This is a genomic window from Paenarthrobacter aurescens, from assembly GCF_025421775.1.
In the GTDB taxonomy this organism is placed as follows: domain Bacteria; phylum Actinomycetota; class Actinomycetes; order Actinomycetales; family Micrococcaceae; genus Arthrobacter; species Arthrobacter aurescens_B.
The window spans coordinates 518701-576371 of record NZ_JAOEFX010000003.1 but is presented as its reverse complement, the minus strand read 5'-3'; the positions used below and the strand labels follow the sequence as shown (position 1 = coordinate 576371).

General features: G+C 63.2%; 49 protein-coding genes (2 of these 49 only partly in view). 9 read left to right on the top strand and 40 right to left on the bottom strand.

Annotation, left to right across the window (positions count from 1 at the left end; genetic code table 11):
• From N7568_RS08800 to N7568_RS08755, 10 genes are all read right to left on the bottom strand, one after another.
• Positions 1–361, bottom strand: partial view of a DUF4011 domain-containing protein gene (locus N7568_RS08800; RefSeq protein ID WP_261609519.1) — the start only. The gene continues 3803 nt to the left of window position 1, outside the view; only the first 361 of its 4164 coding nucleotides appear in the window; its start codon is at positions 359–361; the stop codon falls past the left edge of the window.
• A 165-nt stretch (positions 362–526) separates the two neighbouring features.
• Positions 527–2116 carry a glutamine-hydrolyzing GMP synthase gene (gene guaA, locus N7568_RS08795; RefSeq protein WP_261609458.1) on the bottom strand — a complete coding sequence of 530 codons (1590 nt, stop codon included), beginning with the start codon at positions 2114–2116 and terminating at the stop codon, positions 527–529.
• Between the two features lie 107 nt (positions 2117–2223).
• The gene (locus tag N7568_RS08790; protein ID WP_261609457.1) at positions 2224–2724 is read right to left on the bottom strand and encodes a DUF3817 domain-containing protein; all 501 of its coding nucleotides are present in this window, start codon (positions 2722–2724) and stop codon (positions 2224–2226) included.
• A complete protein-coding gene (locus N7568_RS08785) occupies positions 2721–3587 on the bottom strand; it encodes an SURF1 family protein (protein WP_261609456.1) in 867 nt (288 codons plus the stop codon). Before N7568_RS08785 ends, N7568_RS08790 begins: the two co-directional genes overlap by 4 nt.
• 67 nt (positions 3588–3654) lie before the next feature.
• Positions 3655–4143: a PTS sugar transporter subunit IIA gene (locus N7568_RS08780; RefSeq protein ID WP_261609455.1), complete on the bottom strand. Its 489-nt coding sequence runs from the start codon at positions 4141–4143 to the stop codon at positions 3655–3657.
• 47 nt (positions 4144–4190) lie between these two features.
• Entirely contained in the window at positions 4191–5945 is a 1755-nt protein-coding gene (locus N7568_RS08775; protein ID WP_261609454.1) for a glycerol-3-phosphate dehydrogenase/oxidase, read from the bottom strand.
• A gap of 75 nt (positions 5946–6020) precedes the next feature.
• A complete protein-coding gene (locus N7568_RS08770; protein ID WP_261609453.1) occupies positions 6021–6551 on the bottom strand; it encodes a hypothetical protein in 531 nt (176 codons plus the stop codon).
• 107 nt (positions 6552–6658) lie between these two features.
• Positions 6659–7291, bottom strand: coding sequence for a hypothetical protein (locus N7568_RS08765; protein WP_261609452.1), 633 nt, complete (start codon positions 7289–7291; stop codon positions 6659–6661).
• A gap of 49 nt (positions 7292–7340) precedes the next feature.
• A complete protein-coding gene (locus N7568_RS08760; RefSeq protein WP_261609451.1) occupies positions 7341–8213 on the bottom strand; it encodes a hypothetical protein in 873 nt (290 codons plus the stop codon).
• A gap of 155 nt (positions 8214–8368) precedes the next feature.
• Positions 8369–9505: a GuaB3 family IMP dehydrogenase-related protein gene (locus N7568_RS08755; protein ID WP_159703872.1), complete on the bottom strand. Its 1137-nt coding sequence runs from the start codon at positions 9503–9505 to the stop codon at positions 8369–8371.
• 228 nt (positions 9506–9733) lie between these two features.
• Between N7568_RS08755 and N7568_RS08750 the strand changes: the two genes are divergently transcribed.
• Complete coding sequence (locus N7568_RS08750) at positions 9734–10384, top strand: hypothetical protein (RefSeq protein ID WP_261609450.1); 651 nt, start codon at positions 9734–9736, stop codon at positions 10382–10384.
• Positions 10385–10387: 3 nt separating this feature from the next.
• On the opposite strand, the gene N7568_RS08745 is transcribed toward N7568_RS08750, so the two are convergent.
• From N7568_RS08745 to N7568_RS08730, 4 genes are all read right to left on the bottom strand, one after another.
• Complete coding sequence (locus N7568_RS08745) at positions 10388–12265, bottom strand: ABC transporter ATP-binding protein (RefSeq protein WP_261609449.1); 1878 nt, start codon at positions 12263–12265, stop codon at positions 10388–10390.
• Positions 12266–12370: 105 nt separating this feature from the next.
• Positions 12371–13882, bottom strand: coding sequence for an IMP dehydrogenase (gene guaB / locus N7568_RS08740; protein WP_159733591.1), 1512 nt, complete (start codon positions 13880–13882; stop codon positions 12371–12373).
• 252 nt (positions 13883–14134) lie between these two features.
• Positions 14135–16216 (bottom strand): acyltransferase family protein, encoded by a 2082-nt coding sequence (locus tag N7568_RS08735; protein WP_261609448.1) that lies wholly within the window; start codon positions 16214–16216, stop codon positions 14135–14137.
• Positions 16213–18270 carry an acyltransferase family protein gene (locus tag N7568_RS08730; protein WP_261609518.1) on the bottom strand — a complete coding sequence of 686 codons (2058 nt, stop codon included), beginning with the start codon at positions 18268–18270 and terminating at the stop codon, positions 16213–16215. Before N7568_RS08730 ends, N7568_RS08735 begins: the two co-directional genes overlap by 4 nt.
• Before the next feature lie 226 nt (positions 18271–18496).
• Here N7568_RS08730 and N7568_RS08725 point away from each other — a divergent pair, with 226 nt between their 5' ends.
• Positions 18497–19471 carry a DUF389 domain-containing protein gene (locus tag N7568_RS08725; RefSeq protein WP_261609447.1) on the top strand — a complete coding sequence of 325 codons (975 nt, stop codon included), beginning with the start codon at positions 18497–18499 and terminating at the stop codon, positions 19469–19471.
• On the opposite strand, the gene N7568_RS08720 is transcribed toward N7568_RS08725, so the two are convergent.
• The 5 genes from N7568_RS08720 to N7568_RS08700 all read right to left on the bottom strand — a co-directional run bounded on the left by N7568_RS08720 (position 19387) and on the right by N7568_RS08700 (position 25015).
• Positions 19387–20514: a flavin-containing monooxygenase gene (locus N7568_RS08720; protein ID WP_261609446.1), complete on the bottom strand. Its 1128-nt coding sequence runs from the start codon at positions 20512–20514 to the stop codon at positions 19387–19389. The two genes, N7568_RS08725 and N7568_RS08720, sit on opposite strands and share 85 nt — an antisense overlap.
• 142 nt (positions 20515–20656) lie before the next feature.
• The gene (locus tag N7568_RS08715) at positions 20657–22291 is read right to left on the bottom strand and encodes a helix-turn-helix transcriptional regulator (protein WP_261609445.1); all 1635 of its coding nucleotides are present in this window, start codon (positions 22289–22291) and stop codon (positions 20657–20659) included.
• A 173-nt stretch (positions 22292–22464) separates the two neighbouring features.
• Positions 22465–24078 carry a chaperonin GroEL gene (gene groL, locus N7568_RS08710; RefSeq protein ID WP_261609444.1) on the bottom strand — a complete coding sequence of 538 codons (1614 nt, stop codon included), beginning with the start codon at positions 24076–24078 and terminating at the stop codon, positions 22465–22467.
• 85 nt (positions 24079–24163) lie between these two features.
• Positions 24164–24460: a co-chaperone GroES gene (gene groES / locus N7568_RS08705; protein ID WP_011775524.1), complete on the bottom strand. Its 297-nt coding sequence runs from the start codon at positions 24458–24460 to the stop codon at positions 24164–24166.
• Positions 24461–24652: 192 nt separating this feature from the next.
• Positions 24653–25015 carry a hypothetical protein gene (locus tag N7568_RS08700; protein ID WP_261609443.1) on the bottom strand — a complete coding sequence of 121 codons (363 nt, stop codon included), beginning with the start codon at positions 25013–25015 and terminating at the stop codon, positions 24653–24655.
• A gap of 67 nt (positions 25016–25082) precedes the next feature.
• On the opposite strand from N7568_RS08700, the gene N7568_RS08695 reads away from it, so the two are divergent.
• Positions 25083–26318 carry a class I SAM-dependent methyltransferase gene (locus tag N7568_RS08695; protein WP_261609442.1) on the top strand — a complete coding sequence of 412 codons (1236 nt, stop codon included), beginning with the start codon at positions 25083–25085 and terminating at the stop codon, positions 26316–26318.
• Positions 26319–26330: 12 nt separating this feature from the next.
• On the opposite strand, the gene N7568_RS08690 is transcribed toward N7568_RS08695, so the two are convergent.
• From N7568_RS08690 to N7568_RS08680, 3 genes are read right to left on the bottom strand one after another with little or no spacing between them, the layout of a single operon-like run.
• The gene (locus tag N7568_RS08690) at positions 26331–27143 is read right to left on the bottom strand and encodes a shikimate 5-dehydrogenase (protein WP_261609441.1); all 813 of its coding nucleotides are present in this window, start codon (positions 27141–27143) and stop codon (positions 26331–26333) included.
• A gap of 39 nt (positions 27144–27182) precedes the next feature.
• Complete coding sequence (gene ykgO / locus N7568_RS08685; RefSeq protein ID WP_011775528.1) at positions 27183–27305, bottom strand: type B 50S ribosomal protein L36; 123 nt, start codon at positions 27303–27305, stop codon at positions 27183–27185.
• Positions 27306–27334: 29 nt separating this feature from the next.
• Positions 27335–28486, bottom strand: coding sequence for a GTP-binding protein (locus tag N7568_RS08680; protein ID WP_261609440.1), 1152 nt, complete (start codon positions 28484–28486; stop codon positions 27335–27337).
• Positions 28487–28651: 165 nt separating this feature from the next.
• Between N7568_RS08680 and N7568_RS08675 the strand changes: the two genes are divergently transcribed.
• Positions 28652–29803 (top strand): glutamate--cysteine ligase, encoded by a 1152-nt coding sequence (locus N7568_RS08675; RefSeq protein ID WP_261609439.1) that lies wholly within the window; start codon positions 28652–28654, stop codon positions 29801–29803.
• Positions 29804–29869: 66 nt separating this feature from the next.
• On the opposite strand, the gene tsaD is transcribed toward N7568_RS08675, so the two are convergent.
• From tsaD to N7568_RS08645, 6 genes are read right to left on the bottom strand one after another with little or no spacing between them, the layout of a single operon-like run.
• On the bottom strand, positions 29870–31036 hold the full coding sequence (gene tsaD / locus N7568_RS08670; RefSeq protein ID WP_261609438.1) for a tRNA (adenosine(37)-N6)-threonylcarbamoyltransferase complex transferase subunit TsaD: 1167 nt from the start codon (positions 31034–31036) through the stop codon (positions 29870–29872).
• A complete protein-coding gene (gene rimI / locus N7568_RS08665; protein ID WP_261609437.1) occupies positions 31033–31536 on the bottom strand; it encodes a ribosomal protein S18-alanine N-acetyltransferase in 504 nt (167 codons plus the stop codon). The genes tsaD and rimI overlap by 4 nt, the downstream gene beginning before the upstream one ends.
• Before the next feature lie 13 nt (positions 31537–31549).
• Positions 31550–32221, bottom strand: a complete 672-nt coding sequence (gene tsaB, locus N7568_RS08660) for a tRNA (adenosine(37)-N6)-threonylcarbamoyltransferase complex dimerization subunit type 1 TsaB (RefSeq protein WP_261609436.1) — start codon at positions 32219–32221, stop codon at positions 31550–31552.
• The gene (gene tsaE / locus N7568_RS08655) at positions 32221–32799 is read right to left on the bottom strand and encodes a tRNA (adenosine(37)-N6)-threonylcarbamoyltransferase complex ATPase subunit type 1 TsaE (RefSeq protein WP_261609435.1); all 579 of its coding nucleotides are present in this window, start codon (positions 32797–32799) and stop codon (positions 32221–32223) included. Before tsaE ends, tsaB begins: the two co-directional genes overlap by 1 nt.
• Positions 32796–34037, bottom strand: a complete 1242-nt coding sequence (gene alr, locus N7568_RS08650; RefSeq protein ID WP_261609434.1) for an alanine racemase — start codon at positions 34035–34037, stop codon at positions 32796–32798. The genes tsaE and alr overlap by 4 nt, the downstream gene beginning before the upstream one ends.
• A 56-nt stretch (positions 34038–34093) precedes the next feature.
• Positions 34094–35188, bottom strand: coding sequence for a carbohydrate kinase family protein (locus N7568_RS08645; protein ID WP_261609433.1), 1095 nt, complete (start codon positions 35186–35188; stop codon positions 34094–34096).
• 46 nt (positions 35189–35234) lie between these two features.
• Between N7568_RS08645 and N7568_RS08640 the strand changes: the two genes are divergently transcribed.
• Positions 35235–36614: a 6-phospho-beta-glucosidase gene (locus tag N7568_RS08640; RefSeq protein WP_261609432.1), complete on the top strand. Its 1380-nt coding sequence runs from the start codon at positions 35235–35237 to the stop codon at positions 36612–36614.
• Here N7568_RS08640 and N7568_RS08635 read toward each other — a convergent pair.
• Positions 36611–37120, bottom strand: coding sequence for a GNAT family N-acetyltransferase (locus tag N7568_RS08635; protein ID WP_261609431.1), 510 nt, complete (start codon positions 37118–37120; stop codon positions 36611–36613). The two genes, N7568_RS08640 and N7568_RS08635, sit on opposite strands and share 4 nt — an antisense overlap.
• Positions 37121–37239: 119 nt before the next feature.
• On the opposite strand from N7568_RS08635, the gene mshA reads away from it, so the two are divergent.
• Entirely contained in the window at positions 37240–38484 is a 1245-nt protein-coding gene (mshA, locus tag N7568_RS08630) for a D-inositol-3-phosphate glycosyltransferase (protein ID WP_261609430.1), read from the top strand.
• A 103-nt stretch (positions 38485–38587) separates the two neighbouring features.
• On the top strand, positions 38588–40276 hold the full coding sequence (locus tag N7568_RS08625) for a formate--tetrahydrofolate ligase (protein ID WP_261609429.1): 1689 nt from the start codon (positions 38588–38590) through the stop codon (positions 40274–40276).
• Positions 40277–40464: 188 nt separating this feature from the next.
• Here the strand turns inward: N7568_RS08625 and N7568_RS08620 are convergent, their stop codons facing one another.
• From N7568_RS08620 to glmS, 8 genes are all read right to left on the bottom strand, one after another.
• Positions 40465–41550, bottom strand: coding sequence for an inositol-3-phosphate synthase (locus N7568_RS08620; RefSeq protein WP_261609428.1), 1086 nt, complete (start codon positions 41548–41550; stop codon positions 40465–40467).
• Positions 41551–41720: 170 nt separating this feature from the next.
• Positions 41721–42758, bottom strand: a complete 1038-nt coding sequence (gene mgrA / locus N7568_RS08615; RefSeq protein ID WP_261609427.1) for an L-glyceraldehyde 3-phosphate reductase — start codon at positions 42756–42758, stop codon at positions 41721–41723.
• A gap of 81 nt (positions 42759–42839) precedes the next feature.
• Complete coding sequence (gene treZ, locus N7568_RS08610) at positions 42840–44612, bottom strand: malto-oligosyltrehalose trehalohydrolase (RefSeq protein WP_261609517.1); 1773 nt, start codon at positions 44610–44612, stop codon at positions 42840–42842.
• Between the two features lie 59 nt (positions 44613–44671).
• On the bottom strand, positions 44672–46984 hold the full coding sequence (treY, locus tag N7568_RS08605; RefSeq protein ID WP_261609426.1) for a malto-oligosyltrehalose synthase: 2313 nt from the start codon (positions 46982–46984) through the stop codon (positions 44672–44674).
• Positions 46981–49272 carry a glycogen debranching protein GlgX gene (gene glgX / locus N7568_RS08600; RefSeq protein ID WP_261609425.1) on the bottom strand — a complete coding sequence of 764 codons (2292 nt, stop codon included), beginning with the start codon at positions 49270–49272 and terminating at the stop codon, positions 46981–46983. The genes treY and glgX overlap by 4 nt, the downstream gene beginning before the upstream one ends.
• A gap of 69 nt (positions 49273–49341) precedes the next feature.
• Positions 49342–50919, bottom strand: a complete 1578-nt coding sequence (locus N7568_RS08595) for an NAD(P)H-hydrate epimerase (protein ID WP_261609424.1) — start codon at positions 50917–50919, stop codon at positions 49342–49344.
• A gap of 16 nt (positions 50920–50935) precedes the next feature.
• On the bottom strand, positions 50936–51283 hold the full coding sequence (locus tag N7568_RS08590; protein WP_011775548.1) for a holo-ACP synthase: 348 nt from the start codon (positions 51281–51283) through the stop codon (positions 50936–50938).
• A gap of 4 nt (positions 51284–51287) precedes the next feature.
• Positions 51288–53171, bottom strand: coding sequence for a glutamine--fructose-6-phosphate transaminase (isomerizing) (gene glmS / locus N7568_RS08585; protein WP_261609423.1), 1884 nt, complete (start codon positions 53169–53171; stop codon positions 51288–51290).
• 136 nt (positions 53172–53307) lie between these two features.
• On the opposite strand from glmS, the gene coaA reads away from it, so the two are divergent.
• On the top strand, positions 53308–54282 hold the full coding sequence (gene coaA, locus N7568_RS08580; protein ID WP_261609516.1) for a type I pantothenate kinase: 975 nt from the start codon (positions 53308–53310) through the stop codon (positions 54280–54282).
• A gap of 70 nt (positions 54283–54352) precedes the next feature.
• Complete coding sequence (locus N7568_RS08575) at positions 54353–55156, top strand: M15 family metallopeptidase (RefSeq protein WP_306422748.1); 804 nt, start codon at positions 54353–54355, stop codon at positions 55154–55156.
• Between the two features lie 68 nt (positions 55157–55224).
• Here N7568_RS08575 and glmM read toward each other — a convergent pair whose 3' ends face one another.
• The 3 genes from glmM to rplM form a co-directional block, all read right to left on the bottom strand.
• The gene (gene glmM / locus N7568_RS08570) at positions 55225–56589 is read right to left on the bottom strand and encodes a phosphoglucosamine mutase (RefSeq protein WP_261609421.1); all 1365 of its coding nucleotides are present in this window, start codon (positions 56587–56589) and stop codon (positions 55225–55227) included.
• A 155-nt stretch (positions 56590–56744) separates the two neighbouring features.
• A complete protein-coding gene (rpsI, locus tag N7568_RS08565; RefSeq protein WP_035760464.1) occupies positions 56745–57251 on the bottom strand; it encodes a 30S ribosomal protein S9 in 507 nt (168 codons plus the stop codon).
• 39 nt (positions 57252–57290) lie between these two features.
• Positions 57291–57671 carry the 3' portion of a 50S ribosomal protein L13 gene (rplM, locus tag N7568_RS08560; protein ID WP_011775554.1) on the bottom strand. Its footprint extends 63 nt past the window's final position, so only the last 381 of its 444 coding nucleotides appear in the window; its start codon lies beyond the right edge, outside the window; the stop codon is at positions 57291–57293.

Here is a 57671-nt window from a genome sequence, read left to right as displayed (position 1 = left end):
CCGCGGACAAGTAACCGGCCTCTATACCGCGATCGTTGCTCAGCTCGAAGATCTTGGACCTGATATTCCGCGCTGCCCGTGCCGCCACCAAGTATTGTTGGCGGTCCCTGATCAGTGTGGACAGGCGCGTTCTGCGGCCTGCGAGCAACTGCGCCAGCCCCGAGGGGTGCGCATTGCTGAGATCGATAGCCCCTTCGGGCGTCTTGACGAAACGCAGCATCGTGTCTGCCCCGGTGACGGGCTTAAGACCAGACAGCCATTTACGGAGCTCTTCGGAGCCCTCTTCCTGGCCTTGACCTACTGACACAACTTCTGCCTTCTTTTCTGTACTAGCTTTAGACGCCTTGGACCATACCGGCATACCTTCGAGGGTAGCGGGAATACCCTTCCAGCCCGCTCCGCAACGCTGTTCCGACGCGAAATTCGCCGTCATTTCACAGGTGCCTGCTGATTTCCCGGGCCAGGAATGCTCTCAGGGTGCAAGCAAAGTGGCCGGCCTCCCAGAGGAAGCCGGCCACTTGGAATGCTATTCCCACTCGATGGTTCCCGGTGGCTTGCTGGTCACGTCCAGCACCACTCGGTTTACTCCATCAACCTCATTGGTAATGCGGTTGGAGATCCGGGCAAGGAGGTCATAGGGCAACCGCGACCAGTCCGCCGTCATGGCGTCTTCGGAAGACACCGGACGCAGCACGATCGGGTGGCCGTAGGTCCGGCCGTCACCCTGGACGCCAACGCTGCGGACATCGGCCAGGAGGACTACCGGCATCTGCCAGACGTCGTTGTCCAAGCCTGCAGCCGTGAGTTCTGCACGGGCAATGGCATCAGCCTTGCGCAGCAGGTCCAGGCGCTCCTTGGTGACTTCACCAACGATACGGATACCCAGGCCGGGACCCGGGAAGGGCTGGCGGCCAACGATTTCCTGCGGGAGGCCAAGCTGGGCACCGACCGCACGGACCTCGTCCTTGAACAATGCGCGGAGCGGCTCAACGAGCTCGAACTGCAGATCCTCGGGAAGACCGCCCACGTTGTGGTGGCTCTTGATGTTTGCAGCACCTTCGCCACCGCCGGATTCGACGACGTCCGGGTACAGGGTTCCTTGAACCAGGAACTTGATCTTCTCGCCCTCGGCAGCGGCCTCGGCGATGATGGCCCGCTCCGCTTCCTCGAAGGCGCGAATGAATTCGCGGCCAATGATCTTGCGCTTGGTCTCGGGGTCGCTGACGCCTGCCAGGGCCGACAGGAAGCGTTCCTGCTCGTTGGCGACGTAGAGGTTCACTCCCGTGGCCGCCACGAAGTCGCGCTCAACCTGCTCGGCTTCGCCTTCACGCAGGAGGCCATGGTCAACGAAGACACACGTCAGCTGGTCGCCAACGGCGCGCTGGACCAAAGCGGCAGCTACTGCGGAGTCGACACCACCGGAGAGGCCGCAGATGACCTTGGAGTCCCCGATCTGCCGGCGGATACGATCCACCTGCTCTTCGAGGATGTTGCCCGTGGTCCAGTTGGGGCTCAGGCCCGCACCCTTGAACAGGAAGTTCTCCAGGACGTGCTGTCCAAGGACAGAGTGCTTCACTTCCGGGTGCCACTGCACTCCGTAAAGGCGCTTCTCATCGTTGGCGAAGGCAGCTACCGGGGCTCCCGCCGTAGTCGCCAGCACTTCAAAGCCCTCGGGGGCCTCGTGAACGGAGTCGCCGTGGCTCATCCAGGTGTTCTGGGACGTGGGGACACCGTCGAGGATGGAGCGCGCGTCACCCACTAGGAGCGCTTCGGTGGCACCGTATTCCCGCAGACCGGTCTGGGCCACCTTGCCGCCCAGGGCATTCGCCATGGCCTGGAATCCGTAGCAGATGCCAAAGACGGGTACACCGGCTTCGAAGAGGTCGGCGCCCACGAACGGGGCTCCCTCTGCGTACACGCTGGAGGGCCCTCCGGAGAGAATGATGGCTGCCGGGTTCTTGGCCAGAAGCTGCTCGGTGGTGAAGGTATGCGGAACAATTTCCGAATACACATTCGCTTCGCGGACGCGGCGGGCAATCAGCTGCGCGTACTGGGCACCGTAGTCAACAACCAGCACCGGCTTCTGGGAAGTTTGGGGTGCGGTGGGAGTAGTCACCAGACAAGACTACTTTGCCGGGCCGCCCCGGTGCACGTTGACAAGGACGGCCGAGGGCCAAAACAGGCCCTGCAGTTAGGCATCTCACACTGGGATGCCGTCAGGTCCTAGTAACGCTTGGACGCCTGCGGGTTGGCAGCAAGTTCCGCTTCGACCTGCGCATGGAATTTCTTCTCAACAATGAACGACAGCAGCGGGATGACGCCGCCCAGCGCCAGGAGGACCATTTTGGAGAAAGGCCAGCGCATGAGGGACCACAAACGGAAGTTGGAGACCAGGTACACCACGTACATCCACCCGTGCACGATCAGCACCGACGTGGAGATGTTGAACCCGCCGATCACGCCCTTGGGCTCGGACTCAGCGAAACCGAAGCCGAAGGGTTGCCCGGTAACCGCATTGGTACCGCCGGCGAAGAGCGAGACGCCAAAGCCGTAGCGCGCGATCAATTCGGCGCAAAGGAGGAGCAGCATGGCGCCTGTGAGATATGCCATGACCTTGTAGAACTTCAACGCCGAACGGATCTGGGCTTCCGTTCCGCCGAACCGGCGCTTCTTGGGCTTGGATCCGGATTGCTCGGGCTGGATGGCCGGTTTTGGCTCAATCATTGCTGCACCTTATGTTCTGGCTCTGGGCTGGTTTTTTCTGGGGTGGCTTCGTCATGGGCCGGCTCGTCGACATCCTCGAAGTCGTCATCCTCGAACTCATCCTCTTCGAGATCCCGTCGGTAATCGTCCTTCACCAGCCGCCACCAGATGAAGATCGAGAAGCCCGCGAAGACAACCCATTCAACCGCGTAGAAGAGATTGAGCCAATTGACCTGCTCTGCAGGTGGCTGCGGCGGGATGTTCAGGGCCCTGACGTTTTCGCCGAGCGGAATTGGCACGCCGCCTGAAACTTCCGATGTCGCAGCGATGAAGCCCGGGTAGCTGGAAACTTCCCACTTGTTGATGAGCTCCGCAGAGGAGACCGCAGACGCACGGCCCGGACCGGCGTCGACGTTTGGAACGGGCGCTTCGGAAGGAATGAGGCGACCGGTCAGGATGATGGTTCCCGACGGCGGGGGGCCGGCTTGGGCGGCGTCAGCCACCCAGCCCCGGGCGACCGGAATCCACGTCTGGGGAGAAGCGCCGACACCGCTCAGCGTCGGGGCGCTGTTGACGGCAAAGGCAGAGACGATCCAGAAGCCCTTTTGGTTGTTGTACAGGCGGCCCTCGACCAGGACCTGCTTGCTGGGGTCGTACGTTCCTGTGGCGGTGACCATCTGGTCCGAGACCGAACCCGGGAAGAACTGGCCAGGTTTAAGGACGTCCACCAGCGGTTTCACTTCTTCGATGCTGGACGGCGGAGGTGGCTCGTGCTGGGCGGACCGGCTGAGCTGCCATTGGCTGAGCAGCACAAACACCCCGGACAGCAGAAGCGCAAAGACCAGTCCTGCGATCCAGCGGGGTTTCAACGCGGTTTTCAACACCCCTTAACCGTACTTCGTCCGGCTGTAGAACAACGAAACGAGGCCGTATGGGCGGCTTCGATCACTGTCAGTGGTCGAAGAACACCAGGCTTGAGTTAATGAGCTCGGAGATAACCTCGGGATCGTGGGCCCGCCGGAGGGACTCCCTGAAGGACTCCTTGGAGAGTGAGCGGGCCAGCGTGGCAAGAACCTCGAGGTGGTCGGAGAAGGAACTGGCGGGCGTGGCGATGAGCAGGATCAGGGTGGCCGGCCCGTCAGTTGCCCCGAAGTCCAAAGCGTGACCGAATTTGGTCACTCCCACTGCGATGGAGATCCTGTCCACGAATTCGCTGCGCGCATGCGGAAGTCCGATGCCGCCGGGCAGCCCGGTGGCGAGCTGGTGCTCCCGTGAGTGTACCTGCTCCAGGAAGCCCTCAAGATTGGTAATCCTGCCGGCCTCGTGCAGCTTGTGGGCCAGTTGGGCAGCGGCGTCTATCTTGTCCTCTGCGACGAGTTCCAGGATGACGGTGTCCGGGGTGGTCAGTTCCGCGTCGTACCGGTCAAGTGGTTCAGCCAAGTCGTGTTCCCTCCAGTTGGCCTTCCGGCCGCATTTCCGTGTACTGGTCAGCGAAGGGGAACGATGTCATCCACTCCCATGCGCGCAGCATCAGCCGACTCGTCGTCGGGCTGCTGCTGACTGAGCCGTTCCGCTTCCACGCGTGCAAGGTAGTGCTTGATTTCGCTTTCGCGCTGATTTTCGCTCCAGCCAAGGATTTCTCCCATCAGCTTAGCTACTACCGGGAGTGCAGACACCCCCCGGTCCCACGATTCGATCGAGATCCGTGTTCGCCGCGTCAAAACGTCGTGAACATGCCGCGCTCCTTCGTGGGTTGTCGCATACACGACCTCTGCCGCCAAATAGTCATCGGCGCCAGGCAGGGGTTCGCCCAGCTCGGGACGGTTGGAGATCAACTCCAGCACTTCGGGAGTCATGGAGCCATAGCGGTTTAGAAGGTGCTCGACCCGGGCGACGTGCACGCCGGCTTCCTCCGCGGAACGAGACCTACGGTTCCAGGCGGCCTTGAACCCCTCTGCTCCGAGCAAGGGGATGGTGTCGGTACAGCTGGACGGGACACGTTCATCCATGGCCCTGGTGGCCTCATCCACAGCATCCTTGGCCATGACCCGGTACGTGGTGTATTTGCCGCCTGCCACCACCACGAGCCCCGGAACCGGATGCGCGACGACGTGCTCACGCGAGAGCTTGGCTGTGGAGTCATTCTCTCCGGCCAGCAAAGGCCGAAGACCGGCATAAACCCCTTCTACGTCCTCCCTGGTCAGCGGGCGCTTAAGGACCTTGTTGACGTGTTCCAGGACGTAGTCGATGTCCTTGCTGGAGGCCGCAGGATGCGCTTTGTCCAACGTCCAGTCGGTGTCTGTGGTGCCAATGATCCAGTGCCGACCCCACGGAATCACAAAGAGCACTGACTTTTCCGTGCGAAGAATCAGGCCCACGGTGGACTGGAAACGGTCCCGCGGCACCACCAGGTGGATGCCCTTGGAAGCACGGACCTTGAGCTGGCCCCGGTCCGTGACCATGGCCTGTGTTTCGTCTGTCCACACTCCAGTGGCGTTGACCACTTGCTTGGCCCGGACTTCGAAGACGCTGCCGTCCTCCTGGTTTTCGAGCTTGGCTCCCACTACACGTTCGCCCTCGCGAAGGAAGTCCACCACCCGAAGCCGGTTGGCGGCATGGGCGCCGTAGTGGGCAGCTGTCCTGACAACGTTGACCACCAGGCGGGCGTCGTCGACCTGCGCATCGTAATAGCGGATGGACCCAACAAAGGCGTCGTCTTTCAAGCTGGGGGCTGCGCGCAAGGTTCCACGCCTGAAGAGGTGCTTGTGCATGGGCACGCCGCGGCTGTGCCCCGACGTCAGGCCCAGCGTGTCGTAGAGCATGATGCCCGCACCGACGTACGGCCGCTCCCAGATCCTGCGGGTCAGCGGGTACAGGAAGGGCACCGGGCGCACCAAGTGGGGGGCGATCTGCTGGATCAGCAGTCCACGTTCCTGCAGTGCTTCCTGGACCAGGCCGAAATCGAGCATCTCGAGGTAGCGAAGGCCACCGTGGATGAGTTTGGAGGAACGGGACGATGTCCCGGAGGCCCAGTCCCTGGCCTCCACAATCCCCACAGTGAGGCCGCGGGTGACTGCATCGAGGGCTGCGCCGGCTCCCACCACACCTCCGCCGACAATCAGGATGTCGAGCTCCTTACCGGCCTCCGCAGTGGCTTTCAGGACTTCGATCGATGCGGCACGGGCTTCCGGGCTGAGTGCTCCCGGGGAACTCGCCTGTGGACCGCCTGCGACATTGCTCATCGGACCCCTCCTCAAACGCAACAGCTGGTAGTCCCCTACCCTACTTGCTGGCTGCCGCCTTGGGCAGGGCACAGGTCAGAGTGGCCCGAACTGCTTGTTTCCCTGTGGATCGTCCCAGGAGAGGGACATTGCTTCGAGCTCACGGCGAAGTTCCGGATCCGAAACTATGCGACGCCGAAAATGCTCGCGGGCATGCTCCGAAAAGTAGGCGGGCGCGGCAAACAGGCAGCCCGTTGCCAGCAGCAGGAGGGCGTAGGCCGCAACGAATCCCAGCGCCTGCCCTGCCCCCTCGTGAAGCAGTGGGTTTACCACGGGGAAGAGGCCCACGCCCAAAATGGCCGACAGGAATACCGCCAGCCCCACGCCGGAAGAGAATTTGCCAGGCGCGCGGGACGCCATCACTGGTCGAACCTTGGGGACTCCTTGAAGCCTGGCACGAAGTCCGGCAGCGACGCAGAACAGTGCCACACCCACAACAGCGAAGGAAATCACCGCACCGGGGCTGCCCCCAAGCACCAGAACCAGCAGCGCGGCGCCCAGCAGGCTGACGGCTGTACCGAGGCACGCCACGGCGAGTCCCAGAAATTGGCCTCTGTTCCACGCCATATCCCTCAAAACGGAGGGTACGGCGTCCGGGACCATCCGGCCGGTAGAGATCCAATAGTCCAGGGGGACCTGCTGTGGCCCTTGTCCAGGTGAGGGGAACTGCTGGCTCATGCGAAGGTCAGGGCCGCCGCGAATTCGCCGAAAGCCTCGCCTGCCGGGACTGGACGGTGGGGCGGGTTGTCTTCGTCCCCGGTGGCAAGAGTCCAGCTACCGTCGGCACCCGCTTTGAGGTGGGCCGTGAGCGGCGACCCCTCAGCCCGGTGGTGCTTGATCATGGCCGCGGCGGGCAGCCCGTCCGGACCATCCACCAGGTAGTGGCGGGCAATCTCGATTCCGAGGGGCAGCATTCCAGAGCGTGAATCAATCGGCTGAACCTCGTGGACACCGTAGCGGCTGAGGTTGAGGAGAACGGACCCCTGGTCCGAGCCGGCGGTAAACAGCACATGGTCGCTGTTGGGAGTGACCAAGGCCATTTCCAACCATTCATCCGCACTGGAAACGACAGCGGCCACTATGGCACCCCTGTCAACGGGGACAATGTCCTCACCATCGACTTCTGCCAGGCCACGCACCAGCAAAGTGGTGATCCCGGCCTGCTCCAGCACGTCTTTGTCCGCGACCCCGGACAGCCGGAACAGTTCACGGGTCTTCTCGGAGCCGCTGGTTGGCCGCATGGCCAGCAGCGCCAGAAGCTCGTGGTCCGTCAGCCGCAGGGTTTCCAGGTTTGCTGTTTCTGTCATGCCGTCCTCATGTTGGTTTGCTGGTTCCACGCTATCTCAGGAAATCGGGTCAACCGCCCAGCCAACCCCACACCTTCTTCGCCCCATCGGCCACAGCTTTGGCACCATCCTCCACGGCACCGGCGACGGCCTTGGCGCCGTCGACCACCATTTCGGAGGTGGACCCGTAGCCGAGCCCCTTCGCAAGGAGGCCCATTCCCGCCCATGCGAGGCTGGCACCGGCAAAGAAGGGTCCCACGACGGGCACGAAGCTTCCGGCCGCCAGAACAGTGGTGATACCTCCGTCGGCCATGGCGTAGCCGTCGCCGCGCATGTAGCCATCAGCAAACTGCGCCACACCCCCGATGACGCTCAGGACACCCGCTGCGCGGCCCACCATGGAGAGGCCGTTCAGGAGTTGTGTGCCTTTGAGGTACCCAACTCCGGGCATCTGTCCGAATTGGGCACCAAGAAGGCTCCACGGCTGGCGTACCAGGAGATTTGCCTTGGCCATCTTGTTGAGGAGGACATCGGCGATGAAGCCCCCACCGGAAGCGGCGAAGTTCAGCCCTTGGTAGCCGGTGTTGCCGTTGGCCTCCACCACCGGCGAAAACGGCGTGGTCCCTGGTCCGGACCCCGCCCCGGAACCGGAACCCTGCGACGTTCCGCCGGAACCCTGGCTTGCCTGTTCCTGCTCATCTGCCTGGGCAAGGAGCGACTTCGCCTGGGTACGGAGCGATTCGCTGGCCTTGTGCAGCATGGGCCGCATCTTCCCGGACCATTCGGAGCGGAAACGCTCGCCGTCGGCACCCTTCCAGGCAGTGGACGCGACGATGCCGTTGATATTGAGCTCCAGGCTGGACAAGGAGTTTCCCGAGGCCCCCATCACTTTGGACAATGACCTTAGCTGGGCAACATCTGCCCCAAAAATGCCCGGTGCCATTCCCTACCCCCACGTCTCTGCCAGCAAAAGTTCTTCGGCCGCCAGACTACTGGGATCGGCGGAGAGCCGCGATGGGGAGTACTCCCCGGGATACAGGAAACCCCTATCGTTCCGACCACGTCGGAGCGATAGGGGTTTCCTAACGGGCTGTGCTGTCAGTTGCCTGCGTACGGCGAGACGACGACGTCAACCCGCTGGAACTCCTTGAGGTCCGAGTAGCCGGTGGTAGCCATGGAACGGCGCAACGCACCGATGAGGTTGGAGGTGCCATCGGTGTGGTGGCCGGGTCCGAAGAGGACTTCTTCCAGCGGACCGACAGTTCCAACGTTGACGCGGTCGCCACGGGGCGACTCGAGGTGGTGCGCTTCCGGGCCCCAGTGCCAGCCGCGGCCCGGCGCTTCCTCGGCGCGTGCCAACGCGCTGCCGAGCATGACGGCGTCGGCACCCATCGCAATGGCCTTGACGATGTCGCCCGAGCTTCCCATGCCGCCGTCGGCGATGACGTGAACGTAGCGGCCACCGGACTCATCCATGTAGTCGCGTCGTGCCGCAGCGACGTCGGAGATGGCCGATGCCATGGGCGAGTGGATGCCCAGTGCGCGGCGGGTGGTGGTGGTGGCGCCGCCGCCAAAGCCGACCAGGACACCGGCAGCACCTGTACGCATGAGGTGGAGCGCGGGCGTGTAGCCGGCCGCTCCGCCAACGATCACGGGGACGTCCAGTTCATAGATGAACTGCTTGAGGTTCAAGGGTTCGTGGTTCTTGGAGACGTGCTCAGCGGAGACGGTGGTGCCGCGGATGACAAAGATGTCGACGCCGGCCGCCACCACGGTCTTGTAGTGCTCCTGGGTGCGCTGCGGGGTCAGGGACCCAGCAACGGTGACGCCTGCGGCACGGATCTCAGCGAGGCGGGAGCTGATCAGTTCGGGCTGGACGGGAGCCTGGTAAAGATCCTGCATACGGCGGGTGACGGCCGGGCTGCTGGTCTCATCGGCCAGGGCGGCGATCTCGTCAAGCACCTTCTGCGGATCCTCATAGCGGGTCCAGAGACCTTCAAGGTCCAGAACCCCGAGGCCACCAAGCCGGCCAAAGGCAATTGCGGTATCGGGGGACATCACGGAGTCCATCGGGGCAGCAATTACGGGGGTGTCGAACTTGTAGGCGTCGATCTGCCAGGAGACAGAGACGTCCTTCGGGTCACGCGTCCGGCGGTTCGGGACGATCGCGATGTCATCCAGGGAGTAGGCACGACGCCCACGCTTGCCACGGCCAATCTCAATCTCATAAGTCACGGCTCTTACTTTACTGGACCCCTCCCAGAACCCCGATTCGACAAATAAACACTTCACAAACTGTGCCAATGGTCGCCGGGATGGCTTACCTGATCACGCCACTTCCTAAACTGGACACAGAACCGCTGAGGAGAAGGCAGTAATGACCACCCAGAACGAAGAACGCCAGGCGTCGGCCATCACCAACCATGAGCTCATTGCTCGCATAGCGCTGGAGGAGTACCCCGGGTGAGCTACCAGACCGGTCCCACTCCGCTTTCCCGCTCTGCCCGCCCCCTGGATTACTGGCTTTCCCCGGAGCTCTCGGCCATCACCCCGACGAATGCGCGTTCCCGCCTGCGTGAGCTCGCCAGCGCCCGAGGAGCTTACATGGGCGCGTGGGCTGCCGGAATCGGACTCGGCGGGTTCCTTGTCCTCCTGGGTGTAGTCCTGGCTGTTCGGCTCGGCACACCCGTAGCGCTTCCTGCCCTCGGCATTCCCGGCGCAGCCCTCGCCGCACTGTGCGGAATATCCTTCGCGCGGGTTCGGAACCGGTTGCCGCGGACAGACCGGGCACTGGTCAATCGTGGTCCTGGGAGCCTGCGCGGGGCGCTCTCCTTCGTGGCGTTCGTCCTGGTCGTCTTCACGGGACTGTTCGCTTTCACGGCCAAACCGTCCACCTGGCAGGATCCTGCCGCGCTGCTGACGCTGGCTACGGTTCTTGCCTTCATGGTGGGCCTCCTCGTGGTTGGGATCATCGTCCCGGCCACCATCGCGAGCCGTTCGAGGGAGTCGCTTCGCCGCAAGGCTGCAACTGATCCCCATTTCCGGGCGCTGCTGGAGCAGGACCTCGTCACGTGGCGTGATCCCTACGGCAACGCAGGATACGGCCCGCTCTAAGCCTCAGGGGGTGTTCTGCCTGGTCTCGTCCACCGAGAGCTGTGATTCGAACATCCGGAAGTAGCGGCCCCTCAACGCCACCAGTTCCTTGTGGGTCCCCTGCTCCGCGATCCGGCCGTCCTCCAGCATGTACACGATGTCAGCCTTCTCGATGGTGGCCAGGCGGTGGCTGATAGCGATGATGGTGCTGCTTCGGTCGGCGAACAGCCGGGTGAAAATGCGGTGCTCGGCCAGTGCGTCAATGGCTGAGGTGGGCTCGTCCATGACCATGAACGAGGCGTCACGATAGAAGTTGCGCGCCATGGCCAGTCGCTGCCATTGCCCGCCGGACAGGCCACTCCCCTTGCGTCCGCGGGGGTCCTCCATCCAGTTGCTGACATGGTTTTCCAAGCCGTTGGGCAGCTTGTTGATGAACTCCATGGCCTCCGCGTCCGAAGCTGCGCGACGGATCCGGTCGTCGTCGCGGGGTTGGTCCACATCGCCGAGGTAGATGTTCTCCGCAGCTGTGGCGAACTCGTACTTCAGGAACTCCTGGCTGAGTACTGCCAGGTGCCGGTGCCAACTGGTGACATCAATCCCGGCAAGATCCACGCCGTCGAGCAGTACATGGCCGGAGTCAGGCCGGTACAGCCCCGCAAGGATACGGATCAGTGTGGACTTTCCCGCGCCGTTCTCACCGACGATCGCAATGTGCTGGCCCGCCGTGATGGTCATCGAAATGCCCTTGATGACCTCGATGTCGCTTCCGGTATAGCTGAAGCGGATGTCGCGGAGCTCCACGGTGGAGGGCGAAATGGTCAGGGGTTTTTCGTTGCCGCTGGGAACAGGCAAGGCCATGAACAGCTCATAATCCTTGAGGTTGGCGAGGTCCTCGTCGATGGAACTCAAGGAAGAGACAAGATTGTTGGCCGTGGAAAGTGCCCGGCTCACGATCTGCTGTACGTAGAGGAACTGACCCACCGGCTGGGCCCTGGCGATGATCTGCCCGACCACCCAGATCAGGGAAACCACCTCGGCACCATACTGCAGGGAGTCCGCAGCCAGCTGTTTGGGAATATACCGCTTCTGGAAATCCAGGCGTCGCTTCTCGTCTGCGTCGCGCAGGCGTGATCGCAGGTCCATCAGGTATCCAACGATGCCGTAGAGCCGCATCTCCGCGATGTGCTGCGGACGAAGCAGGTTCTGTTCGATCATCCGGCGTTGCCGGCGCGAATCCACTTGTGTGTTCCAGTGCGCGATCTGCTCACGCGACAGTTTGAACTGCAGATACACACTGGGCACGATGGCCACCAGGACGATGACGGCGATCCACCAACTGACCAGGACCAGCGCACCGATGGCGAGGATCACGGAGACCAGTTGGGTAAAGATTGCGGCAATCCTGTCCAGCACGCGGGCGTAGGAGTCCGAGAACCGCTTTGCGCGGTCGTAAAGGTCCACTGTCTCTTTGTCGTCGTAACGCCAAAACTCCAGCGCCAGGAATCGCTGGTACATCATGTCCCCTACGATCGCGCCCACCTTGAAGCTCATGAGCTGTTGGATGTAGCGGTCAACACTGCTGAAGGCACCCCAGAACAACCCCAGCGCAGCAGTGATGATGACGTACAGGATGGCTTGGGGACCGGCGTTGGGATCACCCGCGTAACCGGCTGCCAAGGCTGTGGTGGTCAGGGCGGCGAAGTAGGTGGTGACCAACGGGAGCGTGGCGGAGATCAACGAGCCAAGCACCTTCATGACCACCGCGACGGGCGAGGCCTTGAAACTAACTTTCAGGACCTGCCCGACGGCGCGTGCGTAAGGACGCAGCGCCAGCTTGCGGGGCGGCGTGTTGTTCAGTCGGACCGACTCCGGGTGCCGCGGTTGCGCGGGCTTTTCAGACATGACCCCAGCCTATTCTCATGGGCCGACAATTCCGCTTGCCCGTCAACAGCCGGCCCGTTAAAGAACTGTTCCCCGCGGATACTTCCACGGGGAACAGTCGACACTTTAGCGCGAGCCGTAGTTGGGGGCTTCCACGGTCATCTGGATGTCGTGGGGGTGCGATTCCTTCAGTCCGGCAGGCGTGATGCGAACGAACTTGCCGCGTGCCTTGAGCTCCGGAATTGTAGGTGCGCCCGTGTAGAACATGGTCTGACGGAGTCCGCCCACCAACTGGTAAGCGACCGAAGCCAACGGGCCTCGGAAGGCCACGCGGCCTTCGATGCCTTCGGGGATGAGCTTGTCATCACCGGAGACGTCTGCCTGGAAGTAGCGGTCCTTCGAGTAGGACGTGTTCTTACCGCGGGACTGCATGGCGCCGAGGGAACCCATGCCGCGGTAGCTCTTGAACTGCTTTCCGTTGACGAAAATGAGCTCACCCGGGGATTCTTCACAGCCGGCCAGCAGGGAGCCGAGCATGACGGTGTCTGCACCGGCGACCAGCGCCTTGCCGATGTCGCCCGAGTACTGCAGTCCGCCGTCGGCGATCAGCGGAACGCCCGCCGGGATGGCGGCCTTCGCGGATTCGTAAATGGCGGTGATCTGCGGAACACCAACACCGGCAACAACGCGTGTGGTGCAGATGGAGCCAGGGCCAACGCCCACCTTGATGCCGTCAGCGCCGGCGTCGATCAGGGCCTGAGCGCCTTCACGGGTTGCAGCCTGCCCACCGATGATGTCCACGTGGGCAGCAATCGGATCCGACTTCAGGCGGCGGATCATGTCCAGCACGCCTTGTGAGTGGCCGTTTGCAGTGTCCACAAACAGGGCATCCACGCCGGCGTCGATAAGCTTCATGGCGCGCTCCCAGCCGTCGCCGAAGAAGCCGATGGCAGCGCCGACGCGCAGGCGGCCCTCGTCATCCTTGGTGGCCAGCGGGTACTGCTCTGCCTTGGTGAAGTCCTTGGTGGTGATGAGGCCCTTAAGGCGGCCCTGCTCGTCAACCAAGGGAAGCTTCTCGATCTTGTTGGTGGCCAGCTTATGCGAGGCTTCCTCGCGGCTGATGCCCACGTGCCCGGTGATGAGGGGCATCTTGGTCATGGCATCGCTGACGCTGCGCAGCGGGAATTCCGATTCCGGGATGAAGCGGGTGTCGCGGTTGGTGACGATGCCCAACAGGCGTCCGTCAGTGTCCACGACGGGAAGGCCGGAGACGCGGTAGCGGGAACACAGTTCGTCCAGTTCCTGCAGCGTGGCCTGCGGGCCAATGGTCAGCGGGTTGGTGATCATGCCCGATTCGCTGCGCTTGACGCGGTCAACATGCTCGGCTTGGTCGTCGATGGACAGGTTGCGGTGAACCACACCCAGGCCACCCTGCCGGGCCATGGCGATGGCCATGCGGGACTCGGTCACCGTATCCATCGCTGCCGAAAGCAGAGGGGTCTGCACAGAGATGCGCTTGGAAATGCGGGAGGACGTGTCCGCCTCGGACGGAATGACGTCCGTGTGGCCGGGCAGCAACAGGACGTCGTCGTACGTCAGGCCAACAAAGCCAAAGGGATCGTGTTCGGGCTGGGTCATGAGTGTGCGCCTCTTACCTGGATTCTGGGGGGCTAACTGGTAGGGGTTGCAACTGATGACCAGCCCGTCATTACGGGACTGGCCTGTGCATTCGTACTGCGGCATGGGTACTGCATGGGAGAAAGTGCTGCCGGGTATTGAATAAATAGTAGAACCTCTGCGCCAATCGCCATATTCCGCGACGCCTCAGTGTGAGCAACAGCACTGGCGGCAGGCCGCCGTCGTATGTTTGCGGAGCCCGCTGCAGCGGTCCTAAGCACCGGACCACCCGGTGGCCGCCAGGAGCCGCTCCTCGAACATGGGGATCATGCTCTGCACATACGTCTTGGTGAGGTGGTTGTCATCCTTGTAGACGTAGACGTTGCCCACCACGGCCGGACAAGAACCCTGCTCGCAGATGAAGTCGCTCATGTCCATCAGGTAGAGCCGATCCACCTTGCCCACGTAGTCGTCCAAAGGCGAGGACGCGGCCAGCGACTCCTCCAGTGGAGCATTGCAGTCCGGCGAATCAGGGCCCTTCTTCTGCACGCATTCGGGCATGTTGATACTGAACCGGGGGTTGTCACGGACGCCCACCACATCAATCCCGGCATCCGTAAACGGCTGGATGCCCTCAAGGTAGCCGGGCACTTCCGTCTCGAACGGCTCAGTAGCGTGCGTCAGCGAAGCAACGGTGAACACGGCGTCAGGCTTGTGTTCCATGACGTAGGCAGCACTCGCCTTGTTGAACTCGTTGCATTCGTCGGTGCGCTCAGGGGACTCTGCGCCGAAGCGGCAACTGCCCTTCAGCAGGGTCACCACTTCCCACCCGTGTTGCTTGGCAATCGGCCCAAGGGCCGCCATGTATTGCTGGGCGTGCGAGTCGCCGAGCACCACGATCTCCTTGGTGACTTCCTCCGGTTCATCGTTCTGCAAGCAACCCTCCAGCAACGGGTCTGTGGGAACGTTGTCCCCCGTGCACAGCCCATCGATGTCTGCCCACTCATCCTTCATCGCAGCTGGCGCGGGGATGATCATGGCTTCCTGGGTGGGTTCCCCAATGAACTCCGGGGACAGTGCGGCCGCTCCCGGGGTCAGTTCCCTGGGTTGATCCGCGATGGCCGCACCTTCGGCCGCAATGGCTCCCTGCCAGGCGGTGACCGGCAGTGCCAGCAGCGCACCGCAGGAGGCAATCACGACGGCGGCACGCCAGGACCGCACATCCGGCCACTCCCAGCGGCGCATGGGAAGTTCCACATACCGTGTGGTGCCCACGGCCAGCAGCATGGAGACGGCCATGATTCCCAGGCCTTGAAGGAGGTTGGGCGTGGTGGTCCCCGTGATCAGGAGGAAGAACACCAGCACCGGCCAATGCCAGAGGTAAAGGGCATACGAGTTGTCACCCACAAGGACCATTGGCCGCGAACCCAGGAAACGGTCGGCACCGAAACGGCTGGTGCTCTGCCCGGCAACAATGACCGCTGCGGCGGCGAGGGTGGGCCACAGTGCGATGAATCCCGGGAAGGAACGGTCCACGGTCAGGACAAGTCCACAGGCAAGCATCGCCGTGATGCCCGCCCAGCCCAGGAAGACGCGAAGCCGGCGTCCCGGCTTGAGGTACGGCAAGGCCAGTGCGAGCAAGGAACCCAGCGCGAACTCCCAGAGGCGGGTGCGGGTATCGAAGTACGCGTATGCCTGGTTGCTGCTGGTTTGCTCGATGGAGTAAATGAGCGAGGCCACGAAGACCGCTCCGAAAACCATGAACAGCAGCGGCCGGTGGGCCACGGCCTTCCGGTGCGGGAACAGTTTGGCCAACTGCGGCTGCAGCAACGCCACGGCTGCGAAGATCAGCGGCCACAGGATGAATACCTGGCCCTGGACGGACAACGACCAGAAGTGCTGGAGCGGGCTCGCCCCGGAATGGTCCTGGGCGTAGTAGTCCACGGCAGTGTCAGCCAACTGCCAGTTCTGCCGGTACAGCAGCGACGCCCACGCCTCAGCGAGGACATCCGGCCAGCGGCTCTGCGGAATGAAGGCCCAGGTGGCGGTCAGCACCCCCAACAGGACAACGACGACGGCGGGCAGCAGCCGCTTGAACACGTGCAGCCAATGCCGTAGGAGCCTCAACGGCTTGCGGCTCTCAAGTTTGCGCGTGAATGACAGGGTCAGCAGGAAAGCTGAGATGAGCAGGAAGACATCAACTCCGCCGGAAACCCGGCCAAGCCAAATATGGTAGGCCGCCACCATCAGCACAGCCAAGGCGCGCAGTCCTTGGACCTCCGGACGGAAGCCGGGTTTCGACGTCGTGCGTTGTTCCCCGGCAGTTGCCGTTGCGGTAGCTTGTGTGTCCATCATCGCTGCCACCCCGTCGCGGCAAACCACCTTTCTTCAAACATCTCGCCCATGCTGGTCACATACGTCCTGGACAGGTGGTTGTCATCCAGATAGACGAACATATTGCCAACCACGCTCGGGCAGGTGACGCCATCGCACAGGAGGTCGGTCATGTCCAGGAACGCGGCGTTGCCAAAGTTCCCCTGCACGGCCGCGAATGGGCTTTCTGCAGCGAGCACGTCAGGCTGGTCGGACTTGCAGTCGGTGCTGTCCACGCCCTTGGATAAAGCACATTCGGTGACGTTGTAGTCGTACCGCGGGTTGTCACGGATGGCCACCACCTGAATGCCCAGGTCATTGAAGTTGGTCACGGTCTGCTCAAAGCCGTACACCAGCTGCTCGTCCGGCGACGACGGCGACGCCATGGTTCCCACCATAAAGACGGCGTCCGGCGCCTTGGCCGCGGCGTACTTGAACGCCGCCGCGTTGAAGTCGTTGCATCCGTCCTCAGCGTCCGGGTTCTCTGGCATGAAATGGCATCCGCCCAGCAGCAGGGCAGTTACCTTCCAGTGTTCCGCCTCGGCAAGGGGGCCGAGTGCGGCCAACCATTGCTGCGAGTGCGAGTCGCCCAAGACCAGGATCTCCTTGACGGCATCGTCCCCGATGCCGTTCTGCTGGCATTTCTCCTGCAGCATCTTTTCGTCCGGTTTCGACTCACCCTCGCACGGCCCCGCGAGCGTTGCCCAGTCCTCCGGGAGCTGCTCCGCTGTGGGCAATGTCTTCGCGTCGTCGCTGACCAGGTCCACATATCCGGGGAGCAGTGCGTGGGCGCCGGGGTTGTCCTTGAACGCCTGGGCCTGCGCCGCTTCGAGGTCAAGGTCCTGCTTGTACTGGAAGCCGAGCAGCGGCGCGCAAGCCACAGCGAGGCAGGCGGCGATGGCGATGGCCGAACGGCGCCGCTTAACCTCGGGCCATTTCCATTCCCGGAAGGGCTTCTCCACGTACTTGGTGGTCAGGAAGGCCAGGGCGAGGGACGCTGCGATGATCGCCGTTCCCGAAAGCCAGCCTGCGTGGTCCTTGCCGCTCCATGCCAAGGCGATCACCAAAATGGGCCAGTGCCAAAGGTAGAGCGCGTAGGAGTTGTCGCCAAGGCGGACCAGGAATTTTGAGCTCAGGATCCGGTCCACTCCGAAGCGGCTACCGGTCTGGCCGGCGGCAATAACGAAAACGGCAGCGAGGGTTGGCCACAGCGCGACGAACCCGGGGAACGCGGTCTGGACCTGCAGCAGGATCCCACACGTCAGCATGGCAACCACGCCGATCCAGCCCATGACCACGCGCACGGGCTTTGCGAAGTTCAAGCCCGGGAGGATCAGTGCCAGCAAGGTTCCGAGCGCGAACTCCCACAGCCGTGCGAACGTGTCGAAGTATGCCACGGCCTGGTTGTTGGCCGTGAAGATCACTGAGTACGCAAGGGAGACGACGAAGATGATCGCAAAGACGTACGCGAGCGTTGCCCGGTACCTCAGGCCGAAGCGGCGGCATAGAAGCGCCACCGTCGCGAAAATGACGGGCCACATGATGAAGACCTGGCCTTGGATGGACAGGGACCAGAAGTGCTGCAGAGGACTGGCGAGGCTGTGGTCCGTTGCGTAGTAGTTAACGGCCAGGCCTTGCAGGAGCCAGTTTTCGAAGTAGAACAGTGCGGCCCACGCCTGGTGCACCACCTCAACCCACCGGGTGGGAGGCAGGAAAGCGAAGGTTGCCGCGAGCGTGCCCAGGAGAACAACGACGACGGCGGGAAGCAGCCGCCGGAACAGGTGCAGCCAGTGCCGCAAGAGGTCCATGGGGCGGCCCTGCTTGTAGCGTCCGGTGAACTGCAGCGTCATGAGGAATGCGGAGATGAGAAGGAAGACATCCACGCCGCCGGAAACCCGTCCGATCCAGATGTGGTAACTCACCACCATGAGGACGGCGAGGGACCGAAGGCCTTGGATTTCAGGGCGGAACTTAGACTTTGCAACGGGTCCGGAAGCCCGCCTGCCGGGGCGGGCAGGGGCTGGGATCGTTGGCATAGTCACGTTCGGCAGTTCCTCAAAGCTGTGGCACAAAGCATCAATCATACGCGGATTGGCGGCTCCAACCCAGTCGGGGCAGCCTTTTGGACCGGCTTCCGAGGCTCAATTAGCTCAGGTCCAGCTATGCATTTTCCCTGCCCTGCCTGTGCGTGGCCTGTGTCCGAATCACCGAAAAGCGTGCTGGGCGGAACTACGCTGGAGCCGGGCGGAAGGAAGGAAATCCATGATCGTGCAACTGCGCCTCTGTGTCCCCGGGGAGTTGTCCGATGCCGTCCTCGATTGTTGCAGCGGACAAACCGGTGCTGCCGAAGTGGCCGTCCACAGAGGCGCGTCCGTGGTGCCTCCCGGCGACGTGATCACCGTCCAAATTGCCCGGGAATCCACGGAAGAACTCATCGAACGGCTGCATGCCCTCAAAGTTCCCGAGCTCGGTTCGATCTCCGTCTCATCCCCGGACCTGGTCTTGTCCACCCGTGCTGACGCAGCCGAGGCTTCAGCCCCCGGGGAGTCCGCGGACTCCGTCATCTGGGACGAGGTCTCCCGGCAAACCGGGGAAGACTCGAAACTCACGTGGAGCTTCCTGGCCTTTCTGGTCATTGCAACGCAGTTGGCCGCAATCGGCATTGTGACCGATTCCACCATCGCAATTGTGGGGGCCATGGTGGTGGGTCCTGAGTTCGGCCCCTTGGCCGCGTTGGCCGTGGGACTGGTGGAACGGAAGTGGCGCTTGGTGCGCGCTTCGTTCCTCGCCCTCGGAGTTGGCTTCCCTCTTGCCATGCTGGTCACTGCAATTGCCGCCTGGCTTTCAGTGCCCTTGGGGCTGTTTCCCGACGACACGCTGGAACGGGGTTCCGCCGTCGAGTTCATCTACCACCCGGGACCCTACTCCCTGATCGTTGCCGCACTTGCGGGCGCGGCGGGAATGTTGTCCATGATCAGCCACCGGTCCTCGGCGTTGGTGGGTGTCTTCATTTCCGTCACCACCGTTCCGGCTGCGGGCTACGTTGCCGTCGCCCTGGTGCTGGGTGAATACAGCAAAGCGGCAGGATCAGCCATGCAGTTGGCACTGAACCTGGTTGGCATTGTGTCAGCTGCGGCTGCCGTGTTGCTGTTCTACCGGCTCATCGGCAAGCGGGTCTCCTTATCCCGCCGGCCGTCCGGCACCGGACGCACTGTGGCCAACCGGCGGGCCAGGTAGCGGGCGTCCCGGCAGACTCCGGGAAGCGTTGCCGAGGCGGCCGCGAAGAGGAATTCCTGGCCCAGGAAGTACACGCCGGGAAGGTCGTTTGCCACTCCCCTGGTCTGCTTCGGCTCACCTTGCTCGTCGAAGACCGGCAGTTTCACCCACGAGTAATCCTCGTGATACCCGGTGCACCAGATAACGTTGGCGGCCTCCACCCGGGTCCCATCATCCAGGACCGGCAACCCGTCTGAAACCCCCGCCAACCTGGGGCCGGGCTGAACTCCGATGGCAGCCAGATCCTTGGTCTTTGTCCGGATCAGGGGTGCAGCCATGGCCTTGAAGCCCGGTGCGGCTTTTCGCCCTACAGGCGTGTTGAGCGTGAGGACATGGACCCCCAGGAACCTGACCACAGGCAGGGCAAAACGTGCCGCTGTCCGGCCGTGCCGCATTGGCATCTCGCCATTGGGCTTCCCGGAAAGCACAGTGTCATGCGACCGTCCAACCTCCAGCGCGATCTCCGCCCCGGAGTTTCCGAGGCCGACCACCAGCACGGTTCCGTCCCGCAGTTGACCAGGGTTCTTGTAGTCCTGTGAATGCATCTGGACAATCGCTTGATCCAGGTCCCCCGCGAAGGATGGCCGCTTCGGAATGCGGTGTCCGCCGGTGGCAATCACCACGTTGCGGGTGTGCCAGATGCGGTCCCCTGACCGCACTGCGAAACCCTCACCGTCGGGACTGATTTCCTCCACGTAGGCGCTTGGAACGAAGGGGAGGTCGAAGCGGACCACGTAGTCCTCCAGATAGTCGGCCAGTTGGTCCTTGGTGGGGAAGGCCAGGCGGTCACCGGGGAACGGAAAGCCCGGAAGCCCGTCATACTTGGCAGGCGTGAACAGACGCAGCGAGTCCCACCGCTTCCGCCAGGCGTCCCCCGGCCGGCCATTCCCATCCAGGATGACGAAGTCCCTGCCTTCCCGGGACAACCAGTAGCCAAGCGCCAAGCCGGCCTGTCCACCTCCCACGATCACGGTGTCCATCTCGGTGTGCTGATGTGATTCCATGGCTGTTTTCCCTTTCTGGTGCGGTGCCGCAATGGGACCTGATACAGCCAAGATATTGCTGCGGCCTCCGCCACCGCGTCGGCCGAATTGCGCATTCCAGGTCAGGGGGCATGGGTATTTCTACCCACACGATGAAGGGAATTCAGTGAATCAGGCCGTGCTCGAAGGCGTAGCTGGTGGCCGCCGCCCTGGACGGCACAGCGAGCTTGGAAAGGATGTTGCTCATGTGCCTGGCCACGGTCTTCTCGCTGAGGTACAGCTCCCGGGCGATGGTCCGGTTCGAATGTCCACCGGCCACCAGCCGAAGGACTTCAACTTCCCTGCCCGTCAGCGAAGAAGGTCCTTTGGGCTTTCCCCCGGCGAGTTCCAGGACCTGCGCCACAGCCGGCGTTGCGCCCAGATCCGCGAATTCGGCCTTGGCTGCTTCGAACTCCATGGCTGCTGAGTCCGCGTCTCCCAGCATTGCGCAAGCACGGCCGGCGAGCACCCTGCAACAGGCGGCCTGATACGGGGCCTCAAGGCTGTACCAGAGCCGCCAGGCTTTTCTGGATTCACGGAGGCCAGCCGTGGCGTCGTCCTCTGCAAGCGCTACCTGCGCCGCTGCATGCGAAGCGAGCGCCAGCTCCAGGGGCCTGCTTTCCCCGACCAGCGGCTTGGACAGTTCCTCTGAAGCGGCTCGGGCCGCGGCAACGTCTCCGAGAGCGAGTTCTATCTCGACGGCGGCAGGGAGCAGGCGCCGGCGATTGGCAGTGTCTGCTCCAGCCAACGCCCGGCGCATGGTGGCCTGGGCCTGGGGCTCCTTGTGCTGTGCCAACTGAAGGAATGCGATGCCGGGTACCGGTTCGAAACCTGTTTCGGCCGCTGTGGCATAGGCCCTTGCCGCTTCATCCAGGAATCCTTGCAAGCGGAGGACTTCTCCTTGCTGGTACCAGGAACCAAACGTCGCATCAGGATCACCCTTCCTGACCCTCCCTTCGGCGGCACGTGCTACGGAGAGCGCTTCGTCCCACGCACCATGCAGAATAAGCAGCTCAGCGCGGTAGGCCTGGCATTGTCCGCTGAACATCACCATGTCCGGGCGTTCCCCGCACCAACGTTCCAGCGCCGACGTCCATTCGTGGGCACGCCGAACATCGTGCGATACACGGCAACTACCCAGGACCGCACAGTAGATGATCCCCGAAGGTATCGGGGAAACCTCGCCTGCGGTGACCGAAACCATCACTTCGTCAAGGAACAGAAGTCCCTCCTCCATGCGGCCAAGGGAAACGCGTGAGGTGCCTACGCCCAATTGTCCCAGTGCTTTGAGGTCGTTGTCATGGAAGGAGAGGCCCAGCGCCAACGCTCTGCTGAACATTTCATGGCCTGCCCCGGGATTGCCGGCACGAAGCGAGCCCAACGCAGCAGGAATGAGGAGGTACCCTTCCGCTGCACACGGCCCGTCCATGCCTTCGAGCAGGTGCTTGGCACGGGATAACCAGCCATTACCGAGGGCGTGCTCACCCATGTCCACGAGGAACATGACCAGCCATGCGGCACAGCGGGCCGCGCTGTCCGTGTCCCCCATGGTCAGGAATTCGTCGTGCGCTCTTGAAAGGTACTCGATGCTCCTCGCGTTCAAACCAAGCAACATCGCTACTGAAGCAGCCAACTCAATATCCTGGGGAGGGAGGCCGCCCTCGGAATCAGCGCGGGCGAGGCAATCAAGCGCATCGCTCCAACGGCGCTCATGGAATGCTGAGCGTCCCAGGTCCAAGTCTGTGTCCGGAGCTGTCATGGCTCACCCTGCGGGTGGTGGCGGCCCGGTTTGTGCCCAAGCCGCAGCGTTTAGCGTCAGGTTACCGCCGCCGTCGTACGCCTACAATAGGCGCGTCGGACCCGTTCAGAGACCGGCAGCGGGCGAACAAAAAACCCCGGTCACATTGTGACCGGGGTTCCTTGAACAGGCTGCTAGTGGCTGTGGCCTGCGTGTGCGTCTTCATCCTCAGCCGGCTTCTCGGCAACCAGGGTCTCGGTGGTGAGAACCAGGGCAGCAATTGAAGCAGCGTTGCGGAGTGCCGAACGGGTGACCTTGACGGGGTCGATCACGCCAGCGGCGATCAGGTCCTCGTACTCGCCGGACTTGGCGTTGAAGCCGTGGTTGGCCTCCAGCTCGGAAACCTTGGCGACCACGACGAAGCCGTCGAAGCCGGCGTTCTGGGCGATCCAGCGCAGGGGCTGGACCAGAGCGCGGCGGACGATGCCAACAGCAGCTGCTGCGTCACCCTCCAGCGCCTTGACGGCCGGGGACTCGTCCAGTGCCTTGAGGGCGTGGATGAGCGCGGAACCGCCACCGGAAACGATGCCTTCTTCGAGGGCTGCACGCGTGGAGGAAACAGCGTCCTCGATGCGGTGCTTCTTTTCCTTCAGCTCGACCTCGGTGGCTGCGCCAACCTTGATCACGCCGATGCCGCCAGCCAGCTTGGCCAGACGTTCCTGCAGCTTTTCCTTGTCCCAGTCAGAGTCCGTCCGGGTGAGCTCAGCACGAAGCTGGGCAACGCGGTCGGCGACGTCCTGGGCGGAGCCTGCGCCATCAACGATGGTGGTGTTGTCCTTGGTGACCGTGATGCGGCGCGCGGTACCGAGGACCTCAAGGCCGACGGTGTCCAGGGTCAGGCCGAGATCCGGGGAGACAACCTGTGCGCCCGTGAGCGTGGCGATGTCCTGGAGCATGGCCTTGCGGCGGTCGCCGAAGCCCGGTGCCTTGACGGCTACGACGTTGAGCGTGCCGCGGATGCGGTTGACGATCAGCGTGGACAGGGCTTCGCCTTCGATGTCTTCGGCAATGATGAACAGCGGCTTGTTGGCCTGCAGGGCCTTCTCCAGCAGCGGCAGGAAGTCCTGCAGTGAGGAGATCTTGCCCTGGTTGATCAGGATGAGCGCGTCTTCGAGGACGGCTTCCTGGCGCTCTGCGTCGGTGACGAAGTACGGGGAAAGGTAGCCCTTGTCGAACTGCATGCCTTCGGTGAGAACCAGTTCGGTCTGCGTGGTGGAGGACTCTTCAATGGTGATGACACCGTCCTTGCCAACCTTGCCGAACGCTTCAGCCAGCAGTTCGCCAACCTCGTCGCTCTGCGCAGAGATGGCTGCAACGCTGGCCACCTGGGTGCCTTCGACTTCGCGGGCGTTCTCCAGGAGGCGGGCTGCAACGGCTTCAACCGAAACCTCGATGCCGCGCTTGATTTCGCCCGGAGCGGCGCCGGCAGCAACGTTGCGCAGGCCTTCCTTGACCAGGGCCTGTGCCAGCACGGTTGCCGTGGTGGTACCGTCACCGGCGACGTCGTTGGTCTTGGTGGCTACTTCCTTGGCCAGCTGCGCGCCAAGGTTCTCGTAGGGGTCGTCAAGCTCAACTTCGCGGGCGATGGTTACGCCGTCGTTGGTGATCGTGGGAGCGCCCCACTTCTTGTCCAGCACGACGTTGCGGCCGCGCGGGCCAAGCGTCACCTTGACAGTGTTGGCGAGCTTGTCGATACCGGCCTCAAGAGACCGGCGGGCAGCATCGTTAAAAGCAAGCTGCTTTGCCATGGTTGTGTCCTTTCAAGACAGAAAACCCGCACCGCTGACGGTCGGAATGATTTCCAACGCGGCGGCGGTGCGGGGCTCCGGGAAGTTACTTTACGACGATCGCAAGGACGTCGCGGGCGGACAGAACGAGGTACTCGTTGCCGCCGGTCTTGACTTCGGTTCCACCGTACTTGGAGTAGATGACGACGTCGCCAACAGCTACGTCAACCGGTACGCGGTTGCCGTTGTCATCGAAACGGCCGGGGCCGATTGCAACAACTTCGCCTTCCTGCGGCTTCTCCTGCGCGGAGTCCGGAATTACCAGGCCGGAAGCCGTGGTCTGCTCTGCTTCGAGCGGGCGAACAACAATACGATCCTCAAGAGGCTTAATCGAGACCGACACTCGGACTCTCCTTTTCATGAGCTGATTCATGGACTAAGAACTAGGGTGCCGGAGCGTACAACCGTCGTCGCGGTGCCGGAAGACGCTTGGCGTGATTAGCACCCTCCGGGGGAGAGTGCTAACAAGACTCTATGTAAACGGTTAGCACTCGGTCAAGGTGAGTGCCAGCATTTCGTCACGGGTGAACGTCCGTCAACGGCCTGTGAGGTCGTCCAGATCATAGTCTTCGCCATCATCATCCTCGTCCAACGGTTCATTGCCGCGGTTCCGGTACAGCACTACGGCGGCGGCGACAGCCACGACGGCGGAGATCACCAACGTGATAATCCCGCCGGTGCGGGCTCCGCTGTAGAGCTCACGGATGTCCCGCGCTTCGTCGGTGGCATCGTTGACGCTCTTTCCAGCGACGGAATAGGTAGCTGCGTTGAAGGAATCCAGCGCGAAGATAATGATCAGCAAGCCGATGCAGACCACCGCGATCAAGGCACCCGCTATCAGGGCCGGGCGGGCAAACTTTGTGATGGCCGAGGGTTGCGTGGCTGCGTTATCTTCCATTTAAACAACCCTATCGGGCTGATTCGCCAGTCACGCTGTCACCAGCCGCGCCGTTAGGCTTGATCCCATGCCCCACGCACCGCAGGAACACATCGCGCCCTTGCTGACCACTGAAGGATGGGAACTTCTTGCCTCAATGGGGCCCTACCGGGAGGCTGACGCCCTCAGCGTCAACGCCGATCTCCGGAAGGCGGGCCACTCCCCCGAACTTGTGGCCGCTGTCCTGACGCAATCCCGGCTGCGGACCCGCGCCGAGGCCAAGTTCGGTGAGTTCGCCAGGCAGATGCTCTTCACCCAGGCCGGTTTGGAGCAGGCAACCCGCTTGAACGTCGCAGCAAGGCATGCCGAGCGTTTCGCCAAGGCCGGAATTTCCCACGTGGCAGACCTTGGCTGTGGCCTTGGCGCAGATTCGATGGCGATGGCGTCCATGGACATAGCAGTCACCGCCGTGGAAATGGATGAAACCACGGCTGCGTGCGCCACCATAAACCTCATGCCCTTCCCGCACGCCACCGTGGTGCACTCGGACGCCACAGCTGTGGAACTGGACGGCATCGACGGCGTGTGGCTGGATCCCGCCCGCCGCACCACGTCAACGTCCGGGACCAAACGGATTTGGGATCCGGAAGCGTTCTCTCCCCCGTTGTCCTTCGTGCAGCGCCTGGCGGCCACAGGGCGTGCCATCGGCGTCAAAATGGGTCCCGGCATCCCTCACGATTCCGTGCCCACAGGCTGCGAGGCCCAGTGGGTGTCCGTGGCCGGCGATGTCACCGAAGTGACCCTCTGGTTCAACGCAGTGGCCCGTCCCGGCGTGCGTCGGGCAGCCCTGGTGATCGGCAGCCAAGGTGCGGCTGAAATCACCAGCGGCGAGGATTTCGACGGCGGCCCGGTAGCCGACGTCGGGCCTGTTGAAGGCTTCTTGTACGAACCCGACGGTGCGGTGATCCGCGCAGGTTTGGTGGCCGATGTTGCCGAACGGCTGGGCGGGCACCTGGTGGATGAGCACATCGCCTACATCTGCGCTCCGGAACTGCACGACACTCCGTTTGCCCGCGCCTACAAGGTCCTTGAAGTGATGCCGTACAACGTCAAGGCCCTTAAAGCCTGGGTGAAGGACAACGGCGTCACCGTACTGGACATCAAGAAGCGCGGGACGGCAGTGACTCCGGAAGAGCTGCGAAAGCAACTGCTTCCCGCCAAGACCGGCAAGGGCAAGGACGCAAAAACAGCCACCCTGGTCCTCACCAGGATCGGCGAGGAGAGAGTGGCTGTTGTCGTGGAACCGGTGGCTGCCCAGGGATAGGGCGTGCCGCGGTCAGCGACGCGAGAATTCGGACGCTTCGCGGACCTGTTCGGGGGTCGGGCGCACGCCGGTGTACAGAACGAACTGCTCTTCCGCTTGGATCGCAATGACCTCCGCACCCGTGATCACAGGCTTGCCCGCCACACGTGCAGCCGAAATGAGCGGCGTCTCCGATGGGAGCGCCACGACGTCGAACACCACCTGCGCTGCGGCAATCGTGGCGTCGTCGAACGACTGGGCCGTCTCATCCGCGCCGGCCATCCCGAGCGGCGTGACGTTGATGATGAGATCAGCCGTTGAGCCGTTAACGTCAGCCTGCCATCCGAAGCCATAGAGAGCCGCCAGCGCACGGCCGGCGGCTTCGTTGCGGGCGACGATGGTGACGGCAGTGAACCCAGCATCCCGGAGGGCAGCAGCTACGGCTTTTGCCATGCCACCGGCGCCACGAAGCAGCACCGTGTGGCCGCTGGGAACCTGATGGTCCTTCAGGAGCCGGGCGATGGCGATGTAGTCGGTGTTGTAAGCAGTGAGGACGCCGTCGTTGTTCACGATGGTGTTCACGGAATCAATGGCTTTGGCCGACGGGTCCATCACGTCAACCAGCGGGATCACGGCCTCCTTGTAGGGCATGGACACCGCGGCACCCCGGATGGGGAGGCCGCGGATGCCCGCCACTGCAAGGGTGATGTCAGCAGGGGCGAATGCCTTGTAGACAAAGTTCAAGCCGAGCAGATCGTACAAATAGTTGTGGAACCGGGTACCTATGTTGCTGGGCCGGGCCGCGAGCGAAATGCACAGGGACATGTCTTTGTTCAGGATTGGCATTCCCCCATTAAACAACGCCCTCTTTGCACTGCTGTGCCGTTAACCTTGCCGCGCCTTCATGCGCGGGTTGTTCTTGTTGATGACGAACGTGCGTCCACGCCGGCGGACAATTTGGGCTCCGGGGATCTTCTTCAGCGCCCGCAGTGAGTTTCTGACCTTCATGGTGTTTCTCCTTTTGTTGGTGGTTTGGCTTAGGGTGCGTCGCTGAGTTCCAGGGGGTCGTCCCAGACGCCGAAGTCCAGTTCCATCTCGGCCTCAGTGAGCTGGCATCCATCAAGGAGCTCGCGGATTTCCCGGGCATCGATATCCCCGGAGTGCCCGGTCAGCGCCAGGACCGTCCCACGGTCGCCGTGCCGTGGGTGCCAGTCAAGGACAGAGTCGACGTCGACACGCGCCTGTTCATCGCGCGCCGGGCCAGATGCCGCTTCCGGCGAGTCGGCCAGCCACCTCCCGGTACTTTCGAGCCAGACCCTGGGCCCTATCCCCTGGACGGCGATCCGGGTAGCGGGCGCCGAAGCGATCCACAAACGGCCGCGCATCCAGTGCGCCCCCGCGGCAAGTTGGGGCAGCGCATCACGGAAGCGTCCCGGATGCAGTGGACGGCCCGCCTTATGAAGGACCGTGCGGAAGGAACCTGGCGTCTCATCGACAGGCACACGCACGACGCCGGGCCGGTTACGTGCCGCTGCTTCAGCGTCGTCGAAACATCCCGGCCGGAAGCTGTCAGACATCCCAATAATGTTGGCATGTGGCGCCAATTGGCCCAGCAGCTCCAGGCCAACGAGCCACGGCGACGACCCCTCGCGCGGGTCGCCGGCCAAGACAGCGCCCAAGCCCGGCTCCGCCATCACAGTGTCCACCTGCCCGAACTCTCCGATCAGGAACTCGCCGCTGGTGCGCTCATCCTGTGGCATGGACGTAAATCCGGATTCAAAAAGTGTGTGGCGGTCCCAAATATGGTCATCCAGGTCCACCGGGTCCAAGGCAAGCACGGCGTTGTCGATGACAGCCGGGCGGTTGAGGCCACGGCGAAGCTCCGCGACGGCCATCCCTGCCGCAACTCCTGGCGGCAGGCCAAGGACAACATGGTCGAAGCCGCATGCGGCGAGGCGTTCCGCCGTCGGGACGACGTCCAGCCTGACGGTGCAACTGAGGCAACCATGCTCAAGGAGCGTTGTTTCGCGTTCGAAAAGCCGACCGTCCCGGTAGACACGACGCAGGACCAGGGAACCGTCCAGGAGGTCGTGGAGGACCACCGCGGAGTTGGCGTGCGTGCTGCCAAGCCGTGTTGTGGCTGCCTCACGGCATTGGCTGTCCAGGGAACTGACGACTGTGAGGTGCATGGGTTGAGTCTAATGCGAAGCATTCTCATTAGCAAATGTCGGCCTGTTTCGTGCGTGAACCCGTCGATGTCAGGGGCGTTCACGCTGCATTAGACTTGATCCGACCGCTGGCGGCCCCGCAGCGGGGAACCGTGCCCGGGTGACACAACACAATGAGGGGACTACGTGCAGATTGATTTTGCGCCATCCAGGCAATCGACACTGGGTGTGGAATGGGAGTTGGCGCTCGTCAATGCACGCACGGGGGAACTGGTATCCGTCGCGAACGATGTCCTGAAGGGCGTTGCCGCGAACCATCCCGACCTCAACGAGGATGACGAACACCCCCACATCAAGCGCGAACTTCTCCTCAACACCGTTGAACTCGTCACAGGAATCTGCGAAACGGTCAAGGATGCCAAAGAAGACCTCAGCCGGTCCCTCGCCGCTGTACGAGAAGTCACAGACCCCATGGGCGTTGAAGTGTTCTGCGCCGGCAGCCATCCCTTCAGCCCTCCCCTGCTCCAGCCCGTCACGGACAAAGAGCGCTACGCCAAGCTGATCGAACGGACCCAATGGTGGGGCCGCCAAATGGTCATCTACGGCGTTCATGTCCATGTCGGGATCGACCGCCGGGACAAAGTACTCCCCATTTTGGACGGTCTGGTCAACTACTTCCCGCACTTCCAGGCACTGTCCGCTTCCAGCCCTTACTGGGCGGGGGAAGAAACCGGCTACGCGTCCCAGCGTGCCCTCATGTTCCAGCAGCTTCCCACTGCCGGGCTGCCCTTCCAGTTCGACACGTGGGAGGCATACGAGTCCTACGTCCAGGACATGTTCACCACAGGTGTCATCGACTCAACGTCCGAAATCCGCTGGGACATCCGGCCCGTCTCGAACCTGGGCACCATCGAGATGCGCATCTGCGATGGCCTGGCCACCCTTGAAGAAGTCGGCGCCATTGCTGCACTGACCCAGTGCCTGGTGGACGAGTTCTCCTCTATCCTTGACGCCGGCGGCACCATCCCCACCATGCCGCCGTGGCATGTGCAGGAGAATAAATGGCGTGCCGCGCGGTACGGCATGGAAGCCATCATCATCCTCGACGCCGAGGGCAACGAGCAGCTCGTCACGGAACACCTCGCGGAAACCGTAGAGCGCCTGGAACCCGTTGCGGCGAAGCTAGGCTGCTCCGAAGAACTGGCCGATGTCCTGAAGATCGTCCAACGCGGAGCCAGCTACCAGCGCCAGCGGCGTGTGGCTGCGGAGCACAACGGCGATCTGCAGGCAGTGGTCATGGACCTCGTGCAGCAAATGCGCAAAGGTCCCGACGCTTAAGTCCCGACGCTTAAGTCCCGACGCTTAAGTCCCGACGCTTAAGTCCCGACGCTTAGGTCCCGACGTTTAGGCCACGGGAAGGGTGCCTGCCCCGGGCGGGAAAGCCTGGGCGGGCACTGACACCGTGGTGACCGGCATGGAGGAATCCGGTGCGAAAGCCACTCCGCTCGGGCCGACGCCGGCCATGATCAGCTGGGCTCCGAGTGCAGCGACCATGGCGCCGTTGTCCGTACAAAGGTCCAGCGGCGGAACGTGAAGCCTGATTCCGGCAGAGGTACAGCGCTGACCGGTCAGTTCCCGGAGCCGCGAATTCGCCGCGACGCCACCACCGAGAAGGACGTCCGTGATGCCGTTCTCCCTGCAGGCCAGGACAGCCTTGGAACTGATGACGTCCACCACGGCTTCCTGGAAAGCTGCGGCGATATCCGCCACGGGCACCTGTTCCCCACGGGCCTCGAACTGCTCAACGCACCGGGCCACAGCGGTCTTCAGCCCGCTGAAAGACCAGTCGTACCGGTGCGGGCCTTTCTCCTCCGCAGTACCCATATATTTGGGCTGCGTGAGGCCACGCGGGAACCGGATGGATTTGGGATTGCCCTGGCGTGCCAGCTTGTCGATGGCAGGCCCGCCAGGGTACCCGAGGCCAAGGATGCGGGCTACTTTGTCATAGGCCTCACCGGCGGCGTCGTCAATGGTTGAGCCAAGCAGTTCGACGTCGTCCGTGATGCTCCTGATCCGCAGGATTTCGGTGTGCCCACCCGAGACCAGCAGTGCTCCCAGGTTCTCTGGAAGCTTCCCGGCACCCAGGCCGGTGGCAGCACCGGCGTCGGGCGTTCCATCCAGCAGGCCAACGCCAACATGCGCCACCAAGTGGTTGATCGCGTACAGCGGCTTACCCGTGGCGACAGCCAACGCCTTGGCCGCGCAGACTCCAACCATCAGCGCACCGGCAAGTCCGGGACCCGACGTCACGGCGATCGCGTCAATGTCGTCCAAGGTCACGCCTGCCTCATGCAGCGACTCCTTGAGGGTGGGCACAAAAGCGTCCAGGTGTGCACGCGAAGCGATCTCCGGGATGACGCCACCGAATCGTACGTGCTCGTCCATGGAGGAGGACACAGTATTGGTGAGCAGGGTTGTACCCCGGACAATGCCTACGCCGGTCTCGTCGCACGAAGACTCAATGCCGAGTACCAACGGCTGTTTTGGCTGTTCCGGATACGGGCCGCTCACGCTGTGGCTCCTTCGTGGGACTGTGGTTTGTTCAATTCAAGCCGCATGATCAGAGCATCCGTGCCGTCGCGGTAGTACCGGGGACGGACGTGGATCTGCTCGAATCCGAAGCGAACGTAGAGTTGCTGGGCGCGGGGGTTGTCCGCCCGCACTTCCAGCAGCACGTCCGCCGCGCGGCGACGCCGGGCTTCCTCAATCAGTTCCGTCAGGACAGCGGAGCCGATGCCCTTGCCTTCGAACTCAGGCACGACGGCGATCGTCTGGACGTCCGCGATCGGCTCGATGCACATCAACCCGGCGTAGGCCACGATCTCACCCGCAACCTCTGCCACGACGTAGCGACGTGTTTCTGGCTGGGCCAACTCATCGAAGAACATCTGCAGCGGCCAGGCGTCCACAGGGAACAGCCGGCGTTCCAGGGCCTCCACCGCCGGGATATCGGCCTCAGTCATGTCGCGGAGGGAAACTCCGGCGAGTTCCAGTTTCGGTGAGAGCTTCACAGTGTCCGTCCCATCACAATGCGCGCTTTCTGGGCCCGGGCACCTGGGCATCCGATTCCCGCAAGTACAGCGGCGTTGAGTCCAGCAGCGCCTGCCCAGCCGTGAGCCGGGCCAGGGCGAACTGGCCCAGAGAGGCCGCATCCGGCTGGGTAGTGGCGAAATCTTCATCGGCCTTGAGGACATCGGCGTACATGCCCGCGCCCGCGCCGAATACCGGCAAATCCGGAAGCCCGGACGCAAAACCCACATGCGGCCCGTCCACGAGTTCCGGAAGCTGGCCGTCGGCCAGCGTGTAACGCGCCCAGTAAACCTCTTTGCGCCGGGCATCCGTTGCCACCAGGAATTCCGGGGCAGCGGCGGTGGACTCCGCCACTTCCAGGGCGATGGCATCCAGGCTCACCACACCGTACAACGGCTTGTCCCACACGAAAGCAAGGGTCCGGGCGGTCGCGATGCCCGAGCGCAGTCCGGTAAACGGGCCGGGTCCCACCCCGGTGACGATCGCATCGATGTCCGCACCGGTGACGCCGGCGCCAGCCAATAGCTTTTCGATGCCGGGAGCGAGGACTTCGGCATGGCTGCGGGTGTCCTCCGTGGCGAAGGAGTCCACCACGCTTTCCATGGCATCGTCGGAAATCAGGGCCGCACTGGCAACCGCTGAGGTATCAATGGCCAGGATCAGCATCAATGGCCTTTCGCAGGTGAAGTCGTTTCAAGGAGTTGCGGTGCCTCAGCCCAGCGTGGACCGAATCCACGGAAGACCACGGTGCGGGGCTCGTCGTCGTCATCGGTATCGAAGTCCAGGACGTCGCCGTCCGGTGTGGTCTCCGCGCTTTCCCCACCAACAGACCTGAGCAGGTCGACTTCCAGGCGGCTGTCCGAGAGGTGCTCCACCCGATCCCTGCCCCATTCCACCACGGTGACCGATGAGTCCATGGTGTTCTCAAGATCGATGTCATCGATCTCCGCCGCCGATTCCAACCGGTAGGCGTCAACATGGACCAAGTCCGGACCGCCGGGCCGTGGACCGTCCGCCAGGTTGGGGTGGATCCGCACCAGGACAAACGTTGGCGAGATGATGCCGGCGCGGACGCCCAGCCCCTCGCCGAGTCCTTGGGTGAACGTCGTCTTGCCCGCACCCAGTTCGCCTGTCAAGACCAGAAGATCCCCGGCCTCAAGGACCCCACCCAAAGCTGCTGCGAGCGCATGCGTCTGCTCCGCCGTCGTGACCTTCAGCGTGCGCTCCCACTGAGGTGTGCTCACAGCCCCGCCGTATCTGCTGCACTGTTGACTGTTGTCCGGGCGGGCAGCTCGTTGACGTAACTGCGAGGTACGCGGGGGCTGATGCGCGTGACAATTTCGTAATTGTTGGTTCCGGCGGCGGCCGCCCAATCATCCGCAGTGGGGCCGCCGTCGGCACCGTTGCCGAACATGACGGCCTCGGCGCCCTTAAGGCCTGCTGCCGCCTCGGGTGAGAGCGGTCCGAGATCAATGACCATCTGGTCCATCGCAATCCTGCCAACTACCGGGTAGTTGATGCCGTCCACCCGTACCGGACCGCCGGTGGCGATCCTGGGGACGCCGTCTGCGTAGCCCAGCGGCACCAGACCCAGCGTGCTTTCCCCGCTGGTCCGGTAATTGAGCCCGTAGGAGACGCCTTGCCCTTCAGGCACCTTCTTGCAGTTGGACAGAAGGGTCCGGACGGTCATGGCGGGGTGCAGGCCAAGTTCCGCGGACGTGGCGCCCTCGAAGGGCGACAAACCGTAGATGCCGAGTCCTACGCGGACCAGGTCGAAGTGTGAGTCCGGACGGGACAAGGCGGCCGGCGTATTGGCAATGTGCCGGACCTCGGTATCCACACCGGCGTCCTCGGCCATGGCGATGGCTTCGCGGAAGACAGCCAGCTGATCATCGGTTTCAGGGCGGTGCGGCTCGTCGGCGACAGCGAGGTGCGAGAAGATACCAACCACCCTCAAGAGCCCCTGATCCTGGTAATCCATGGCTTGGCCAACCAGTTGGTCCCAGTCGGCAATGGTGCAGCCGTTGCGCCCCAGGCCCGTATCCACTTTCAAGTGCACGCGCGCGGGCCGCTCCTGCTCCCGGGCCGCCGCGACCACTGCGTCCAGCTCCCAGCCGGAAATGCCGACGTCGATGCCGGCGGCGACCGCTGCTTGGAAGTTGCTTTCGCGGGTGTGCAGCCACGCGAGCAGCGGGGCATCGACTCCGGCGGCGCGCAAGGCGAGCGCCTCGGAAATGTGGGCGACACCCAGCCAGGCCGCTCCTGCGTCCAGGGCTGCCCGGGCAACCTGCACGGCTCCGTGTCCATAGGCGTCCGCCTTCACCACTGCCATGACAGCGGCCGGGGAGGCGATGGCGACGAACTGACGAACGTTGTGCCGCACGGCGTCGAGGTCGATCACGGCGGAGCGCTCCAGCACCGCTGACTTTGCTATGGAGGCCTTCGACCCGATACCGATATCTGCAGCTGCTTCGTAAGTCACCCTAGAGATTCTAGTGCTGTCAGTGAAGTCGGGTTAACTGCGCCGCTCTGGGCGTCCTACTGGGCATCCGATAGATGCGCTATGGTCGCCCGGGCGCGTCGTTGGGCTTCTGCAGGAATGTCCTTCACTATCGGTTCAAGGAAGGCGAAGCGACGCACCCACTGGCTCGACTGGCGCTCCTTGCGTGCGTTCGCCCGCTGCCACCAGTCGGCGATGTCCCCCCAGCCGGGAGCAGCCAGTGAGCCACCCACTTCCTGGACGGCCAGCGACGCACAGAGGTTGGCGAACCGCAGCCTGTCACCCAGCCTCCAACCGGCCAGGCTTCCCACAATGAATGCCGCGCCAAAGCAGTCACCCGCGCCGGTGGGATCGTAGGCGGACACCGGCAAAGAGGGCACCCATTCTTCTTCTCCGGTCTCGGAGTCCACCGCCACAGCACCTTGGGGGCCGAGAGTCACCACTGCAACGGGAACCCGGTCCGCCAAAGAATACAGCGCCGCCCACGGGTCGGCTTTACCGGTGAAAGCCATTGCTTCAGGTGCATTGGGCATGAAGGCGTGGAAATTCTCCAACAGGTCCAGGCGACGCTCGGACCACTCCCCCGTTGGATCCCAGCCCACCACGCCAAAGAGCTTGGTGCCTGCCTCCCTGGCTGCGAGCATCCACGGTTCCAACTCCTCACCCAAGTCAGCGACGGCGGCGAGCGCCTTGGGAGGCCGCCCAATCAGTTCGGAGGAACTGATCGGAGCAGGATGCCCGTGGGTGACCATGGACCTGTCCTGGTTCACGCACATGGAGACGGTGACGGGTGAGTGCCAGCCCGGAACCTTTTGCGACAGTGAAAGATCCACGTGTTCCTGGGTCTCCAGGATCTGCCAGTTGTAGTCGCCGTAGCCGTCGTCCCCGAAGGTTGCCGCGAGGTTGGTTCGCAAGCCGAGCCGTGCGGCAGCGATGGCCTGGTTGGCGACGCCCCCAGGGCAACTGCCCATCCCCTCACTCCAAACCTCCGTGCCAGGCTCGGGCGCGTGCGGGAGGCCGGTAAAGATGATGTCCTGGAAAACCGTTCCTGTCAGGAGAAGGTCGCACTGGTGGTCCCCGTCCGACCGCACGGCAGCCAGGGGGTCGAATCGTCGCTGGGGCATAGCGTCCATGCACGGCAGACTACGCTGCGCCCTTGGGGCTGCATAGACTCGGACCATGCGGCTCATGATCGCCGGTGGCGGCGGATTCCGAGTTCCCCTTGTGTACCGGGCCTTGTGCGCGGGTCCCTTCGCCGGGCTGGTGGACGAACTCGTCCTCTACGACGTCGACGCGGCACGGCTCACTGCCATTGAAGCGGTCCTGCGCGACATGCCCACGACGGGTGGTTCCGTACCCGCCGTCGTGGTCTCCACAGACCTCGGGCAGGCCCTGAACGGGACTGACATGGTGTTTGCTGCCATCCGTCCCGGTGGAACAGCCGGACGGATCGCCGACGAACGGGTGGCACTGGACCTCGGCCTCCTGGGCCAGGAGACTACGGGCGCCGGCGGTATCTCCTACGCGCTCCGCACCATCCCCCGCATGGTGGAACTTGCTGAGGCGATGCGTCTGCATTGCCCTGATGCCTGGCTCATCAATTTCACCAACCCCGCCGGCATGGTTACCGAGGCACTGGTACCGGTGTTGGGGCGCCGGGTCATCGGGATCTGCGATTCCGCCGGTGGCCTGGTCCAGCGGGCGGCCCGGGCTGCCGGCGCACCCCTGCGGGAAGGACTGCTCGACGGCGTGGGCTACTTCGGGCTGAACCACCTCGGATGGCTATACCGCTTGGCACCTGATGGGCCGGACCTCTTGCCGGGACTGCTGTCCGATCACAGCGCGCTTGAGTCGATGGAAGAGGGTCGGTTGTTTGGGCAGCACACCCTGATGCACCTTGGCTGCCTGCCCAACGAATACCTTTACTACTACTATCAAACAGCGCAGGCCACAGACGCCATCCGTCGGCAACGCGAAACCCGTGGTACCTCCATCCACCAACAGCAGAGTTCCCTCTACCCGGCTCTGATCCAGGCCCCACACGCCTTTGCACTGTGGGACGCCGCCCGGCGGTCCCGCGAGGAAGGTTACCTGGCCGAGGCACGCACGCACGGAGAGCAGCGGGACGAGGAAGACTTGGCTGGTGGCGGCTATGAGCGCGTGGCGCTGTCTGTCATGCGCGCGCTGTCCGGCGGTGGAAACTCCCAGCTGATCCTGAATGTGCCCAATGGGCCGGTGTTCTCTGCAGGCGGGCCGGCCACAGCGGAAGTGGCCGTGCCCGGTCTGCCGGCGGACGCCGTCGTCGAGGTTCCGTGCGAAGTGACTCCCGACGGCGCGCTGCCGCTTGCGCAGGACCGGCCGGCCGGGCCGTTCCTCACCTTGATGCAGCACGTCAAGGAGGTGGAGCGATTGACGATCCGCGCCGTCCTTGACGGCGAGCGCGAGACGGCCGTTCGAGCATTTGCCGCGCACCCGTTGGTTGGTTCCGTCCCGTTGGGCCGGCAACTGCTGGAAGGGTACGAAGCCGCTTTTCCTGAACTGGGGAGGCTTTGGGCCTAGAGCTTTCTATACATGACGTGAAGGCCCACGTAGCCAATTTCAGGGTGGTTGAACGCCTCGGGAACTGTTGCAAGGATCTTGAAGCCCATGGACTGCCACAACCACACGGCGCGGACGTTGCTTTCCACTACGGCGTTGTACTGCATGGAGTAGAAACCTGCTGCCTTGGCTTCGCTCAGCGAATACGCGCAGAGTGCCCGCGCGATGCCCTGCCCGGAGTTATTGGCTCCCACCATGTACCCGGCGTTGGCCACGTGGCTTCCACCGCCTGCCTGGTTGGCATGGAACTCACCCGTGCCCAGAATTTCGCCCGTGTCCTTGCTGACGGCAACGAAGGTCTGACCAGGAGCTTCCTTTGTCCACTTGGTCCAGGCTGTTTCCTCGGTGGTGTCACGGTCCCACGTGAAGGTCTCGGCTTCGCGGATCACGGGTTCCAGGATGGACCAGATACCCGGCCAATCTTCGGGGGTTGCTTTGCGGATGTCGAAAGTCTGTTCTTGGGTCACAGCGGCCACGCTAGCAGCCTTGTCCACATAGCCGGGTTCGTTCGGCCGGGGCCCGGAGGTCAGGAGTAGTGTTTTCTGCAGGGCAAAGTGACTTTTGCCGTCATCGTGAGGAGGACTGGGTGCCGTTGATCCGTCGTGTGGCGTTCCTGTCGTTGCACACCTCCCCCATGGAGCAGCCCGGCGCCGGCGATGCCGGCGGAATGAACGTGTACGTCCGCGCCCTGGCCATGGCACTGGCGGAAGCCGGTGTCGAGGTGGAGATCTTCACCCGTTCCACCAAAGCCGGCCAGCCGGCCGTCGAACATCCCGGACCGGGTGTTTGCGTTCATAATGTGCTGGCCGGTCCCCGCCGGAAGCTGCCCAAGGAAGAACTGCCGGCGCTCCTGCATCACATGGTGGAGGAAATCGACAAGATCCGCCACCAGCAGCTCCACGGCCGTTACGACGCCATCCATTCGCACTATTGGGTTTCCGGCGTGGCGGGGCTCGAGTTAGCCGGGCTCTGGGGCGTTCCGCTGGTCCACACCATGCACACCATGGCCAAGGTAAAGAACCTCGTCCTGGAGTCCGGTGAACGGCCTGAGCCACGGCGCCGTGAAGAAGGCGAGCAACGAATCGTAGACGGCGCTGCCCGACTGGTGGCCAACACTCCGGCGGAGGCCGAAGAACTCGTCTCCCACTACGGAGCCGATCTTGACCGGATCGACGTCGCACCGCCCGGAGTGGACCTCAAGGTTTTCACCCCCGCGTTCCGGCGAAAGTCGCGCAGGGAGCGGGGCGTTCGCCCCGACAGTTTCCACATCCTCTTCGCAGGAAGGATCCAGCGGCTCAAGGGCCCCCAGGTATTCGTCAAAGCCGCAGGGATCCTCAGGAAGCGCCGGCCGGACATCGATCTGGAAATGACCATTTTGGGAGCCTTGAGCGGAGCCAAGGACTTCAACCTCCAGCACATCATCGAAGACGCAGGACTTGCCGATGTCGTCACGCACCGCCCGCCGGTCGTGGCGCCTGAGCTGGCCAGTTGGTTCCGTGCAGCAGACGTCGTGGTGATGCCGTCCTTCAGCGAGTCTTTCGGTTTGGTCGCCTTGGAAGCACAGGCGTGCGGTACGCCCGTCGTAGCTACCAACGTGGGCGGCCTTTCCCGCGCCATTTCCGAGGGGCGCACCGGGATTTTGGTGGACGGACACGACCCCTCCGACTGGGCAGACGCCCTCGAGGACCTTTACGACGATGTCCAGACCCGTGAGGACATGGGTCGGCTGGCAGCAACCCATGCCGAGTCCTTCGGCTGGCAACGGACGGCGGCCATCACCTTGGAAAGCTACCGTGAAGCCGTCGGTGGACTGCTGGTCCCCCGGCGCTGATCCTTCCTCAGTTTCCACCTTGCGGCTGGTAGATTGACGCGCACAGCCTAAGAACGCCTGCAGCAGCACCCACGCTGCCGGGACACAAAGCCAAAGGACAACGATGTCTGAAAACAAGGTCACGACTGATCTTGAAATTGCCCGCAACGCCACCATCCTGCCCATTGAGGCCATCGCCGAACACGCGGGCATCAATGTGGACGCCCTGGAGCTGTACGGGCCGTACAAGGCCAAGATCAATCCGGCCAAGCTGGTGCTCCCCACCGCGAAGCCGAATGGCAAGGTAGTACTCGTGTCCGCCATGTCGCCCACCCCTGCGGGGGAAGGGAAATCCACCACCACCGTGGGGCTCGCAGACTCCCTTGCCCGTGCCGGGCATAAAGTGATGATCGCCCTGCGCGAGCCCTCTTTGGGTCCCATCCTGGGCATGAAGGGCGGAGCCACCGGCGGTGGTTACTCGCAGGTGTTGCCCATGGACGACATCAACCTGCACTTCACCGGCGACTTCCACGCCATCACGTCAGCCAACAACGCCCTGATGGCGCTCGTGGACAACCACATTTTTCAGGGCAACGAACTCGGAATCGACCCGCGCCGCATGACCTTCAAACGCGTGCTGGACATGAACGACCGTTCCCTGAGGGAAGTGGTCATCGGCCTCGGCGGCCCCGTACAGGGCGTGCCCCGGCAGGACGGCTTCGATATCACGGTCGCCTCGGAAATCATGGCGGTCTTCTGCCTCGCAACAGACCTCGACGATCTTCGGGCACGGCTGGGACGCATCACCTTCGGGTACACCTACGATCGTGCCCCGGTCACGGTCGCGGATCTCGGTGTTGAGGGTGCACTGACCATGCTGTTGAAGGACGCCATCAAGCCGAACCTCGTCCAGACCATCGCAGGGACCCCGGCCTTGGTCCATGGCGGGCCGTTCGCCAATATTGCCCACGGCTGCAATTCCCTGATCGCCACCAGTACAGCCATGCAGCTTGCCGATATCGTGGTCACTGAGGCAGGATTCGGCGCAGACCTTGGCGCCGAAAAGTACATGGACATCAAGGCGCGCATCGCAGAGGTGGCGCCATCCGCCGTCGTGGTAGTCGCGACAATCCGCGCGCTCAAGATGCAGGGCGGCGTTCCCAAGGACCAACTCAGCCAACCAAACGTCGAGGCCGTGGCCGCCGGGGTGGAGAACCTCCGGAGGCACGTCCGCAACGTCGCCAAGTTCGGCATCTCCCCCATCGTGTCCATCAACAAGTTCGCCACGGACACCTCCGAGGAACTGGAGTGGCTGCTCGCCTGGTGCGCCGCGGAAGGCGTGGAAGCCGCCGTCGCCGATGTCTGGGGCCGGGGCGGCGGAGGCGACGGCGGTGACGAGCTCGCCGCCAAGGTCGCAGCTGCGCTGGACGCACCCTCCGAATTCCACCACCTCTACCCGCTGGAAATTCCGGTGGAGGACAAGATCCGGACCATCGTGCAGGAGATCTACGGGGCCGACGGCGTCGAATTCTCGGTTCCTGCCCTGAAGCGTCTGGTGGAGATCGAAAAGAACGGCTGGTCCGACTTCCCCGTCTGCATGGCCAAAACACAGTATTCCTTCACGGACGACGCCTCCCGGCTGGGAGCACCCAAGGGATTCACGGTGCACGTCCGCGAGCTGATTCCCAAGACCGGGGCAGGGTTCATCGTGGCGTTGACCGGGGCCGTGATGACCATGCCCGGCCTGCCCAAGGAACCGGCCGCGATGCGCATGGACGTGGACGCTGAAGGACAACCCACAGGCCTCTTCTAGCCCTCTCTCACATCCCGTGCCCTCCCAACCGACGCTCTCTCACATCCCGCGCCCTCCAGGCCCACGCTCTCTCACTCTCTTGAGAAAAGCGAGCGAGCGTCCGCACCAAACCCGTGGGACGTGAGAGAAGGTTCGGGAAACGACAAACGCCCCCGTATCGAAATACGGGGGCGTTTTGCGAATCGTGTTTAGCGCTCGATGTCGCCGCGGATGAAGGCCTCGACCTTCTCGCGTGCGAGGTCGTCGTTGAACTGCTCCGGCGGGGACTTCATGAAGTAGCTGGAAGCGGAGAGCAGCGGACCGCCGACACCACGGTCCAGGCCGATCTTGGCGGCGCGGATGGCGTCGATGATCACACCTGCGGAGTTCGGGGAGTCCCAAACCTCGAGCTTGTACTCGAGGGACACTGGCGCGTCGCCGAAGTTGCGGCCCTCGAGGCGAACGAAGGCCCACTTGCGGTCATCGAGCCAGGCAACGTAGTCGGACGGTCCGATGTGGACGTCGTCGGCGTGAAGCTCGGCCTCGACGTTGGAGGTCACGGCCTGGGTCTTGGAGATCTTCTTGGACTCAAGGCGGTCACGCTCGAGCATGTTCTTGAAGTCCATGTTGCCGCCGACGTTCAGCTGGTACGTGCGGTCCAAGGTGACGCCACGGTCTTCGAACAGCTTGGCCATGACGCGGTGCGTGATGGTGGCGCCGATCTGGCTCTTGATGTCGTCACCCACGATCGGGACACCGGCTTCGGTGAACTTGTCAGCCCACTCCTTGGTACCGGCGATGAAGACGGGCAGGGCGTTGACGAACGCCACACCGGCATCGATGGCGCACTGTGCATAGAACTTGGCAGCTTGCTCGGAACCAACCGGCAGGTAGCAGACCATGACGTCGGCCTTGGTCTCGCGGAGCGCGGCGACAATGTCCACGGCTTCCTCGGGCGCCTCAACAATGGTCTCGCGGTAGTACTTGCCCAAGCCGTCGAGGGTGTGGCCGCGCTGGACAGTCACTCCTGTAGCCGGGACGTCGGCGATCTTGATGGTGTTGTTCTCGCTGGCGCCGATGGCGTCTGCCAGATCCAGTCCAACCTTCTTGCTGTCAACGTCGAAAGCAGCAACGAACTGGACGTCGTTGACGTGGTACTGGCCGAACTCCACGTGCATCAGACCCGGGATCGTGGCCTTGGGGTCAGCGTCGCGATAGTACTGAACACCTTGGACCAGCGATGCGGCGCAGTTACCTACACCGACAATGGCGACACGAATCGGATGTGAAGACACGGAACTCCTTTTGAGAAATAACCTCATGTGCCAAGCGCAGCCCTGACTGAGTCCAGGGCACGACTGATTGGCACGGCGCCATTCGGCGCACTCTTGCATTGTAACCAACACAGCGGGGGCCTTTTTTGTTCCCGACCGGCCCCCGCTGTTTTACGACGCAACTCCGACGGCTATTTTTGCGCCCACCGGTTGATGTCCGATTCCACGGCAAACTCATCAATGGCCGTCAACTCGTCTGCGCTGAAGTCCAGGTTGTTGATAGCGCTGAGAGTGTCTTCAAGCTGGGCCACGCTCGAGGCTCCGACCAGCGCGGACGTGACGGGCGAGCCCTTCGGCTGGTCGCGCAGAATCCAGGCAATCGCCATCTGTGCCAGGGTTTGCCCACGGCCCTCGGCAATGGCGTTCAGCCCGCGTACCCGGTCGAGCTTGTCCTCGGTCAGCTGCGCTTCAGACAGGAACCGCTCTTTGGCAGCACGGGAATCCGCGGGTACACCATTGAGGTAGCGGTTGGTCAGCATCCCCTGGGCCAGCGGCGAGAACGCGATGGAACCCGCACCCACCTGGTCCAGTGCTTCATAAAGGTTGGGCGAGCCGTCCTCTGTCCACCGGTTCAGCATGGAGTAGCTGGGCTGGTGGATGAGCAGCGGGGTTCCGAGTTCCTTCAGGATCCGGGCGGCTTCCAGGGTCTGCTCCGGAGTGTAGGAGGAGATGCCGGCGTAGAGCGCCTTCCCCGAGCGCACTGCATAGTCCAGGGCGCCCATGGTCTCTTCCAGCGGCGTCTCCGGATCCGGACGGTGGCTGTAGAAGATGTCCACATAGTCCAGGCCCATACGTTCCAGGGACTGGTCCAGGCTGGAGATCAGGTATTTGCGGGATCCCCACTCGCCGTAGGGGCCGGGCCACATGTAGTAGCCGGCCTTGGTGGAGATGATGAGTTCATCGCGGTAGGGCTTGAAGTCGTCTTTCAGGTGTCGCCCGAAGTTCGTCTCGGCCGATCCGTCCGGCGGTCCGTAGTTGTTGGCGAGGTCGAAGTGCGTCACGCCAAGGTCGAACGCACGGCGGAGGATAGCCCGCTGTTCGTCGAAGCGCTTATCGTCGCCGAAGTTGTGCCAGAGGCCCAGCGAGATGGCAGGGAGCTTGAGCCCGCTGCGTCCGACGCGGCGGTAGGGCATGTTTTCGTAGCGGTCTTCCGCAGCCGAATAAGTCATACGTACCATCCTGCCACTGCGCAAACCCTGGTGACGGCGCCGTCCGGTATGTGGGCGCCGTCACCATTCGCTTGGCGCTGGTCAGAGGACGCGCACGACGGCGGCGCTGCCGCCCGGAAGCGTCAGCGTCCCGTCGTCGAGGACTGCTTCATCATCGGTAGCCAGCAAGATGGAGCCGCCCAGGGGCGTTCCCAGTGCTTCATCTCCGAAGTTGCACACCACGCGCACGCTGCCGCGGGACATCTGCAGCCAGTGTTCGTCGTCATCGAACTCCACAGCAGTCCCGCCGAAGCCTTCGTCCACCAACTCCGGGGTGTTCCGGCGCAGCTGTGCTAAATCCTTGTACAGCTGGAGCAGGCGTGAGTGGTCCCCCTCGTTGGCTTCATCCCACTTGAGTTTGGAGCGCAGGAACGTTTCCGGGTCCTGCGGATCGGGAACAACAGCCGGATCCCATCCCATGCGTTCGAATTCCTTGATCCGCCCCTCGGCAGTGGCCTTGCCCAGCTCCGGCTCCGGATGCGAGGTGAAGAACTGCCATGGCGTCGACGCGCCGAACTCCTCGCCCATGAACAGCATGGGCGTGAAAGGCGACGTCATGGTCAGTACGGCACCGATGGCCAGTTTCCCGTAGGACAGCGAGGCGGTAAGCCGGTCGCCGGTGGCGCGGTTGCCAATTTGGTCATGGTTCTGGAGGCAGACCACCAGAGCCGATGGATGGGCCAGATCATGCCGGATGGGCCTGCCGTGGTGCCGCCCGCGGAAGCTGGAGTAGCTGCCGTCGTGGAGAAAACCGTGCTCCAGGACCTTCGCCAGGACTGCGAGCGAGTCGAAGTCCGAGTAGTAGCCAGTGGTTTCGCCGCTGAGGTTGACGTGGACGGCGTGGTGGAAGTCATCGCTCCATTGGCCTTCCAGCCCATAACCATTGTCCTTGCGGGGATAGATGAGCCGCGGGTTATTCAGGTCCGACTCCGCGATCAGGGTCTTCGGGATGCCCGTCTCAGACTCGATCTGGTCCGCCAAGGCCCCAAAGTCTTCCAGGATGTGCACTGCCCGTTCGTCCCGCAGGGCATGGACGGCATCGAGCCGGAGTCCGTCCACGTGGTAATCACGGAGCCACATCGCTGCGTTCTCCAGGATGTAGCGCCGAACGTCGTCCGAACCCGGTCCATCAAGGTTCACAGAGTCGCCCCAGGTGTTCCCCTCCCCCGATTTCAGGTACGGGCCGAACTTGGGAAGATAGTTGCCACTGGGTCCGAGGTGGTTGTAAACGACGTCCTGGATGACACCCAACCCTGCAGCATGGGCAGCATCGACAAACCGCTGGTAGGCCGCCGGTCCGCCGTAGGGCTCATGAACGGCGTACCAAAGAACACCGTCGTAGCCCCAGTTGTGCACACCGTTGAACCCGTTGACCGGCAGCAATTCGATGAAATCCACGCCAAGGTCCACCAGGTAGTCCAGTTTCTCCGCGGCAGCATCCAAGGTTCCCTCGGGGGTGAACGTACCGAGGTGGAGCTCGTAGATCACCGAACCCTGGAGGGTCCGCCCTTGCCAACCGGAGTCCTGCCATTCATGGACGGAGGGATCGAAGGTCGCAGACAGGCCATGCACCCCATCCGGCTGCCTCCGCGAGCGCGGATCGGGGAACGGTCCCTCGCCGTCCACGACGTACCCGTAGGGCACATTGTCACCTGACTGGGCCACGGCCTCGGCCGGCGCGCGCCACCAACCTGTGGCGGCGCCGTCGTGGTGTTGTTCCATGGCGTACTCGCGGCCATCGGCGAGCAGCCGGACCGAGTCAGCGTTCGGAGCCCAGACGTCGTAACGGTTTTTTCCAGCAGCGTGCTCCAGCATCATGCTCCCCTGTACGTATTCAAGCGTGCGTTGCAGTGACAGTGTGGGTGTTTCCGGCTTCAGTCAGTGGGCACCAGCAGTGCCACCGGATACTGCTCCAACAAGGTGCCAACAGGGACAGAACCGGCGCCGTACGCAGCTCCGGTGAGTTCGTCCCGGACGTTCGTTGACAGTTCGATGGCCGTATCGCGCCACCCGCCATTGGCTGCCAGGCGCTTGGGCAGGCGAGTGCCAACTGCAACGGCGCCCGGAGCATCTGCTCCCCGATCGAAAGCAACCACATGGGCCGCAGCTTCGCCACGAACATCCACGGCGCGGTAGCCCCCAAACAATTCAGGGTGGTCACGGCGTAGCCTCAGGGCCCGGGATACGACCAGAAGCTTGGCGGCTTCTTCGGTGTAATCAGGCTTCGCCCCCTCGTCCAACTCCGCCAACGCTGCGATACGGGCCTGGAAGTCCACGGGGCGCCGGTTATCAGGATCGGTCAGCGAACCATCCCTGAATTCTGTTCCTTGGTATACGTCAGGGACACCGGGCATGGTCAGCTGGATGAGCTTGGCGGACAGCGAGTTGGAGGTGCCGTACGGTTCGAGCTCGGCTACGAAGTTCGCGATCGCTGCCGCAACCTCCGGAACATCAAACGCGGCGTCGACGGCGGCAGCCAGGTGGCGCTCGAAATCCAGGTTGGGGTCGGTCCAGTTGGTTGAATTACCTGCCTCACGGGCCGCTTTCAACGCGTACGACTGGAGCCGGCCCCGATCTGCCGGCCACGCGCCAACGATCGACTGCCACACGAGGGCAGCCAGTGGACCATCCGGGATAGGGGCGAGTTCCTGGACGGTGCCGAGGAAAAGCTCCCACTCGGGGACAGCTTCGGAAATGACGGAAATCCTTGCCCGGGCGTCCTCGCTGCGCTTGGTATCGTGCGTGCTCAAGGTAGTCATGGACAGCGGCAGATCAGCTTGGCGGCGAGCCATGCGCTCATGGAAATCCTGGGTGGAGACGGCAAACTCGGTGGGGTCTGCACCCACCTCTGTGAGCGTCCCAAGCCGTGTGTAGCGGAAGAACGCCGTGTCTTCCACGCCCTTGGCCATCACCATGCCGGAGGTCTGTTGGAAACGCCGGGCGAGTTCGCCCTCGGTGTCCAAGAGATACGGCGTCAGGTCTTCCAGCACCGCTTTCAGGTCTTCACGGTTATCCGCCGCGCGGTTGATGGACTCCAGCAGGATCTCCCGGCCATACGGGAGATAGGTCCGGTAGATGGGGAAGCAGCAGATGACTTCCGCGATGGCATCAGCCACCATGTCCGGAGACAGCTGGGCTGTTTCCGGAACAAGGCGTGCTAGCCGCAGGATTTCCGACCGCAGGATGCCGTCCGCGATACGGCGTTTGGTCTCCTGAATCATGGCGACGTAATCTGCGGGCTCTTCCGCGTCCCGCAATCTGGCATCCAGGGAGTCGAGGTATTCCTCGGCGGCCGGGTCCACAAACAGGCGGTCCACGTCAGCGAGTGCGTCATATCCGGTGGTGCCTTCACAGTCGAAGGTGTCCGGCAACGCCTCCCCCGGTTCCAGGATCTTCTCGACAAGAAGGTACGCGCCACCCGTCGCCTCGCGAAGCCTGGCCAGATAGCCTTCCGGATCCGCCAGCCCGTCCGGATGGTCGATCCTGAGGCCGTCCACCATTCCCTCCCGGAACCAGCGGACGATCTCTTCATGGGACTCGTCAAAGACCCAGGGAATCTCGACGCGCACCCCAGCCAGGGTATTCACTGCGAAGAAGCGGCGATAGTTCAGTTCGGCATCCGCCCGGCGCCAGCCCACCAGCTCATAGTGCTGCCGGGCATGGACATCCTGCGGGCTGTCCCCTGGCGTGCAGGACCCGTCGGCCAGCGGAAGCCGGTGATCGTAGTAGTGCAGTTCGCCGTCCACGATTTTGAGCTGTTCAAGGTCGTCGTCGCTGCCCAGAATGGGGATGCGGATTTTCCCGCCCCCGAAGTCCCAGTCGACGTCGAAGGCTTCCGCATATTTGGACGCGCGCCCCTGCTTCAGCAGGTCCCACCACCAGGCGTTCTGCCCGGCCGAGGCCACGCCCATGTGATTGGGCACGATGTCGGCCAGGATGCCCAGGCCCTGCTCGCGTGCGGCCTTGGAGAGGGCAGCGAGCCCCTCGGGACCGCCGCGCGCGGGATCCACAGTTGAAGGGTCGGTGACGTCATAGCCGTGGTCCGAGCCCTCCTCCGCGGTGAGGATCGGCGACACATAGACCCAGTCGGCTCCAAGGGACCGCAGGTAGCCGGTGAGCTGGGCGGCGTCCTGCAGTGTGAAGCTTGGCCGGATCTGGAGCCGGTATGTCGAGATGGGCGTCCTCATGAGTCTGCCTTCTCCGAAGAACCGGCGTCCTCGTCTGCCGTGGAGTCTGCTGTGGCGTCTCCCTTGTAGTCGAAAGGCAGGGACGTCACAGCAGGGGCTGTGATGGATGCCGTTTCCGGGGTGCTCGTCTGGGTCAGCGCGGCCAAGGATGCTGCAACCGAGTGGTCGGGTTCAATCTCGGGGGTGCTGTGCGCACGCAGCACCACCAGTGACTTGGCACCCACCATGAGGATCTGGTCCGGCTTGACGACACCTGCCTCAGCGCCTTCTCCCGCGGTATCGATCATGACGTCCCAGGCGGGCGCGTACTCATCGGAAGGAATCCGGAAGCCCACCTCGTCCTGGTCGGCGTTGAAGTAGAGCAGGAAGTTGACGTCGGTGATGCGTCGGCCCTGGTTATCGCGGCCATGGATACCGTCGCCGTTCAGGAACACGCCCACCGAGCGGCCCAACGCCTCGTCCCAGTCCGAGGGACTCATGGTGCTTGCATCAGCGTCCAGCCATACGATGTCCGGAAGCCGTTCGCCTTCGCCACGCAGTACCGGGCGTCCGTCAAAGAAGCGGCTGCGGCGAAGGCTGGGGTGCTTGGCGCGGAGGGCGCACACCGCAGCGGTGAACTCGATAAGCGGCTGGTCCACGTTCTCCCAGTTGATCCAGGTGAGTTCAGAGTCCTGGCAATAGCCGTTGTTGTTGCCGCGCTGCGTCCTGCCGAGCTCGTCACCGTGGAGCAGCATCGGCACACCTTGGGAGAGGAACAGCGTGGCGATGAAGTTGCGCTGTTGGCGTGCCCTGAGGCCAAGGACTGTGGGATCGTCTGTGGGCCCTTCCGCGCCGCAGTTCCACGAACGGTTGTGGGACTCGCCGTCGTTGTTGTCCTCGCCGTTGGCCTCGTTGTGTTTCTCGTTGTAGGAGACGAGGTCGGCCAACGTGAAGCCGTCGTGGGCGGTGACGAAGTTGATCGAGGCTACCGGGCGGCGGCCCGAATGCTCGTAGAGATCCGCCGAGCCCGTCAACCGGGACGCGAACTCGCCCAGGGTGGACGGTTCACCGCGCCAGAAATCGCGGACGGTGTCGCGGTACTGGCCGTTCCATTCCGTCCACTGCGGCGGGAAGTTGCCCACCTGGTATCCACCGGGGCCAACATCCCACGGTTCCGCAATGAGCTTCACTTGTGAAACAACGGGGTCCTGCTGGATGAGTTCGAAGAAGGTGGAGAGCTTGTCCACGTCGTAGAACTCGCGGGCCAGGGTGGAGGCGAGGTCGAAGCGGAAGCCGTCCACGTGCATCTCGGTGACCCAATAGCGGAGGGAATCCATCAGCAGCTGAAGGGAATGCGGGCTGCGGACATTCAGCGAGTTTCCGGTGCCGGTGTAGTCCATGTAGTACTTCTGGTCGTCCTCCACCAGGCGGTAGTACGCGGAATTGTCGATGCCCTTAAAGGACAACGTGGGCCCCAAGTGGTTGCCCTCGGCCGTGTGGTTGTAGACAACGTCCAGGATGACTTCGATTCCCGCGGTGTGCAGGGCGCGAACCATGGCCTTGAAATCCTGGACCTGCTGGCCCGTGTCCCCCTTGGAGCTGTAGCTGTTGTGGGGGGCGAAGAAGCCGATGGTGTTGTAGCCCCAGTAGTTGTTCAGGCCCTTGTCCTGCAGGATGCCGTCATTGACGAACTGGTGCACCGGCATGAGTTCGATGGCAGTGATGCCCAGCTTTTGCAGATGGGAGATGACTGCAGGATGGGCGACGCCGGCATAGGTGCCGCGCTGTTCCTCAGGCACCTCAGGGTGCATCTGGGTCAGGCCCTTGACGTGTGCCTCATAAATGACCGACTTGTGATACGGGATCCGCAGCAGCTTGTCGCCATCCCAATCGAAGAAGGGGTTGATGACGACGCCCAGCATCATGTGCGGAGCTGAATCCTCATCATTGCGGGAGTCAGGGTCGCCCAGATTGTACGAAAACAGCGCGGGGTCCCAGTCGATCTGCCGGTGGATGGCCTTGGCGTACGGATCCAGCAGCAGCTTATTGGGGTTGAAGCGCTGTCCGGCATCGGGGTCGTAGGGGCCGTGGACCCGGTATCCGTATTTCTGTCCCGGTTGCGCCTGCGGCAGGTAACAGTGCCATACGTAACCATCAACCTCGGTGACATTTACGCGGACTTCCCCGCCGTCGTCGTCAAAGAGGCACAATTCAACTTTTTCGGCCTTCTCGCTGAACAGCGCGAAGTTGGTTCCGGTGCCATCAAACGTGGCACCCAACGGATAAGCCGATCCAGGCCAGACTTCCATGCGTTCTCCTCTTGGTGATGCGGATAACCTGCTGCAAGCCTACTCATATTGCAGATATTGACAGTAACCTTACGGTCTTGTTCGGTCGTATTCCGCCTTCAGCGAACCAATGACGCGCGGTACAGCCGCCATGATGGCCGAGGCTGTAAGGGGTCCACCGCCGCATTCGGCAGACGCGGCCGACCCTGCACGCCCGTGGACGCTGGCCGCCACCGCGGCGACAGCAGCCCAGCGGTCCGAAAGGTCCAATCCCAGGCCGGCGAACGCGCCGTCGTCGTCCGTGACCGAATCCGCACACTGCGCCACCAAGGCCCCGAGGACGCCCGCCAAGACGTCGCCACTCCCTGCGGTGGCCATCCACGCAGTCCCTTCCGACTGGCTAAAAACAACGCCCGACGGCGAGGACACCAGTGTGGTTGCGCCCTTCAGCAGGACGGTTGCACCGGTTTGTTCCGCAGCCTGCCGGACAAAATGCAAGGGACGGGACTCAACGTCCTGGCGGGTAACGGCTATCTCGCCCGTGGAGGGAAGCGAATCCAGCAACGTTGCCAGTTCCCCGGCATGTGGCGTCAGGATCCAGTGGGGCGGGCAACGTTCCGGCAGGAGACCGAGCGCACCAGCATCGACGACGACCGGCAGCCCAGCGGTGAGGGCTGCCGCAGCAGCGCCCCGGGCACGCTCCATTTGCTCCTCACCGTCAACTCCGGAACCCAGCACCCATGCTTGAACACGGCCAGGGTCGTTGGATTCCCAGAGGGCTTCGGGGGTTCGGGCGAGAACCAGTTGCGCCGCGGCTTGCGGTCCGAGGTACCGCACCATCCCCGCTCCGGCGAGTGCAGCCGCGTGAACGCCCAGGACAGCTGCCCCGGCAAAACGCACCGACCCGGCCACCACCCCAAGGACACCGCGGGAGTACTTGTGGGCACGCCGGTCAGGCTTGGGCAGCAGAGCGCCCACGTCCACGGAGGTGAGGCGGCGCAGCTCAGCGACTTCGGATGGCAGCGACTCCTCAATACCGATCTGTACGAGTTCGATGCGCCCGGAACACCCTTCGCCCGGATCCGTCAACAGCCCGGCCTTGATGCCGCCGAAAGTCACCGTGACGTCGGCGCCCAGCACGGGCCAGTGGACTTCTCCGGTGTTGGCGTCCAGGCCACTGGGGAGGTCGCAGGCCACCACCAACCGTGGATGCAGTTCCTGCAGTGACGCAATCAATTCCGCCGACGAACCACGTAAGCCCCCGCGGGCGCCTGTACCGAGCAGGGCGTCAATGATGACATCGTCTCCGGCGCACATGACCGCAAGTTCTTCAGCGTTCCCGGGTTCCAAGCGCAGTGTCCGGCCACCGGACGAAACAAAAGCGGCCAGCGCATCAGGGTGGACTTCAGCAGCGGCGAGTACCGCCGTCGCGCGCATTCCCCGGCGCGCAAGAAAGGCCGCGGCAAAGAGGCCATCCCCGCCATTATTGCCTTTGCCCACGAGGACCGTGACGCCGGCACCGGTCAGCTTGCGCCGGCGCTTGAGCTCGCGAACCACGGTTTGGGCCAGGCCATAGGCTGCCCGCTGCATAAGAACAGCGCCCTCACCGGAGTCCAGGAGCGGTTGTTCCGCATCCCTGATCTGTTGTCCGGTGAAGGCGCTGATCATTGCTGTTGAGGTCCGTTTAGCCCTCGGCGAGGACAGTCGCTGTAGCGATGCCGCCGTCGTGGCTCATGGACAGGTGCCAGCGTTTGACGCCCTTGGCCTCGGCCACGGCAAGCACCGTTCCCTTGACCTGAACCGTGGGCCCGTTCTCATCGAGACCGATCCAGCAGTCCTGCCAGTTCATGCCCGCGGGGGCACCCAAGACCTTGGCCACGGCTTCCTTCGCTGCAAAACGGGCAGCCAAGGACCGGGTGTTGAGTTCCCGTTCGGCGGGAACAAACAGGCGGTCCCTAAGTCCAGGGGTCCGTTCCAACTGCCGGCCGAACCGTTCGATGTCTACGACGTCTACGCCAATGCCAACAATCATGGCGTTATTCTACGGTCACGCTCTTGGCGAGGTTACGCGGCTGATCCACGTCGTAGCCCTTGGCGCCAGCCAGTTCAGCGGCAAAGATCTGCAGCGGAACAGTGGTGAGCAGCGGCATCAGCAGGGTAGGCGTCTCCGGAACGTAGAACACGTGCTCTGCGTAATCCTTGACGGACTCGTCGCCTTCTTCAGCGATGACCAGGGTCCTTGCACCACGTGCGCGGACTTCCTGGATGTTGCTGACCACCTTGGAGTGCAGGGAGTCGCGGCCACGCGGGGACGGCACCACGACGAAGACCGGCTGGCCGTCGTCGATCAGGGCGATCGGACCGTGCTTGAGCTCGCCGGCTGCGAAGCCTTCAGCGTGGATGTAGGCGATTTCCTTGAGCTTCAAGGCACCTTCGAGGGCTACGGGGTAACCGACGTGGCGGCCCAGGAACAGCACGGACTTTTCGTCCTTCATGCTGCGGGCGAGCTCGCGCAAGGGGCCTGCGTTGTCCAGGATGTGCTGGATCTTGGCCGGGATCTTGTTGAGGTCAGCGAGGACATCCTTGATCTGGCCGGAGAAGATGTTGCCACGCAGCTGGGCCAGGTAAAGACCAAGCAGGTAGGCAGCGGTGATTTGCGCCAGGAATGCCTTGGTGGACGCAACGGCGATTTCCGGACCTGCGTGCGTGTAGAGCACCGCGTCGGACTCACGCGGGATGGTGGAACCATTGGTGTTGCAGATGGAGATCGTCTTGGCGCCCTGCTCGCGGGCGTAACGGACGGCCATCAGCGTATCCATGGTCTCGCCGGACTGGCTGATGGAAACTACCAGCGTGTTGGAGTCAACGATCGGATCGCGGTAGCGGAACTCGTGCGCGAGCTCCACCTCCGTGGGGATACGGCACCAGTTCTCGATGGCGTACTTGGCCACCAGTCCGGCATAGGCCGCGGTTCCGCACGCCAGGACGATGATCTTGTCCACCTGCTTGAGCAGTTCCGGGTCAATGCGGACCTCGTCAAGGGTCAGCTTTCCGTCAAGGTCCGAGCGGCCCAGGAGGGTCTGCGCTACGGCGTCAGGCTGATCGTGGATTTCCTTCTCCATGAAGGAGTTGAATCCACCCTTTTCGGCAGAAGCCGGATCCCAGTCGACGTGGTATTCCTTGCCTTCGGCGGGGGCGCCGAAGAAGTCGGTGATCTCCACGGAGTCCGCGGTGATGGTGACGATCTGGTCCTGGCCCAGTTCGACGGCGCGGCGTGTGTAGTCGATGAAGCCGGAAACATCGGAGCCGAGGAAGTTCTCACCATCGCCAAGGCCCACTACGAGCGGGGAGTTACGGCGTGCGGCCACGACGACGTCGGGCTGGTCCGCGTGGACTGCGAGAAGGGTGAAAGCGCCTTCGAGTCGCTGGCATGCCAGGCGCATCGCCTCGGTGAGGTTGCCGCCGTCGCCATTGAGCTGGTTGCGGAAGATGTCGCCAACCAATGCGGCGGCAACTTCGGTGTCGGTTTCCGACTCGAAGGTGACTCCCTTGGCCAGCAGTTCCTGCTTGAGTTCCGCGAAGTTCTCGATGATGCCGTTGTGAATGAGAGCCAGGCGCCCGCCGTCGGAGAGGTGCGGGTGAGCGTTACGGTCGGTGGGGCCACCATGCGTGGCCCAACGGGTATGGCCGATGCCAGTCAGGGATTCAGGTACTGGATTTGCTTCCAGTTCACTGATCAGGTTGCTCAGCTTGCCGGACTTTTTACGGGACGAGATTGTCCCGTCAGCCACCACTGCGACGCCTGCGGAGTCATAGCCGCGGTACTCAAGACGGCGCAGCCCTTCCACGACGACGTCAAGGGCGCTGTGACCAGCTGCCTTGCGAGACGAATTGCCAACATAGCCTACGATTCCACACATGGGTACAAGCCTAACGGCTAGCGCAAACAACTGACGTGGGACATCCCAGCTCCATTGGCTGCCGCTAAGATGTCCAGCACCCACAATTCACCCTCCAGTCGTCGCGCATTTCCTGTTCCGCCCCGCGGAAGGCAGAATCAAGAGCGTGACTTTGCAACGCACCGAAGCTAACGGCGACGGCGCTTCCCCGTTTGTAGAGCTGGACCGTCAAACGTGGTCGCGGCTTGCAGCGCAGATGGAGCAGCCCCTCAACGAAGAGGACATCTTCCGTCTCCGCGGCCTAGGCGACCCCCTCGACATGAAGGAAGTACGGGAGGTATACCTCCCGCTTTCGCGGCTCCTCCACCTTTATGTCCAGGCTTCGCACCAACTCCACGCCGCAACAACCACGTTCCTGGGCGAACAAACGCAGCGCACGCCCTTCGTCATCGGCGTCGCAGGCTCGGTAGCTGTGGGCAAGTCCACCATTGCCCGTGTGCTCCGGGAAATGCTGAGGCGCTGGCCCGGTACTCCCAATGTGGAACTCATCACCACGGACGGTTTTCTTTACCCCTTGGCCGAACTCAAGCGCCGGCACTTGCTGGAACGCAAGGGATTTCCGGAGTCATATGACCGCCGCGGCCTCCTTCGCTTTGTTTCGGAAGTCAAAGGTGGCGCCGAAGAAGTCAGGGCGCCCTGGTATTCCCACGTAACGTACGACATCGTCCCGGGCAAGGAAGTAGTGGTGCGGCGTCCCGATGTCCTGATCGTGGAAGGGCTGAATGTCCTCGCCCCCGCCCGCCCCCGCATGGACGGTAAGCAAGGACTCGCCGTCAGCGACTTCTTTGACTTCTCCATCTATGTGGATGCCAAGACGTCCTATATCGAGGAATGGTACGTGGACCGTTTCCGGAAGCTGCGCACCACTGCCTTCGCGCAGCCGGAGTCCTACTTCCACCGTTACGCCACCCTCTCCGATGACGACGCCGAATCGACGGCACGCGGTATTTGGAAGCGCATCAACGAGCCGAACCTCGAGGAGAACGTGCTGCCTACACGCGGCCGAGCGCAGCTTGTACTCACCAAAGATGCCGACCATTCCATCCGCCGCATGCTGCTGAGGAAGGTCTAGCGTGGCCAGCGGCCAGAAGCCACTTCCCAGCAGGCGGGTTTTCGCAAGCCTGCTGACCGCGGGTGCCGGAATGGTTGCCCTGACGGCCTGCACGCCGGAGAATGCCGTGCCCTCCCCTGTCGCCGCCAATGCCGCAAGTGGGGTTGCTACGCCTCCAGCGGCCGCTTCCAGCGTCCCCACCACCGATCCGGTGACGGTGACCCCTGGGACTGCTGCGCCGGCGCCCAGTGCCATGCCGTCCAGCGCCGCGCCTTCCAGTGCTGTTGCTCCGCAGCACTCCCTGACGGATCCCACCAGCCCCTGGGTGGTGGTCAACAAACATCGGCCGCTCAACCCCCAGGACTTCGTCCCCGCCGATCTGGTACAGCCGAACGTGCGCCTCGCCGTCAGCGGCGAAGCGTCCTTGCTGAACAGCACGACGGCGGCTGCCGCGGAAAAGATGTTCGCGGCAGCAGCAACCGAGGGCGTCGTCATGACGCTGGCCTCGGGCTACCGCTCCTACTCCACCCAGGTGGCCACGTACGGCGGTTACGTCACCAGCACGGGCCAGGCGGCTGCAGACCGCGCCTCAGCACGGCCCGGCCACTCCGAGCATCAGACAGGCTGGTCCTTCGACATCGGCGACGGCGGCGGCGCCTGCAGCTTCCAGCCCTGCTTTGCAGAGCAACCAGCCGCGGTGTGGGCGAAAGCCAATGCCCACAGGTTCGGCTTCGTGGTCCGCTATCCATGGATGTTCCACGACACCACCGGCTACTTCTACGAGTCCTGGCACCTGCGCTACATCGGCGTGGAGGCAGCGACGGACATGGCCAACCGAGGCATCGCCACTTTGGAGGAGTATTTCGGGTTGGAAGCAGCCCCGGACTACCTCTAGTCATTAAAGGTCATCGGCCCGCTCCCCCTCTTAACGAAGGGCGCGGGCCGAAACCATGTTCTGGGTGTTTAGACAGCCAACTCGCTGGGAGCGCCCAAGCGCTCCTTGACCACTGCAGCAAGTCCCGTACAGATGCGTTCGGCCGTCTCCATGTCGGCGGCTTCCACCATGACGCGCACCAATGCCTCGGTGCCAGAGGGACGGAGCAGCACACGGCCGGTCTCGCCCAATTCGAGTTCAGCCGCCGCAACAGCCGCGGCCACGCCTTCATCGGTTCCGGCACGGGCCTTGTCTACGCCTTTGACGTTGATCATGAGCTGCGGGAGCTTTGTCATCGCGGTGGCGAGTTCCTTGAGGCTGCGGCCGGTCAGGGCAACCTGTGCCGCGAGCTGCAAACCGGTGAGGACGCCGTCGCCTGTGGTTGCATAATCGGAGAAGATTACGTGACCGGACTGTTCGCCACCGAGGTTGTAGCCGCCCTCGCGCATTTCCTCGAGGACGTAACGGTCCCCGACTCCGGTTTCGCGGATGGTGATTCCGGCATTCTTGAGGGCGATCTTGAGGCCGAGGTTGCTCATGACGGTCGCCACAAGGATGCTGTCCTTGAGTTTTCCGGCCTCGTTGAGGGCCAGTGCCAGGATGGCCATGATCTGGTCGCCATCCACTTCGTTGCCTTCGTGGTCCACAGCGAGGCAGCGGTCGGCGTCGCCATCGTGGGCTACGCCAAGGTCAGCGCCATGCTTGACCACGGCTTCCTTCAACGGACCCAAGTGGGTGGAACCTACGCCCTCGTTGATGTTCAGGCCATCAGGTTCAGCACCGATAACTACGACATCGGCTCCGGCGTCCTTAAACACCTGCGGTGAACAGCCACTCGCTGCGCCATGCGCGCAGTCCAGGACCACCTTCAGGCCATCAAGGCGCTTGGGAAGCGTGCCCAGCAGGTGCACGATGTAGCGGTCCTCGGCGTCTGAGAAGCGCTGGATACGTCCAACGTCGGCTCCAGTCGGGCGCTGTGGCTCTTTGCCCAGCTGCGCCTCGATAGCGTCTTCGACGTGGTCCGGGAGCTTCTGGCCGCCGCGGGCGAAGAACTTGATGCCGTTATCCGGCGCAGGGTTGTGGGAAGCCGACAGCATGACGCCGAAATCGGCGTCGAGATCTGCCACCAGGTAGGCGGCCGCCGGCGTAGGAAGCACACCGGCGTCGTAGACGTCGATGCCGGAGCTGGAAAGCCCGGCTTCCACGGCGGCGGCGAGGAACTCGCCACTCGCCCTTGGGTCCCTGGCGACGACGGCGCGTGGCCGCTTGCCGTTGGTTGTGCGGTCATGGCCGAGTACGACGGCGGCGGCCTGGGCGAGCTGCATAGCCAGCTCGGCGGTGAGCAATCCGTTCGCGAGACCGCGCACGCCATCTGTTCCAAATAATCTAGACATCGGCTCAAGTTTAGACGACGCCGGGACACCATCAGTTCAGGGGCGTGTCGGAGCGTCACATGCGCGACGTGCAGGGCCCGTGTTTAACGGCGAAAGCCCGCCCCGCCGAAGTGGCGGAACGGGCTTTCGATACCCCAGGGAAGGGGCGAAGCGAATTAACGCTTGGAGTACTGCTGAGCCTTGCGTGCCTTCTTGAGACCAGCCTTCTTACGCTCGATGACGCGGGCGTCACGGCGCAGGTAACCGGCCTTCTTGAGGGTGGCGCGGTTGTTGTCGACGTCGATCTCGTTCAGCGAGCGGGCAACACCGAGACGCAGTGCACCGGCCTGGCCGGAAATGCCACCGCCGTGGATACGGGCGATGACGTCGTAAGCGCCTTCGAGATCAAGGATCTTGAAGGGCTCGTTGACATCCTGCTGGTGCAGCTTGTTCGGGAAGTAGTTGTCCAGCGTGCGGCCGTTGATGGTCCACTTGCCGGAACCCGGAACAACGCGAACGCGTGCAACGGCTTCCTTGCGGCGGCCAACAGCTGCACCGGCAACAGTCAGTGCCGGGCGCTCCTTCTTGGGCGCATCTTCAGCAGATGTGCTTTCCGAGGTGTAGCTGGTGAGGGTTTCCTCAGCCTCGACGGCTTCGGCGGTCAGTTCTTCGTTCTGAGCCACGGTTCTCCTTGTAATAAAAAGTTTAGTTGGTGGCCAGGACTACTGGGCGACCTGGGTGATTTCGAAAGTCTTCGGCTGCTGAGCTGCGTGGGGGTGCTCGGGGCCTGCGTAGACCTTGAGCTTGCCCAGCTGCTGAGCTGCGAGGGAGTTCTTGGGGAGCATGCCCTTGATGGCCTTCTCAACAGCGCGAACCGGGTTGGATTCCAACAGCTCGGCGTAGTTGACGGAGGTCAGGCCGCCCGGGTAACCGGAGTGGCGGTATGCGCGCTTCTGCTCCAGCTTGGCGCCGGTGAGGGCAACCTTTTCAGCGTTGATGATGATGACGAAGTCGCCCATGTCCATGTGGGACGCAAAGGTCGGCTTGTGCTTTCCGCGCAGCAGTGTTGCGGTCTGGCTGGCAAGACGACCAAGGACAACGTC

What these genes read in the sequence shown, in the direction of transcription:
- glgX (WP_261609425.1), bottom strand. Translation starts at nt 49,272, where the DNA reads ATGGAAGTCTGGCCTGGATCGGCTTATCCGTTGGGTGCCACGTTTGAT.
- N7568_RS08725 (WP_261609447.1), top strand. Translation starts at nt 18,497, where the DNA reads ATGATCGTGCAACTGCGCCTCTGTGTCCCCGGGGAGTTGTCCGATGCC.
- glmS (WP_261609423.1), bottom strand. Translation starts at nt 53,171, where the DNA reads ATGTGTGGAATCGTAGGCTATGTTGGCAATTCGTCTCGCAAGGCAGCT.
- N7568_RS08730 (WP_261609518.1), bottom strand. Translation starts at nt 18,270, where the DNA reads ATGCCAACGATCCCAGCCCCTGCCCGCCCCGGCAGGCGGGCTTCCGGA.
- glmM (WP_261609421.1), bottom strand. Translation starts at nt 56,589, where the DNA reads ATGTCTAGATTATTTGGAACAGATGGCGTGCGCGGTCTCGCGAACGGA.
- N7568_RS08640 (WP_261609432.1), top strand. Translation starts at nt 35,235, where the DNA reads ATGCGGCTCATGATCGCCGGTGGCGGCGGATTCCGAGTTCCCCTTGTG.
- tsaB (WP_261609436.1), bottom strand. Translation starts at nt 32,221, where the DNA reads ATGCTGATCCTGGCCATTGATACCTCAGCGGTTGCCAGTGCGGCCCTG.
- N7568_RS08720 (WP_261609446.1), bottom strand. Translation starts at nt 20,514, where the DNA reads ATGGAATCACATCAGCACACCGAGATGGACACCGTGATCGTGGGAGGT.
- N7568_RS08735 (WP_261609448.1), bottom strand. Translation starts at nt 16,216, where the DNA reads ATGATGGACACACAAGCTACCGCAACGGCAACTGCCGGGGAACAACGC.
- N7568_RS08680 (WP_261609440.1), bottom strand. Translation starts at nt 28,486, where the DNA reads ATGCACCTCACAGTCGTCAGTTCCCTGGACAGCCAATGCCGTGAGGCA.
- N7568_RS08590 (WP_011775548.1), bottom strand. Translation starts at nt 51,283, where the DNA reads ATGATTGTTGGCATTGGCGTAGACGTCGTAGACATCGAACGGTTCGGC.
- treZ (WP_261609517.1), bottom strand. Translation starts at nt 44,612, where the DNA reads ATGCTGGAGCACGCTGCTGGAAAAAACCGTTACGACGTCTGGGCTCCG.
- N7568_RS08715 (WP_261609445.1), bottom strand. Translation starts at nt 22,291, where the DNA reads ATGACAGCTCCGGACACAGACTTGGACCTGGGACGCTCAGCATTCCAT.
- N7568_RS08765 (WP_261609452.1), bottom strand. Translation starts at nt 7,291, where the DNA reads ATGACAGAAACAGCAAACCTGGAAACCCTGCGGCTGACGGACCACGAG.
- N7568_RS08745 (WP_261609449.1), bottom strand. Translation starts at nt 12,265, where the DNA reads ATGTCTGAAAAGCCCGCGCAACCGCGGCACCCGGAGTCGGTCCGACTG.
- N7568_RS08790 (WP_261609457.1), bottom strand. Translation starts at nt 2,724, where the DNA reads ATGATTGAGCCAAAACCGGCCATCCAGCCCGAGCAATCCGGATCCAAG.
- guaB (WP_159733591.1), bottom strand. Translation starts at nt 13,882, where the DNA reads ATGACCCAGCCCGAACACGATCCCTTTGGCTTTGTTGGCCTGACGTAC.
- mgrA (WP_261609427.1), bottom strand. Translation starts at nt 42,758, where the DNA reads ATGACTTATTCGGCTGCGGAAGACCGCTACGAAAACATGCCCTACCGC.
- N7568_RS08760 (WP_261609451.1), bottom strand. Translation starts at nt 8,213, where the DNA reads ATGGCACCGGGCATTTTTGGGGCAGATGTTGCCCAGCTAAGGTCATTG.
- N7568_RS08645 (WP_261609433.1), bottom strand. Translation starts at nt 35,188, where the DNA reads ATGGACGCTATGCCCCAGCGACGATTCGACCCCCTGGCTGCCGTGCGG.
- ykgO (WP_011775528.1), bottom strand. Translation starts at nt 27,305, where the DNA reads ATGAAGGTCAGAAACTCACTGCGGGCGCTGAAGAAGATCCCCGGAGCC.
- treY (WP_261609426.1), bottom strand. Translation starts at nt 46,984, where the DNA reads ATGAGGACGCCCATCTCGACATACCGGCTCCAGATCCGGCCAAGCTTC.
- N7568_RS08775 (WP_261609454.1), bottom strand. Translation starts at nt 5,945, where the DNA reads ATGAGCAATGTCGCAGGCGGTCCACAGGCGAGTTCCCCGGGAGCACTC.
- N7568_RS08575 (WP_306422748.1), top strand. Translation starts at nt 54,353, where the DNA reads ATGGTTGCCCTGACGGCCTGCACGCCGGAGAATGCCGTGCCCTCCCCT.
- N7568_RS08700 (WP_261609443.1), bottom strand. Translation starts at nt 25,015, where the DNA reads ATGGAAGATAACGCAGCCACGCAACCCTCGGCCATCACAAAGTTTGCC.
- N7568_RS08625 (WP_261609429.1), top strand. Translation starts at nt 38,588, where the DNA reads ATGTCTGAAAACAAGGTCACGACTGATCTTGAAATTGCCCGCAACGCC.
- groL (WP_261609444.1), bottom strand. Translation starts at nt 24,078, where the DNA reads ATGGCAAAGCAGCTTGCTTTTAACGATGCTGCCCGCCGGTCTCTTGAG.
- N7568_RS08695 (WP_261609442.1), top strand. Translation starts at nt 25,083, where the DNA reads ATGCCCCACGCACCGCAGGAACACATCGCGCCCTTGCTGACCACTGAA.
- N7568_RS08770 (WP_261609453.1), bottom strand. Translation starts at nt 6,551, where the DNA reads ATGGCGTGGAACAGAGGCCAATTTCTGGGACTCGCCGTGGCGTGCCTC.
- N7568_RS08690 (WP_261609441.1), bottom strand. Translation starts at nt 27,143, where the DNA reads ATGCCAATCCTGAACAAAGACATGTCCCTGTGCATTTCGCTCGCGGCC.
- N7568_RS08595 (WP_261609424.1), bottom strand. Translation starts at nt 50,919, where the DNA reads ATGATCAGCGCCTTCACCGGACAACAGATCAGGGATGCGGAACAACCG.